At 71.0% G+C, this 56,167-nt stretch carries 56 protein-coding genes (2 of these 56 only partly in view); 19 read left to right on the forward strand and 37 right to left on the reverse strand.

Annotated features, from left to right (window positions below; translation table 11 throughout):
- The 3 genes in view from ACFFIA_RS27835 to ACFFIA_RS27845 are tightly spaced (at most 29 nt apart) and all read right to left on the reverse strand, a layout consistent with a single transcriptional unit that may run on beyond the window.
- On the reverse strand, positions 1-699 hold the 5' portion of the coding sequence (locus tag ACFFIA_RS27835) for a branched-chain amino acid ABC transporter permease (protein WP_377255921.1). It extends 192 nt beyond the left edge of the window; only the first 699 of its 891 coding nucleotides appear in the window; its start codon is at positions 697-699; its stop codon lies beyond the left edge, outside the window.
- 6 nt (positions 700-705) lie between these two features.
- Positions 706-1,917 (reverse strand): ABC transporter substrate-binding protein, encoded by a 1,212-nt coding sequence (locus ACFFIA_RS27840; RefSeq protein WP_377255924.1) that lies wholly within the window; start codon positions 1,915-1,917, stop codon positions 706-708.
- A 29-nt stretch (positions 1,918-1,946) separates the two neighbouring features.
- Positions 1,947-2,900 (reverse strand): cyclase family protein, encoded by a 954-nt coding sequence (locus ACFFIA_RS27845; RefSeq protein WP_377255927.1) that lies wholly within the window; start codon positions 2,898-2,900, stop codon positions 1,947-1,949.
- A gap of 214 nt (positions 2,901-3,114) precedes the next feature.
- On the opposite strand from ACFFIA_RS27845, the gene ACFFIA_RS27850 reads away from it, so the two are divergent.
- The 6 genes from ACFFIA_RS27850 to ACFFIA_RS27875 all read left to right on the forward strand — a co-directional run bounded on the left by ACFFIA_RS27850 (position 3,115) and on the right by ACFFIA_RS27875 (position 7,629).
- Positions 3,115-4,086: an NAD(P)H-dependent flavin oxidoreductase gene (locus ACFFIA_RS27850; RefSeq protein WP_377255930.1), complete on the forward strand. Its 972-nt coding sequence runs from the start codon at positions 3,115-3,117 to the stop codon at positions 4,084-4,086.
- Positions 4,083-4,580, forward strand: coding sequence for a thioesterase family protein (locus tag ACFFIA_RS27855; protein WP_377255933.1), 498 nt, complete (start codon positions 4,083-4,085; stop codon positions 4,578-4,580). The genes ACFFIA_RS27850 and ACFFIA_RS27855 overlap by 4 nt, the downstream gene beginning before the upstream one ends.
- Positions 4,581-4,582: 2 nt before the next feature.
- Positions 4,583-5,362, forward strand: a complete 780-nt coding sequence (locus tag ACFFIA_RS27860; protein WP_377255936.1) for an electron transfer flavoprotein subunit beta/FixA family protein — start codon at positions 4,583-4,585, stop codon at positions 5,360-5,362.
- A gap of 17 nt (positions 5,363-5,379) precedes the next feature.
- The gene (locus ACFFIA_RS27865) at positions 5,380-6,342 is read left to right on the forward strand and encodes an electron transfer flavoprotein subunit alpha/FixB family protein (protein ID WP_377255939.1); all 963 of its coding nucleotides are present in this window, start codon (positions 5,380-5,382) and stop codon (positions 6,340-6,342) included.
- A 6-nt stretch (positions 6,343-6,348) separates the two neighbouring features.
- Positions 6,349-6,801: a MaoC family dehydratase gene (locus ACFFIA_RS27870; RefSeq protein WP_377255942.1), complete on the forward strand. Its 453-nt coding sequence runs from the start codon at positions 6,349-6,351 to the stop codon at positions 6,799-6,801.
- Between the two features lie 171 nt (positions 6,802-6,972).
- On the forward strand, positions 6,973-7,629 hold the full coding sequence (locus ACFFIA_RS27875; RefSeq protein ID WP_377255944.1) for a hypothetical protein: 657 nt from the start codon (positions 6,973-6,975) through the stop codon (positions 7,627-7,629).
- Here the strand turns inward: ACFFIA_RS27875 and ACFFIA_RS27880 are convergent.
- The 13 genes from ACFFIA_RS27880 to ACFFIA_RS27940 all read right to left on the reverse strand — a co-directional run bounded on the left by ACFFIA_RS27880 (position 7,590) and on the right by ACFFIA_RS27940 (position 18,939).
- The gene (locus ACFFIA_RS27880; protein ID WP_377255946.1) at positions 7,590-9,461 is read right to left on the reverse strand and encodes a tripartite tricarboxylate transporter substrate-binding protein; all 1,872 of its coding nucleotides are present in this window, start codon (positions 9,459-9,461) and stop codon (positions 7,590-7,592) included. The two genes, ACFFIA_RS27875 and ACFFIA_RS27880, sit on opposite strands and share 40 nt — an antisense overlap.
- A 50-nt stretch (positions 9,462-9,511) precedes the next feature.
- Positions 9,512-10,168, reverse strand: a complete 657-nt coding sequence (locus ACFFIA_RS27885) for a DAK2 domain-containing protein (protein WP_377255949.1) — start codon at positions 10,166-10,168, stop codon at positions 9,512-9,514.
- Positions 10,165-11,175, reverse strand: a complete 1,011-nt coding sequence (locus tag ACFFIA_RS27890; protein WP_377255951.1) for a dihydroxyacetone kinase subunit DhaK — start codon at positions 11,173-11,175, stop codon at positions 10,165-10,167. Before ACFFIA_RS27890 ends, ACFFIA_RS27885 begins: the two co-directional genes overlap by 4 nt.
- A gap of 12 nt (positions 11,176-11,187) precedes the next feature.
- Positions 11,188-12,414, reverse strand: coding sequence for a CaiB/BaiF CoA transferase family protein (locus ACFFIA_RS27895; RefSeq protein ID WP_377255954.1), 1,227 nt, complete (start codon positions 12,412-12,414; stop codon positions 11,188-11,190).
- Positions 12,411-13,208 carry an enoyl-CoA hydratase/isomerase family protein gene (locus ACFFIA_RS27900; RefSeq protein ID WP_377255956.1) on the reverse strand — a complete coding sequence of 266 codons (798 nt, stop codon included), beginning with the start codon at positions 13,206-13,208 and terminating at the stop codon, positions 12,411-12,413. Before ACFFIA_RS27900 ends, ACFFIA_RS27895 begins: the two co-directional genes overlap by 4 nt.
- A 34-nt stretch (positions 13,209-13,242) precedes the next feature.
- Positions 13,243-14,154, reverse strand: a complete 912-nt coding sequence (locus tag ACFFIA_RS27905; RefSeq protein ID WP_377255959.1) for a MaoC family dehydratase — start codon at positions 14,152-14,154, stop codon at positions 13,243-13,245.
- Positions 14,155-14,254: 100 nt separating this feature from the next.
- Positions 14,255-15,241, reverse strand: a complete 987-nt coding sequence (locus ACFFIA_RS27910; RefSeq protein ID WP_377255962.1) for a tripartite tricarboxylate transporter substrate binding protein — start codon at positions 15,239-15,241, stop codon at positions 14,255-14,257.
- Positions 15,238-16,818: a tripartite tricarboxylate transporter permease gene (locus ACFFIA_RS27915; RefSeq protein ID WP_377255965.1), complete on the reverse strand. Its 1,581-nt coding sequence runs from the start codon at positions 16,816-16,818 to the stop codon at positions 15,238-15,240. The genes ACFFIA_RS27910 and ACFFIA_RS27915 overlap by 4 nt, the downstream gene beginning before the upstream one ends.
- A gap of 36 nt (positions 16,819-16,854) precedes the next feature.
- Positions 16,855-17,340 carry a tripartite tricarboxylate transporter TctB family protein gene (locus tag ACFFIA_RS27920; RefSeq protein ID WP_377255968.1) on the reverse strand — a complete coding sequence of 162 codons (486 nt, stop codon included), beginning with the start codon at positions 17,338-17,340 and terminating at the stop codon, positions 16,855-16,857.
- Between the two features lie 154 nt (positions 17,341-17,494).
- Positions 17,495-17,617, reverse strand: coding sequence for an FAD-binding protein (locus ACFFIA_RS27925; RefSeq protein WP_377255971.1), 123 nt, complete (start codon positions 17,615-17,617; stop codon positions 17,495-17,497).
- A complete protein-coding gene (locus tag ACFFIA_RS27930) occupies positions 17,614-18,186 on the reverse strand; it encodes a phosphotransferase (protein ID WP_377256512.1) in 573 nt (190 codons plus the stop codon). Before ACFFIA_RS27930 ends, ACFFIA_RS27925 begins: the two co-directional genes overlap by 4 nt.
- Complete coding sequence (locus ACFFIA_RS27935) at positions 18,179-18,316, reverse strand: hypothetical protein (protein ID WP_377255974.1); 138 nt, start codon at positions 18,314-18,316, stop codon at positions 18,179-18,181. The genes ACFFIA_RS27930 and ACFFIA_RS27935 overlap by 8 nt, the downstream gene beginning before the upstream one ends.
- A 290-nt stretch (positions 18,317-18,606) precedes the next feature.
- Positions 18,607-18,939: a YciI family protein gene (locus ACFFIA_RS27940; RefSeq protein WP_377255977.1), complete on the reverse strand. Its 333-nt coding sequence runs from the start codon at positions 18,937-18,939 to the stop codon at positions 18,607-18,609.
- 714 nt (positions 18,940-19,653) lie between these two features.
- Between ACFFIA_RS27940 and ACFFIA_RS27945 the strand changes: the two genes are divergently transcribed.
- On the forward strand, positions 19,654-20,286 hold the full coding sequence (locus tag ACFFIA_RS27945; RefSeq protein ID WP_377255979.1) for a Dps family protein: 633 nt from the start codon (positions 19,654-19,656) through the stop codon (positions 20,284-20,286).
- Positions 20,287-20,418: 132 nt separating this feature from the next.
- On the opposite strand, the gene ACFFIA_RS27950 is transcribed toward ACFFIA_RS27945, so the two are convergent.
- Both ACFFIA_RS27950 and ACFFIA_RS27955 read right to left on the reverse strand, forming a co-directional pair.
- A complete protein-coding gene (locus ACFFIA_RS27950) occupies positions 20,419-21,426 on the reverse strand; it encodes an MsnO8 family LLM class oxidoreductase (RefSeq protein ID WP_377255981.1) in 1,008 nt (335 codons plus the stop codon).
- Positions 21,423-22,754, reverse strand: coding sequence for an enoyl-CoA hydratase/isomerase family protein (locus ACFFIA_RS27955; RefSeq protein ID WP_377255984.1), 1,332 nt, complete (start codon positions 22,752-22,754; stop codon positions 21,423-21,425). Before ACFFIA_RS27955 ends, ACFFIA_RS27950 begins: the two co-directional genes overlap by 4 nt.
- A gap of 51 nt (positions 22,755-22,805) precedes the next feature.
- On the opposite strand from ACFFIA_RS27955, the gene ACFFIA_RS27960 reads away from it, so the two are divergent.
- Entirely contained in the window at positions 22,806-23,177 is a 372-nt protein-coding gene (locus ACFFIA_RS27960) for an ArsR/SmtB family transcription factor (protein WP_377255987.1), read from the forward strand.
- Between the two features lie 192 nt (positions 23,178-23,369).
- On the opposite strand, the gene ACFFIA_RS27965 is transcribed toward ACFFIA_RS27960, so the two are convergent.
- Both ACFFIA_RS27965 and ACFFIA_RS27970 read right to left on the reverse strand, forming a co-directional pair.
- Positions 23,370-23,765 carry a DUF6841 family protein gene (locus ACFFIA_RS27965; RefSeq protein ID WP_377255990.1) on the reverse strand — a complete coding sequence of 132 codons (396 nt, stop codon included), beginning with the start codon at positions 23,763-23,765 and terminating at the stop codon, positions 23,370-23,372.
- Positions 23,762-24,958 carry a serine hydrolase domain-containing protein gene (locus tag ACFFIA_RS27970; protein ID WP_377255993.1) on the reverse strand — a complete coding sequence of 399 codons (1,197 nt, stop codon included), beginning with the start codon at positions 24,956-24,958 and terminating at the stop codon, positions 23,762-23,764. Before ACFFIA_RS27970 ends, ACFFIA_RS27965 begins: the two co-directional genes overlap by 4 nt.
- Positions 24,959-25,018: 60 nt before the next feature.
- On the opposite strand from ACFFIA_RS27970, the gene ACFFIA_RS27975 reads away from it, so the two are divergent.
- On the forward strand, positions 25,019-25,666 hold the full coding sequence (locus ACFFIA_RS27975; RefSeq protein ID WP_377255995.1) for a nitroreductase family protein: 648 nt from the start codon (positions 25,019-25,021) through the stop codon (positions 25,664-25,666).
- On the opposite strand, the gene ACFFIA_RS27980 is transcribed toward ACFFIA_RS27975, so the two are convergent.
- The 8 genes from ACFFIA_RS27980 to ACFFIA_RS28015 form a co-directional block, all read right to left on the reverse strand.
- Positions 25,657-26,619, reverse strand: coding sequence for an LLM class F420-dependent oxidoreductase (locus tag ACFFIA_RS27980; RefSeq protein ID WP_377255997.1), 963 nt, complete (start codon positions 26,617-26,619; stop codon positions 25,657-25,659). The two genes, ACFFIA_RS27975 and ACFFIA_RS27980, sit on opposite strands and share 10 nt — an antisense overlap.
- A 22-nt stretch (positions 26,620-26,641) precedes the next feature.
- On the reverse strand, positions 26,642-26,959 hold the full coding sequence (locus ACFFIA_RS27985; protein ID WP_377256000.1) for an ArsR/SmtB family transcription factor: 318 nt from the start codon (positions 26,957-26,959) through the stop codon (positions 26,642-26,644).
- A gap of 84 nt (positions 26,960-27,043) precedes the next feature.
- On the reverse strand, positions 27,044-28,855 hold the full coding sequence (asnB, locus tag ACFFIA_RS27990) for an asparagine synthase (glutamine-hydrolyzing) (RefSeq protein ID WP_377256003.1): 1,812 nt from the start codon (positions 28,853-28,855) through the stop codon (positions 27,044-27,046).
- Between the two features lie 12 nt (positions 28,856-28,867).
- A complete protein-coding gene (locus tag ACFFIA_RS27995) occupies positions 28,868-30,298 on the reverse strand; it encodes a phenylacetate--CoA ligase family protein (RefSeq protein ID WP_377256006.1) in 1,431 nt (476 codons plus the stop codon).
- Positions 30,299-30,300: 2 nt separating this feature from the next.
- Complete coding sequence (locus ACFFIA_RS28000) at positions 30,301-31,968, reverse strand: HAL/PAL/TAL family ammonia-lyase (protein ID WP_377256009.1); 1,668 nt, start codon at positions 31,966-31,968, stop codon at positions 30,301-30,303.
- Between the two features lie 7 nt (positions 31,969-31,975).
- Positions 31,976-33,028, reverse strand: a complete 1,053-nt coding sequence (gene aroF / locus ACFFIA_RS28005) for a 3-deoxy-7-phosphoheptulonate synthase (protein ID WP_377256012.1) — start codon at positions 33,026-33,028, stop codon at positions 31,976-31,978.
- 55 nt (positions 33,029-33,083) lie between these two features.
- The gene (locus ACFFIA_RS28010) at positions 33,084-34,298 is read right to left on the reverse strand and encodes a cytochrome P450 (RefSeq protein WP_377256015.1); all 1,215 of its coding nucleotides are present in this window, start codon (positions 34,296-34,298) and stop codon (positions 33,084-33,086) included.
- Between the two features lie 276 nt (positions 34,299-34,574).
- Positions 34,575-35,045 (reverse strand): MarR family winged helix-turn-helix transcriptional regulator, encoded by a 471-nt coding sequence (locus tag ACFFIA_RS28015; RefSeq protein WP_377256017.1) that lies wholly within the window; start codon positions 35,043-35,045, stop codon positions 34,575-34,577.
- A gap of 259 nt (positions 35,046-35,304) precedes the next feature.
- On the opposite strand from ACFFIA_RS28015, the gene ACFFIA_RS28020 reads away from it, so the two are divergent.
- The 3 genes from ACFFIA_RS28020 (at position 35,305) to ACFFIA_RS28030 (ending at position 37,878) form a co-directional block, all read left to right on the forward strand.
- Positions 35,305-36,057, forward strand: a complete 753-nt coding sequence (locus ACFFIA_RS28020; protein ID WP_377256020.1) for a cyclase family protein — start codon at positions 35,305-35,307, stop codon at positions 36,055-36,057.
- Positions 36,058-36,177: 120 nt separating this feature from the next.
- The gene (locus tag ACFFIA_RS28025) at positions 36,178-36,984 is read left to right on the forward strand and encodes a methyltransferase domain-containing protein (RefSeq protein WP_377256023.1); all 807 of its coding nucleotides are present in this window, start codon (positions 36,178-36,180) and stop codon (positions 36,982-36,984) included.
- Positions 36,985-37,086: 102 nt separating this feature from the next.
- Entirely contained in the window at positions 37,087-37,878 is a 792-nt protein-coding gene (locus ACFFIA_RS28030) for an IclR family transcriptional regulator (protein ID WP_377256026.1), read from the forward strand.
- Between the two features lie 94 nt (positions 37,879-37,972).
- On the opposite strand, the gene ACFFIA_RS28035 is transcribed toward ACFFIA_RS28030, so the two are convergent.
- The 6 genes from ACFFIA_RS28035 to ACFFIA_RS28060 form a co-directional block, all read right to left on the reverse strand.
- Entirely contained in the window at positions 37,973-38,785 is an 813-nt protein-coding gene (locus tag ACFFIA_RS28035) for an ABC transporter permease (protein WP_377256029.1), read from the reverse strand.
- Positions 38,782-39,708, reverse strand: a complete 927-nt coding sequence (locus ACFFIA_RS28040; RefSeq protein WP_377256032.1) for an ABC transporter permease — start codon at positions 39,706-39,708, stop codon at positions 38,782-38,784. The genes ACFFIA_RS28035 and ACFFIA_RS28040 overlap by 4 nt, the downstream gene beginning before the upstream one ends.
- Positions 39,705-41,348, reverse strand: coding sequence for an ABC transporter substrate-binding protein (locus ACFFIA_RS28045; RefSeq protein ID WP_377256035.1), 1,644 nt, complete (start codon positions 41,346-41,348; stop codon positions 39,705-39,707). Before ACFFIA_RS28045 ends, ACFFIA_RS28040 begins: the two co-directional genes overlap by 4 nt.
- A gap of 65 nt (positions 41,349-41,413) precedes the next feature.
- Entirely contained in the window at positions 41,414-43,039 is a 1,626-nt protein-coding gene (locus ACFFIA_RS28050; RefSeq protein ID WP_377256038.1) for a dipeptide ABC transporter ATP-binding protein, read from the reverse strand.
- A complete protein-coding gene (locus ACFFIA_RS28055) occupies positions 43,036-44,085 on the reverse strand; it encodes a GDSL-type esterase/lipase family protein (RefSeq protein ID WP_377256041.1) in 1,050 nt (349 codons plus the stop codon). The genes ACFFIA_RS28050 and ACFFIA_RS28055 overlap by 4 nt, the downstream gene beginning before the upstream one ends.
- Positions 44,086-44,088: 3 nt before the next feature.
- Positions 44,089-45,522: an MFS transporter gene (locus ACFFIA_RS28060; RefSeq protein ID WP_377256044.1), complete on the reverse strand. Its 1,434-nt coding sequence runs from the start codon at positions 45,520-45,522 to the stop codon at positions 44,089-44,091.
- A gap of 166 nt (positions 45,523-45,688) precedes the next feature.
- On the opposite strand from ACFFIA_RS28060, the gene ACFFIA_RS28065 reads away from it, so the two are divergent.
- Positions 45,689-46,858 (forward strand): acyltransferase family protein, encoded by a 1,170-nt coding sequence (locus ACFFIA_RS28065; RefSeq protein ID WP_377256046.1) that lies wholly within the window; start codon positions 45,689-45,691, stop codon positions 46,856-46,858.
- Between the two features lie 65 nt (positions 46,859-46,923).
- Entirely contained in the window at positions 46,924-47,661 is a 738-nt protein-coding gene (locus ACFFIA_RS28070) for an alpha/beta fold hydrolase (RefSeq protein WP_377256048.1), read from the forward strand.
- Positions 47,662-47,960: 299 nt separating this feature from the next.
- On the opposite strand, the gene ACFFIA_RS28075 is transcribed toward ACFFIA_RS28070, so the two are convergent.
- Together ACFFIA_RS28075 and ACFFIA_RS28080 are read right to left on the reverse strand one after the other, a co-directional pair.
- Positions 47,961-49,202 carry an NAD(P)-binding domain-containing protein gene (locus ACFFIA_RS28075; RefSeq protein WP_377256514.1) on the reverse strand — a complete coding sequence of 414 codons (1,242 nt, stop codon included), beginning with the start codon at positions 49,200-49,202 and terminating at the stop codon, positions 47,961-47,963.
- 15 nt (positions 49,203-49,217) lie between these two features.
- A complete protein-coding gene (locus ACFFIA_RS28080) occupies positions 49,218-49,766 on the reverse strand; it encodes an OsmC family protein (RefSeq protein WP_377256050.1) in 549 nt (182 codons plus the stop codon).
- A 95-nt stretch (positions 49,767-49,861) separates the two neighbouring features.
- Between ACFFIA_RS28080 and metX the strand changes: the two genes are divergently transcribed.
- From metX to ACFFIA_RS28095, 3 genes are read left to right on the forward strand one after another with little or no spacing between them, the layout of a single operon-like run.
- Positions 49,862-51,067 carry a homoserine O-acetyltransferase MetX gene (gene metX, locus ACFFIA_RS28085; RefSeq protein WP_377256052.1) on the forward strand — a complete coding sequence of 402 codons (1,206 nt, stop codon included), beginning with the start codon at positions 49,862-49,864 and terminating at the stop codon, positions 51,065-51,067.
- Positions 51,064-52,401, forward strand: coding sequence for an O-acetylhomoserine aminocarboxypropyltransferase/cysteine synthase family protein (locus ACFFIA_RS28090; protein WP_377256055.1), 1,338 nt, complete (start codon positions 51,064-51,066; stop codon positions 52,399-52,401). Before metX ends, ACFFIA_RS28090 begins: the two co-directional genes overlap by 4 nt.
- Positions 52,401-52,880 carry a CoA-binding protein gene (locus ACFFIA_RS28095; protein ID WP_377256517.1) on the forward strand — a complete coding sequence of 160 codons (480 nt, stop codon included), beginning with the start codon at positions 52,401-52,403 and terminating at the stop codon, positions 52,878-52,880. The genes ACFFIA_RS28090 and ACFFIA_RS28095 overlap by 1 nt, the downstream gene beginning before the upstream one ends.
- A 329-nt stretch (positions 52,881-53,209) precedes the next feature.
- Here the strand turns inward: ACFFIA_RS28095 and ACFFIA_RS28100 are convergent, their stop codons facing one another.
- A complete protein-coding gene (locus ACFFIA_RS28100; protein ID WP_377256058.1) occupies positions 53,210-53,722 on the reverse strand; it encodes a flavin reductase family protein in 513 nt (170 codons plus the stop codon).
- A 315-nt stretch (positions 53,723-54,037) separates the two neighbouring features.
- On the opposite strand from ACFFIA_RS28100, the gene ACFFIA_RS28105 reads away from it, so the two are divergent.
- Together ACFFIA_RS28105 and ACFFIA_RS28110 are read left to right on the forward strand one after the other, a co-directional pair.
- Positions 54,038-55,417, forward strand: a complete 1,380-nt coding sequence (locus ACFFIA_RS28105; protein ID WP_377256061.1) for an NtaA/DmoA family FMN-dependent monooxygenase — start codon at positions 54,038-54,040, stop codon at positions 55,415-55,417.
- 19 nt (positions 55,418-55,436) lie between these two features.
- Positions 55,437-56,167, forward strand: partial view of an ABC transporter substrate-binding protein gene (locus tag ACFFIA_RS28110; protein ID WP_377256064.1) — the start only. 865 nt of this gene lie beyond the right edge of the window; 731 of the gene's 1,596 nt are visible here — the first part of the coding sequence; the start codon lies at positions 55,437-55,439; the stop codon falls past the right edge of the window.

A 56,167-nucleotide genomic window follows, 5' to 3' on the forward strand; every position in this document is an offset into this window, starting at 1 on the left:
CACCACGGCGAAGCACTGCAGGATGAACGCGTTGCCGAGGCTCGGTGAGATGGCGACGTTGGGCGCCATCAACGCGCCCGCGATGCCGGCGAGCATGCTGCCGAACCCGAAGACGAGCAGCAGCACGGTCTTCGCGTTGATGCCGATGGCCTGGGCCATGGTGGCGTCCTGGGCGATCGCCCGGACCGCCCGGCCGGGCCGGGTCCGGTTGATGAGCAGCCATAGGCCGACCGCGACCACGATCCCGACCGCGACGAGCACCAGGTCGTACACGGTGATCGCCGCGCCGGCGACGCGCACGTCGCCGGCGAGCAGTTCCGGTTGGCGCTGGGACCGGCTGTCCGTGCCCCACACCACCTCGCTCGCGCCCTCCAGGGCCAGCAGGACCGCGTAGGTGCCGAGCAGCATCGTCATGTGCTCGGCCCGGTACAGGCGACGCACGACGCTCATCTCGGTGACCAGCCCGACCGCGCCGGCGAGCGCCCCGCCCAGCAGCACGGCAAGCACGAACGCCGGGAGCGAGGGGGCCGTCCCGCCCAGCAGGCCGGCGGTCAGGAGCGCGCCGAGCACGAAGAAGGCTCCGTGCGCGAAGTTGAGCACCCGGATCACGCCATAGATCAACGTGAGGCCGCTGGCGACCAGGAACAGCGGGACGCCGTACGCGACGCCGCTGAGCAGGACGGAGAGGAGCTGGCTCATCGTCGGTCAGGCTCCCGGCTTGACGAGCTGCGTCTCAAGGATCTTCACGGTCTCGCTGGCGCTGGGGTCGCCGACGCTGAAGGTCACGACGACCGGGGTGTCGGCCTGGTGTGTCTTCGCGTCGATGGTGAGCTTGCCGGCGGGCGAGTCGAACTCGATGCCCGGCAGCGCCTTGAGGACCTTGTCGTACTCCGCCGAGCCGGCCTTCTCGATCGCCGCCTTGTACGCGTACACGGCGAGGTAGGCGTCGTAGCTCCAGGAGACCGGCTTCTTCCCGGTCTTCGCCTCGAAGTCCTTGACGAACGCGTCGTTCATCTCGCTGTCGAACGCGGCGTAGCTGTAGTCGTAGGCGTTCCAGACCTGGGGGGCGCGGCCGCCGAGGGTTCGCGCGACCGGGTAGTAGCCGCCGGGCTGGACGATGACCGCGTACTTCGAGGCGAGGTTGAGGTCCTGGGCCTGCTGTAGGAAGCTCGCCGTGCCCGCGCCGTACGTGCCGAGGTACAGGCCGCGGGTCTTCGGGTCGCCGGGGGCGCTGGCCAACGCCTGGACGTACGGCTTGAAGTTCTGCTCGCCGAGGGCGACGAAGGTCTCCTTCCGGGGCCGCAGCGCGACCCCGTTCTGCTTCACGGTCTCCTGGAAGATCTTCCACTGGGAGGTGCCGGTGACGTAGTTGTAGCCGAAGGCGTCGTAGTCGGTGACGCCCGGGAACTTCTGGGCGATCACCTTCGCGAGGCTGGTCACCATGGGGCTGTCGGCGTTGCCGACGCGGAAGAAGTTCGGGTGCGGCGCGTCCTTGCCGTCGCTGCCGGTCAGACCGTCGTTCGTGCAGCCGGCGCCGACCATCACGACCTTGAGCTTCGGCAGCGTCGGCGCGGTGGCCAGGCAGTTGGCGCTTGAGAGCATGCCGAGTTGCAGCGGGACGCCGTCGTTGGCGACCTTGCGGATCGCCGCCGCGGCGGTCTCGGGCGAGGCGCCCTCGTCCTGGGTGACGAGCTTGACCTTGCGGCCGTTGATTCCGCCCTGGGCGTTGATCTGGGCGACGGCGACCTCGGCGCCGGCGACCTGGTTCTGGCCGATCTGGGCCTGGGCGCCCGAGATCGGGCCGAGGACGCCGAGGGTGATCTCACCGGAGTCGGAACCGCCGGCGTCGGAGCCGCCACAAGCCGCGGCGGTGGCCGCCAGCAGCCCGACCGAAACCGTCGCGACGACCGTTCTCATTAACCGTTCCATGAGGGTGGTGGTCCTCTCTAGAAGATGGCGAGCGCGTTTGCGGGCGAGCCGCACCCGCCGGGGAGGTTGATCGGGGCGGAGGTGAACAGGAAGGTGTAGCTGCCGAACTCCCGGCAGCGACCGGAGAGCGCTTCGAGATCGAACAGCTCGCCGAGGGGGATGCCCAGCAGCGGAAGCAGCCGGCGGTGCAGCGATCCGACCGCGGGGTCGCCGGGTGCGGGCTCGACTGCGGGGAGGTCGGTGATGAGCGCGGAGACGTGCCAGTTCCACAGCAGGCGGGCGGTCTGTTCGCCGGCGTGCAGGCCGGGAAAGGCCGGTGCCGCCGCGAGTTCGGCCCGGCGCTGCGGGGTGAGCTGTGCGTACTTGCGGGGCCACCCGGTGCGCACGAGTAGCAGGTCGCCGTGGCGCACCTCGACGCCCTGCGCGGCGGCGACCTGGCGCAGCAGTTCCGGCGTGATGGCCCGCTCCACGTCGCAGGGCAGGTCGTCGCCGGAGCCGAGCAGGTGCGCGGCGACATCGAGCAGGACCCCGCGCCCGACGATGCCGCGGCGGGCCCAGACGTCGATGCCGAGCCAGGACCTGTCCCGCGAGGGGGCGGCGGTGACCCCGCCGAAGAACCCGAACTCGCGGGCGCGGACGTGGCGGAAGCCGTCCCACTGGCTCGACCCTTGCGGGAAGAAGGCGTCCAGCCGGTCGTCCCAGGTGTTCCGGTCGTGCGTGAAGAACTCGTGCCGGGTCGGCTCTCGCCCGAACAGCGGCGGCGCCGGCTGGTCGATCGGCAGGTTCAGCCCCACCGGCACCCCGCGGGTGGCCTCCGCCAGCGCGGCGGCCACCACGGCGGGCGTGAGGTAGTTCAGCGTGCCGAGGTCGTCGCCGGCGCCGAACACCTCCCATGCGTGGGGCAGCCCGAGGCGCTCGATGACCGGCAGGTGGTCGTAGGCGGGGATGTCGTCGGCTGTGAGTGGAGGCACAGCCAGAGTCTTGACTTACGAGCGTTCGTAAGTCAAGACTCTGTTACCAGATGGTTTCCAGATGCGGACGGACGCCCGGGACCCCGCGGGGCGGCCCCGAGGCGCCGCCCGCGAGCGGCGGATCGGAGCCGGACGCCGGCCGCTCCGCTCCGGGCCGAGCACGACACCCTGCCCTCACGCGGTCTTGCAGCACCAGGAGAGGAAACGCCCCGTGGTGAAGACGAGAATCACCGAACTGCTGCGGATCGAAAAGCCGATCATGCAGGGCGGGATGCAGTGGATCGGCTACGCCGAACTCGCCGCGGCGGTGTCGAACGCCGGAGGACTCGGCCTCATCACCGCGCTGACCCAACCGACGCCGCAGGCGCTCTACGACGAGATCCGCCGGTGCCACGACCTGACCGACAAACCGTTCGGCATCAACCTGACGACGTTGCCGAGCATCAATCCCCCGCCGTACGACGAATACCGCGACGCGGCGATTCAGGCCGGAATCTCCGTCGTGGAGACCTCGGGCTCCAACCCGGGGGTGTTCACGTCGTACTACCAGAGGGCGGGCGTCAAGGTAATCCACAAGGCGACGAGCGTCCGGCACGCGCTCAAGGCCGCGTCCGCCGGCGTCGACGCGATCATCGTCGACGGCTTCGAATGCGCCGGGCACCCGGGCGAGGAGGACATCCCGGGCCTGGTCCTCATCCCCGCCGTCGCCGACCGGGTCGGCGTGCCGCTGCTCGCCGCCGGCGGGATCGGCGACGGCCGAGGACTCGCCGCCGCCCTCGCGCTCGGCGCCGACGGCATCGTGATGGGAACCCGCTTCATGGCCACCCGGGAGGCCCCGATCCATCCCGACGTGAAGCGGCGCATCGTCGCCAACGACGAGCGCGAGACGAACCTGATCTTCCGGGAGCTGCGGAACACCGCCCGGGTAGCCCGCAACTCCGTCTCCGAAAAGGTCGTCGAGATCCTCCGGAACGGCGGCGCCTTCGAGGACGTCCGCCACCTGGTGGCGGGCGCTCGCGGCAAGCGCGTGTACGAGACCGGCGACCTCGAGGCCGGCATCTGGTGGGCGGGGCTGTCCCAGGTGTTCGTGCGCGACGTGCCCACCTGCCGGGAGCTGCTCGACCGCATCGTCGCCGAGGCCGAGGAGATCATCGCCGGGCGGCTCTCCGGGATGATCCAGAAATGACGCCTCCGCCGCGAGACGGACGCCGCGACCTTCCGGCGTTCACCACCGCCAGCCAACTTCCGGCCCCGCTCCGCCTGGTCATCCCGCCCGAGTTCGAAGACGCGAACGAGCACATGAACGTCAGCCACTACTTCAGCCTGCAGACCAAGGCGGTCCGGTGGCTGATGGAGCGGCTCGGCTTCGGGGCGGACTACCGGGAGCGGCACGGCCACACCCTGTTCACGGTGGAACACCGGCTGCGATACCTGGCCGAGGTGAAGGTCGGCGACGAGGTGAGCGTCCACCCCGCCCTGCGCGTCAGGACGGACAAACTGCTGCGCGGGACCTCGTTGCTGCTCAACCGCTCCCGGAACCAGATCTCGAACACGCTCGACTTCGACATCCTTCACATCAATCTCGAGACGCGCCGCCCCTCCCCCCTGAGCCCAGAACTCGCCCGCGTGGCCGACGAGCACATCGCCCGCGCGGGAACCCACGGAATCGAGAAGCCTTGACCATGAAGATCGTCGTACTCGTCAAGCAGGTGCCCGACTCCGGTGCGGAACGCACCCTGCGCGGTGACGACAACACCGTCGACCGCGGGTCGGCCGACAACGTGATCAACGAGATGGACGAATACGCCATCGAGGAGGCGCTGCGGATCCGGGAGCGCGCTGGTGGCGAGGTCGTCGTCCTGACGGTGGGCCCGGAGCGGGCGGGCGAGTCGATCCGCAAGGCCCTGTCGATGGGCCCCGACTCCGCCGTCCACGTGACCGACGAGGCGGTGCGCGGCTCCTGCGCGGTCGGCACGTCGAAGGTCCTGGCGGCGGCGATCTCCCAGATCAACCCGGATCTGATCGTCTGCGGCGCCGAGTCCACCGACGCGCGGGGGCAGCTCATCCCGCACATGATCGCCGAGCGGCTCGGCATCGCCGCGCTCACCGGCGCGCGGAAGCTGACCGTTGACGGGCCAGCGCTGACGATCGAACGGCAGACCGAGGACGGCTACGAGGTGGTCTCCGCCGCCATGCCCGCCGTCGTGAGCGTGTGGGACACGATCAACGAGCCGCGGTACCCGTCGTTCAAGGGCATCATGGCCGCCAAGAAGAAGCCCGTGGCCACCCGGTCGCTGGCCGACCTCGGCGTACCGGCCGCCGAGGTGGGCTTCGACGGCGCCACCAGCGTGGTCGTGGAGCACGGCAAGCGACCACCGCGGCAGGCCGGCAACAAGATCACTGACTCGGGTGACGGCGGCGTGAAGCTCGTCGAGTTCCTGGCGTCCGAGAAGCTCGTCTGACAGAGAGGCACCCCAAGATGGCAGAGGTACTCGTCGTCGTCGAGGCCGCACCGGCGACCGGCGTCAAGAAGGTCACCCTCGAACTGCTGACGATCGCCCGGGCCCTGGGCGAGCCGTCCGCCGTCGTGCTCGGCGCGCCCGGTGCGGCCACCGCCGTCCAGGACAAGCTCGCCGAGTTCGGCGCGCGGACGATCTACGCCGTGCAGAGCGAGGATCTCGACGCCTACCTGGTCGCGCCGAAGGCGACGGCGCTGGCCGACCTGATCACGGCGGTATCGCCGGCCGCGGTCCTGCTCGCCGCCTCCCAGGAGGGCAAGGAGATCGCCGGCCGGCTAGCGATCAAGCTCGGCAACGGCATCCTCACCGACGTGGTCGGCCTCGACGCCTCCGGCGTGGCCACGCAGCTCGCGTTCGCCGGCTCCACGGTCGTCAAGTCCAGGGTGACCAAGGGGATCCCGCTGGTGACCCTGCGGCCCAACTCCGTCACGCCGGTCCCGGCGCCGGCGTCACCCGTCTTGGAGAACGTGGCCGTCGAGGTGGCCGAAAACGACAAGCTCGCCCGGGTGCTCAACCGGGTGGCCGAGCGGAAGGGCTCCCGCCCGGAGCTCACCGAGGCATCCATCGTGGTCTCCGGCGGACGCGGCGTGGGCAGCGCCGACAACTTCAAGCTCGTCGAGGAGCTGGCCGACCTGGTCGGCGGCGCCGTCGGCGCGTCCCGCGCCGCCGTCGACTCCGGCTTCTACCCGCACCAGTTCCAGGTCGGCCAGACCGGCAAGACGGTCTCGCCGCAGCTGTACCTGGCCCTGGGCATCTCCGGCGCCATCCAGCACCGCGCCGGCATGCAGACGTCGAAGACCATCGTCGCGGTCAACAAGGACGACGAGGCGCCCATCTTCGAGCTGGCGGACTTCGGCGTCGTGGGCGACCTGTTCAAGGTCGTACCGCGGGCGACCGAAGCGATCCGCGAGCGCAGGGGCTGATCGCCGATGAGGGTCTTTCATCGAATCGACGAACTCGAACGCGCGATCGGGACGCACCTCGGCTACTCGGACTGGCAGACGATCAGCCAGGAGCGGATCGACGCGTTCGCCGACGCCACCGGCGACCACCAGTGGATCCACGTCGACCCCGCGCGGGCGGCACAGAGCCGCTTCGGCTCGACGATCGCGCACGGGTACCTGACGCTCTCCCTCGTGCCGCTGTTCCTCAACCAGATCTACCGCGTCGAGGGCACCACGATGGCCGTGAACTACGGCGCCAACCGGGTGCGGTACCCCTCCCCGGTCCCGGTGGGTTCCCGGCTGCGAGGCGGTGTGGAACTACTCGGACTCGAGCCGACCGCGAGCGGACAGCGGCTCACGTCCCGCGTCACGATCGACCGGGAGGGCGGCGACAAGCCGGCCTGCGTGGCGGAGGTGCTCAGCCTGCTGGTGCTGTAACGCGCGGCCTGCGGGTGAGCACGAGCGCCGCCCGGCGGGCGGCGCTCACACAGCCAGGGCCGGCGATCCGACCGCGGGTGATCGCCACGTCCTGGACCCGCGCACCGTCCGGCCCGACGACGAGCCCGTTCCTGACGATCGTGTCGGATGCCTCGCTCACCACCCTCGTGCGTGCGGCCGCGCCCGGCCGTCATCGCGTCGAGGATCCGCTCGAAGACGTCGAAGCGCGTGTCGAACAGGACCGTCGCCGCGCTGCGGAGGATCGGGTTGCCGCTCATCTCGGTGAGCGCCTTGTGGAAGTCCACGGTGATGAGGCGCCGGCGCTCGGTGTCGATCGACTCGCCGTACACCGCTATCGACTCGCGCGGCCGGGCGACGGCGGCCTTCGTCGCGGTCAGCGCGACCGCCAGGTGTGCCGGCGGCTGCCCGGCCGAAGAGCTGGTCATGGGCGCGGCGTCCTGCACCGCATACCTCGCCAGCCTCGACGAGAGCGACGCCGCGCGGGCGGTCGCCCTCGCCGAGAACCTGTTCGATCGGGTCAGACCCCACGCGGCCGTGGTCACCCTCGGAGCTCCGGCTCGCCTACATCCACGCCGGTTGGCGGCGACGAACGCATCCTGCTTTCTCATGTTCGCGGCAGGTGCAGCCCACGCGGGTCCGTGGCCCGATCGACCGTTCGGTGTCGGCGCCGTCACAAGCCCTCGGCAGACAGCGCCGCTCCGAGCGCAACCGCATCGAGGGCAGGGGCAGCCGGTGCTGGAGGCCTACTGCCGCGCGACGGCCTGGGACTACCCGGCGGGGGCGAAGGTGGACAGCAACCCGGCGTAACGGCTGCTCTGACGCTCGACGTAGGCGGCGTACTCGTCGTGGGTCATCCGGCGGACGCCGAGCCCGGCGGCGTGCATCTGGCGCAGGTGCGCCGGGTTGTCCATGGCCGCCTGGAACGCCGCCCGCAGTGTACGCAGCCGCCCCGCCGGTACGCCGTCGGGCGCCCAGACCCCCCGGATGGACGCCAGTACCAACCCGTCGAAACCACCCTCCGCTGCGGTGACAACCTCGGGAAGCAGCGGAAAGCGCTCCTCGGTGAACATGGCCAGCGCACGCAGCTCGTCGGCACGCAGTGCCGGCACGGTGATGCCGGAGCCGAAGAATGCCACGTCGGTCTGACCGGCCAGGAACCGGGCGATGTGTTCCATGCTGCCGCAGTAGTGGATGAAACGAAAAGAGATCCCGGTGGTCTGCTCGAGCAGCAACGCGCCGAGGTGTGCGGGCGTGTACGGGCCCGAGGTACCGACTGTCACCTGCCCCGGTCGGCGGGCGGCGTCCCGGACCAGGTCGCGGAGGTTGCCGTATCGGCTGTCGGCCCGGACGAACACGCCGATCGGGTCAAACGCCTGGTTGGCGACCAGCACGAACCGGGATCGGCCCTGCGGCAGCGTAATGTCCAGCGCCGGCTGGTTGAGGAACGCCAGGTGGTAGCCGTCGGCGGGTTGCCGGGCCAACCGTTTCAGGGCATGCCGGGACTGGGCGTCGTCGTCGTTGACCACCACCACGGCCTGGTCCAGCTCCTGGGCGACGAGCGGGGCGAGGATCCGCGCACCGACGTCGGTGACGCCCCCGGCGGCCCACGGTACGGTCAGGGTGATCGGGCGGTTCGGGAAGGCTTCCCTACGTGTGGTCGGGCTGTCGCGGTGGCCGGCATCGACGATTCCGGGTGCCGCCGCCCGGGGTGGGGTGGGCGGCGGCGATGTCCAGCCGGGCCGGGTGTGGCGGGTACCCAGACGGGCGAAGCACTGCCGGGTGGTGTCGTCGGCGGGCACCAGGTGGACGACGCCGAAGCGCTCGTCTGCGGCCAGCGTGCTCTGCCACACCTGCACGGTGTACTGGCCGGCGCTCGGATGGTCCATGCGGAGGGTCTGGTGGTCGAGGTAGTCCGGTTCGTCGCCCTGGGGCAGGTGGGCGCTGAGCGCCAGCCACGCCGCGCAGAGCCGCCGGTCGGCGAGCACCGCGTCCAGGACGCTGCTGAGCTCGGCCGAGGCCGGTCGTTGCAGGATGTCCCGGCGTAGCAGCATGAGCTGCTGCCGGACGAACGCCGGATAGGAGTGCAGGGTCCGGCGGAGGAATTCTCCCCCTTGGTGCCCTTCGCCGAGAAGTTCCACGATTCGTCGGCCGCGTACCTCGGCAAGGCAGGCGTCACGGTCGGGGTAGCTGAGGAAGGCGCACGCGAAGAGGTGGTTGACGTCCCAGATCCGGTTCTCCTGATCGATCAACAGGGCCGGGTGCGGGGTGTCGTGGACGACCCGGCCGACCCGGCGGGCCATCTCCGCGATCTCACCGCTGCCCGGGGCAGGCGGGGTGAGCAGGTAGCCGGCGAGGCGCAGCAGCCGGCTGCGATCTGCCCAGGCCAGATCGAGCGCCTCGCTGATCCGGTTGAGTGTGTCCAGCGCGGGCCGCTGCCGCCCGCACTCGATCCGGTTGATGTGCGCCTTGTCGCTGCCGATCGCCACCGCCAGGTCCTCCTGCGTCCACGGGCGGTCGACGTGCAACTGGCGCTGCCGGCTGCGGTAGACACGGATGCGTTGGCCGAGGGCCTGCAACGCGACCCCGCCCTCGTCTGGAGGGCTGGCGCGGCGAGCACCAGCCAGCTCTCCGTGCACCATCGTCCTCACCCCCGCAGCATCGGCGATACGACTGCGGGTCGGTGTTCCGGTCATCGGCCCGCAACCGACTTGACCAGGAGATAGACCAGGATAGCCCCGGGATCCCGGTGACCGGCGGCCCGCTCGGGCAGCCAGCGCGCCCGGCCGAACCTGGGGGTCATGCCGGCGGTGGCGGTTGCGCCCCGCAGCGCGGCGTCGGCGGCCCGGGCGGCGGCCTCGACACCGGTGAGTCCGTCCAGCACTGCGGCGTCGAGCGCCTCCCGGGCGGGTACCAGGGCGTCCAGCAGTGTCTTGTCCCCGACATCTGCTTTGCCCTTTTCCCGGATGCCGTCCTCAGCGGCCCGCATCATCGCCGCGATTTCGGCCAGGCCAACCACCGTCTGCCCGTTCGCCACCCTGGCGGCCCTGAGCAGCCCGATGCTGAGCAGCGCGCCGATCGTCGCGCCAGCGGCGTCGGAGACCGCCGCGGCGGCCCGGGAGAGGATCCGCCCGATGTCGTCCGGGTGCTCGCGCAGGCTCTCCCGCACCGCCCGGGCCGCGGTGGCCACGCTGGCCCCCAGGTCGCCGTCGCCGACAGCCGCATCCAACTCGGTCAGGTGGTCCCGCTCGGCCTCCAGCGCGTGGGTCACCGCGGTGAGAACCGCGACCAGCCGGGCCGCGTCGACCCCCGGAACCACCGGTTCGGGCTGCTCGCCGGTGCCGCTCACCACCCGCCGCCCTGGCGGAACAGGGGCGAGTACGCCGGCGCATCCAGCAGCCGGGTGCGCTCGTCGTCCAGGCGGAGCAGCGACACCGAGCAGCCGGCCATCTCCAACGAGGTGGCGTACTCGCCGACGTAGCCGCGGTGGACGGTGATGTCGTACCCGTCCAGGCGGCGCCGCACCGCCCGGTACACCACGTAGAGCTCCTCAAGCGGGGTCGCGCCCAGCCCGTTGACGAGCACGGCGACCCGGTCACCAGCGACGAACGGCAGGTCGGCCACGATCGTGTCGACCAGGTCGGCGGTGATCTCGTCGGCCCGCGCCAGCGGGCCCCGCCGGACACCCGGCTCGCCGTGGATGCCCATGCCGAGCTCCATCTCGCCGGCGTCGAGGGTGAAGGTGGGCCGGCCGGCCGTCGGGACCGTACTCGGAGCCAGGGCCACGCCCAGGCTCCGGGTGTTGGCCACCGCGTCGGCCGCGGTGGCGGTGACCGCGTCCAGATCGGCACCCTCGGCGGCACGCGCGCCGGCGAGCTTGTACGCGAACACGATCCCCGCGACCCCGCGCCGGTCGCTGCGGTTGGCGGCGGGTGCGGAGGCCACGTCGTCACAGACGCGTACGCTCCGCACCGCGATCCCTTCCGCCTCGGCCTGCTCGGCGGCGGTCTCGAAATGCAGCGTGTCGCCCTGGTAGTTGCCGTAGAGGTGGAGAACTCCGGCACCGGCGTCGACGGCCCGGGTCACCGCGAGCATTTGTCGCGCCGACGGCGAGGCGAAGACGTTCCCCACCGCGACGCCGTCGGCGAGGCCCTCACCGACGTACCCCAGGAAGACCGGCAGGTGTCCGGAGCCGCCGCCGGTGGCGATGCCGACCTTGCCGGGGATCGCGCCGGCGGCCCGCACCAGAGCGCGCGGCTCTTCCTCGACGGCGCGAAGCCAGCCGGGATGGGCGAGCAGGATGCCGTCGAGGACCTCGTCGACGAAGTCCTCGGGGTCGTTGATGATTTTCTGCACCTGGTGCCTCCGTCAGACCACGTTCCGGGCGCGCAGCCCGATCAGGCGCGCGCCGTCCAGATCGAGCAACTTGGCGAGTACCTCGTCGGTGTCCTCGCCCAGCTCGGGGGCGGGCGCCGGCTCCTCCTCCGGCACCCGGGACAGCTTGATCGGGTTCCCGGTGAAGGCGAGCCGCCCGCGCCGCGGGTCGTCCACCTCGTAGACCATGCGCCGGGCCCGCAGCTGGGGACAGTGCAGCAGGTCGTGGACGTTTTGCACCGGCGCGGCCGGCAGGTCGGCCGCCCGGAACAACTCCACCACCTCGGCACGGGTCCGCTCCCGTGCCCACTCCTCAAGGATCGGCCGGAGCACCTGGTCGTAGCGGCGGCCACGGGCGGTGTCCGGGTTGAGGTCTGGGTCGTCGCGCAGGTCGGTACGGTCGATCAGCGTGCAGAGCCGGTCCCACATGGCGTCGCCCATCGTGGTCATCACCACGTACCCATCGGCGACCCGGAACGCGCCGAGCGGGTTTTCCCGGGCGTCGTTGCCCCGGGTGGGCAGTTCGTCAGTGAGGTGGTAGCGGAGCAGGGCACGCTGGGAAAAGCTGGCGAGGCTGTCGTACATCGCCACGTCGACGTGCTGGCCACGGCCCGTCAGATCGCGGTGACGCAGCGCCATCAGCGTGCCGGACACAGCGAATATCCCGGCGACCAGGTCGCCGATGGCGACGCCGGTGGGCACCGGCGGGCCGTCGCGCTCGCCCGTGATGTCCATGATCCCGCTCATCGCCTGGGCGATCAGGTTGAACGCCGGCCGTTCGGTGTACGGGCCGGGGTAGATGTCGTCGTGCCCGAAGCCACTGACCGAGGTGTAGACGATGCGCGGGTTGATCTCGGCGAGGGTGGCGTAGTCAAGCCCGAGGCGGCGCATGGTGGTGGCGGTGAAGTTCTCCATCACCACGTCGCTGATCTTCACCAGCTCGATGAAGATCTCGCGGCCCTCCTCGCTGCGCAGGTCGAGGGTCACTCCCTTCTTGCCGCGGTTGAGGTAGGCCATGGTGTGGTCGACCGTCCGACCGTCAGCGGCCCGTACCAGGTGCCGGCGGGCCAGTTCCCCGGTGCCCGGCCTCTCGATCTTGATAACTTCGGCGCCGGCCTGGGCCAGGAACAGGGTGGCGTACGGGCCGGCCAGCACGTGGGTCAGGTCCAGCACGCGGATGCCGTCCAGCGGTTTCACCGTGTCGCCCATCGCGCCGCTCACCGCCCCGTCCATTGTGGTTCGCGCTTCTCCCGGAAGGCTCGCGGCCCCTCCTGCCCGTCCTCGGTGAGCCGCTGCTGGGCGGTGTAGTACTCGTCCAGCGCGACCGTGCCGGCCGGCAGGGCCCGCAGGGTCTGCATGATTTCCTTGCTCCGCCGCACGGCGAGCGGGGACATGCGGCAGACCTGCCGGGCCAGCCGCATCGCCTCGGGCAGCACCTGGTCGGCCGGGACGACCTGGTTGACCAGGCCCACCTCGTAGGCCCGCCGGGCGCTGAGCCGGTCGCCGGCGAGGATCAACTCGGCCGCAACCGCGTCCGGCAGCGCGGCGGCCAGCCGCGCCGCCCCGCCCACCTGGCCGATGTTGACGTGCAGGTCGCCCAGCCACGCCGCCTCACTCATCACCCGCAGGTCGCAGCTCAGCACGAGGCCCAGCCCGCCGCCGATGGCGTATCCGTTGATCGCCCCGATGACCGGCTGTGGCAGCTGGTACTTGTGCAGGTGCGCGCCGAAGTCCCCGTACGACGGATGCCGGGGGTCGTAGCGCGGCACCAACTCTCCGCGCCGTTGGTACTCGGCGAGTTCCTTGACGTCCCGCCCGGCGCAGAACGCCTCGGTGCCGGTACCGGTCAGCACCACCACCCACACGTCGGGATCGCCCCGCACCGCCCGCCACACGTCGGCCAGTTCGCCCTGCATCCGGTCGTCGTAGGCGTTCCGGGCGCGCGGCCGGTTCAGGGTGACCACCGCTATGTGGTCCTCCCGCTGATAGGTCACGGTTTCCAGTCGCTCGTCCAACTCGCTGCTCCGTTCTTCACCCTGGCTGCCGGCCTCAGGCCGACAGCCAGCCCTCCGCCGTGCCGGCCAGCACCCGCACGCCGGCGCCGGTCTCGCACCACACATCGGCCACCAGCCGCTGCCGGCCGTCCCGCTCGTCGATCCGGCTCACCTCGCCACTGGCGTACACCACCTCGTTGACGAAGACCGGGGCGATGAAGGCGACCGCCAGCCGGCCGCCGGCGGACCATCCGTCGCCGCAGTAGCCGGTCATCAACTGCGAGACGTAGGCCATGGTCTGCAGCCCGGAGGCGACGGTGCCGCGCAGGCCGGCAGCGGCGGCCACCGCCGGGTCGTTGTGGATGTTGGGCCACTCGGTGCCGGCAAACACGGTCAACTGCTCCTGGGTGATCCGCTTGGTCAACGGCCGGAGCTGGTCGCCCGGGCGCAGCCGCGTCGCGTCCTCGGCGACCGGCGTGCCGAGCGGGGTCGGCCCGGTCGGTCCGTTGACTGCCCGCGGGGTCTCCCTGGCCACACCGGGACGCAGTGCCCGGATGTGTGTGGAGAGTTGGCGCAGCAGCGGGTGACCGGCCTCGTCATGTATCCACGACTCCAGCACGATGTACTGCTTTTCTCGCTTGACGAACTTCGCCACGTGCCGCCCGGTGATCCGGACGACCTGCCCGATTGTCGGACTGGCGAAGATCTCGCACTCGTGCTTGGTGTGCATCCCGGCACCGCCGCTGGTGATGTCGTAGCCGGTGCGGATCACGTCCCGCGCCTCCCGGCAGAGCAGGGTGGGCGGGGCGATCCGGGACGTATCCGGGCGGTCGCACAGGTAGCGGAAGTCATCGTCCACCGCGTACACAAAACTCTTCACCAGGTGGTCGGTCACCTCCAGATCCAGCGGGCCGAACTCCTCGCCGACCTCCATCAGCTCCCAGCGCCGTTCTTTGAGCCGTGCCACGCCGCCTCCCTCCTGATCCATCCCCCACCCGCACAGTCCAGCCGGTCTCCGGTCGCGGGCACCTCTAGCCGCGCTGCCGGCCGATCTCACCGAGCCACTTCTAGCCGCGCTTTCGGGCCAGTTCGACCAGGGCGGCCGCCTCCTCGTGCCCCCGCCGCACGTGGTCGGCGTACTCGGCGCCGGCGATCACCTCGACGGTGAGCTTGGCCTCGGCCGCCTTCCGCTGGTGTTCGGGGCTGGCGGCGACCCGCTGGAACGTCTCGCGCAATTTGGTCAGGACCGGCTCCGGAACCCCCTTCGGCACCGCGAATCCCCGGCTGGAAACCATCACCAGGTCGGCGTAGCCCTGCTCGACCGCGGTCGGCACATCCGGCAGGTTCTGGACCCGCTCTGCCGTCAGCACCGCGAGCGCCCGGAGATCCTCGACGAACGACGGAGTGGTGAAGGCGACGTCGGTACGCCCGCCGCGGAATTGCGCCATGCTGCCGGCCGCACCGTCGAAGTGGGCGATCCGCAACCGGCCCGACGCGGCCCGTTCGAGCTGGAGTTGGGCCAGGTGCTCCGGGGTGAGCGCGCCCGAGGTGCCGGTCCGGATCTGGTCCGGCCGAGCCCGTACCGCCGCCACCAGGTCCGCCAGTGACCGGTAGGGGCTGTCGGGCTTGACCGCGATGATGATCGGCTCGGAGACGTGGTTGATCAGGTAGTCGAACGAGTCGATCGTGAACGACGCCTTGCGGTCCGGCGACAGAATGATCGTGTCCAGCGCGGGAAGGTTGACGGCCCCGATCGTGTAGCCGTCGGGTCTGGCCTTGGCCACCTCGGTCAGGCCGGTCTGCGACCCGGCGCCATCCTTGTTGACCACCACGATCGAGCCGCCGAGTTCCTTCTCCAGATCTGCTGCGAGCAGTCGGGCACCGAGGTCGGTGCCGCCACCGGCGGAGAACGGGACGATCAGGGTGATAGGCCGCCGAGGGTAGCCGTCCGCCGTAGATGTCTCGTCCTGGCGTCCGGTGCCGCACCCCGCGGCGGCCACCGCCATGCCGAACCCGGCGGCCAGTACGACCCGACGGGATATCGCTGTTGTCATCTTTCCTCCATGTTCTCGCCAGGGCGACTGGCCGGTTCCGGAGCCGCGCCGCCAGCCTTGGTCGCCTGTTCCTCGGCCGGGGCGAGCCCGGCTGTCGCGGCCCGGATCCGGCCGGCACCCCGCAGTGACAGCACCACCACCGCGGTGGCGACTGCGAGCAGGACCGCCGAGATCGGGGCGGTGAGGAAGACGGTGGCGTCGCCGCCGGACAGTTCCAGGGCGGCGCGCAGGTTCTTTTCCAGCATCGGCCCGAGGATGAGTGCGATGACCAGCGGCACGGTCGGCCACTCCAGCTTGTCGAAGAGGTAACCGAGCACGCCGAAGACGAGCATCACACCGATGTCGAAGGTGCTCTGCCGCAGGGTGTACGCCCCGATCACGCAGAACAGCAGGATCATGGCCCGCAGGTAGGCATGCGGGATCCGCAGGATCTTCGCCCAGACCCCGACCAGCGGGAAGTTCAACACGAACAGGATTACGTTGCCGACGAGGAAGCTCGCGATCAGCGCCCACACCACGTCCGGGTGGTCGCGGAACAGGAACGGGCCGGGAGTGATGCCGTTGATGAGGAACGCACCCATGAGCACCGCGACCGTGGCCGTCCCCGGGATGCCGAGGGTGAGCAGCGGCACCATGGAGGCCTGGGCGTACGAGTTGTTGGCTGACTCGGCGGTCGCGACACCCTCCACCGCACCCCGGCCGAACCGCTCCGGGTGCCGGGACAGCCGCTTTTCCAGGGCGTACGACACGAACGTGGGCACCACGCCCGGCACTCCGGGAATCAGTCCCAGCCCGAAGCCGACACCGGTTCCCCGAGCGATCGCGACGGCCGAGCGCCGCGCCTCCGGGCGGGTAGGTAGTAGCGACCGGATCCGGGTCCTCGGCACCTGCCCGGGGGGACGCTCGAAGCCGCGCAGCAGCTCGGCGATCCCGAACAGGCCCATGATCACGGGTACGAGCTGCACCCCGTCGAAGAGGTTGGTGTTGTCGAAGGTGAGCCGGGGCGCGCCCTGCACCGGATCGATGCCGACCGTCGCCAGCATCAGCCCTAGCAGGGTCACCGCGAGGGCGGCCAGAAACGACCGGCCCCGGAAGCTCATCACCAGGGTCAGCCCCAGCAGGAGCAGGGCGAACATCTCGACCGGCCCGAACTTCAGCGCCAGGTTGGCCAGGGGCAGGGCGAGTACGACCAGCGCCAGTGTGCCGACGATCCCGGCGACCAGCGAGCCGATCGCGGCGACGCCGAGCGCGGTGCCGGCCCGGCCCTGACGGGCGAGTGGATGCCCGTCCAGGCAGGTCACCACAGACGTGGATTCGCCGGGCACGTTTACCAGGACCGAGGTGATCGTCCCGCCGTACTGGGTGCCGTAGTAGATGGCGGCCAGCATGATGATCGCCGGCACCGGTCCGAGGTCGTACGTGACCGGGATGAGAATCGCCATCGCGGACGCCGGTCCCAGACCGGGCAGGACACCGATCAGCGTGCCGAGCACGCACCCGACCAGGGCGAAGAGCAGGTTGGTCGGTGACAGGGCCTGCGTGAGGCCATCCAGCAGCAGACCGAACGTCTGTCCCACGGTCCCTCCCCTCTACCTCGGTGACGGCTCGCCTAGTCAGATCCCGAACGGACCGAGCGGCAGTGGTACCTGGAGCAGATCGTGGAAGGTGAAGAAGACGAGGAGACTCGCTGCGGCCGCGAACGCGACCAGCCACCACCACGACCGCGCCCCGTAGAGCCGGAGCAGGACGACCAGCATCAGGAACGCGCTGATCCGGAACCCCAGCCACTCCCAGAGGATCGCCGCGCTCGCGAGCGCGGCGACCGTCGCCAGGATCCGCAGCACCGGGCCACGGGCGGTCCGCGACCAGCCCATGCTCCGGTCCAGGCCCCGCCACGTCGTACCCACGAAAAGGGCGACGCCGGTCAGGACGCTGAACAACCCGATCCAGAACGGGAAGAAGCCGCCACCCGGACCGACACCGTCCAGGTAGTCGTGGCTCCGGGAGTTGACCAGGACGTAGACACCCACCCCGGCCAGGCCGGCCGCCGCGAGCTGCCACGCTCGAACCATCCGGCCGTGGTCAGAATGATCATCCACGGGTAAGAGGGTAATGTCGCAGAGATGACGAACGTGTTGCCTAGGTAGGCAACTCATCGCGGTTCACCAGGGGGTTTGCCACCCGAACCGACAGAGTTGTGGTGGCGATTCGACGTACCGCTCGACGTCTGTTTCTACTCGACCACGTTCCGTATCATGCTGGGCCCTCCAGGACGAGAGTCCCCCGCCCCTGACGCTGGGCCTCGACTCCGGCGCCGAGCCCGGCCATGCCGGCGCCGAGGACGAGCACCTCGACCTCGTCCAGCTGGCCGCTCACTGCCGGCTCTCCAGCAAGCGCAGGGAACCCGTGGCCAGCGCCACCATCATGTCGACCATCGTGGAGTCGGTCTCCGGCCCGACGGTGCAGGCGACGCGGAGCAGGAACCCGGCGTGCAGCGCGAGCGTCACGTCGATCTGGAGCGGGTCGAGGTCTCGCGTGAGCGGGTGCCGCTCGACCAGCAGCTGCGGGTCGAATCCGCTGAGGCCGGTGCTGGAGAGCAGGGTGACGAGGTCGATGTGGGAAGCACCGACCCAGGCGTGCGGCCAGTCTACGAAGTAGACCCGGTCCGCGGTCAGCATCATGTTGAACGGGTACAGGTCACCGTGCAGCAGCGTGCTCCCCGGCGTGACCAGTAACGCCTGCGCCTCGAGCGCGAGCAGCCGATCGATGTTTTCGGCTGCCCACGGCGCCACCGACCGCAGCCGGTCGGCGGCCGCGCCACCGGCGAGGCCCGACCAGCCGCCGAGCCGTGGGGGCGCCAGCGCCGGAAGGTCGGCCGGGGTCGGGGTCAGCGTGGCGACGAGGTCGGTGACGGCCGACAGGACACGCTCCAGCTCGTCAGCCAGGTCGCCAAGGCTGGGCGGGCAGCGAGCCGGCGATCTCCTCGAAGACGAGAGCGACCCAGGTGCCGTCGTCGTAGCCCTCCAGCAGTCTGGGAACCATCGCGGTGGCGGCCAGGTGCGGCGTGACCACCATCTCCCGACGGTGAAAGCTGGCGGCGGCCGGCGCGGTGAGCGCGGAGGCTGCCTTGACGAAGGCCGAGTGGCGCCCTAGCCCGACGACATCGACGAATGGACCCGCACCACCGACGAACCCCGCACCACCGACCCCGGAGAACCGTCCTTTTAACTAAGCCTCGCAAGGCCAACAGCTACACCCGGCCCAACAGCTTGCCAGTGCCCCGCCCTGCTCACGAACGGTGTCGAGCCGCGAGAAGTACGGCACGCGCATGTCTGCAGCATCAGCGGGGCCAGTTCGGTGATCCTCTACCCCGGAATCGGAGGGCACTCCAGCACTTCGATCCAATTGCCCTTGAACAGTCGCAAGTGGGGGTGATCGGAGAAGATCTGGACGGCTTCATCATGCGAGTCCGCCTCGACGATGGCGTAACCCGTCTTACTGTCCGTAAAGTCGTCGCTCCCCTCGGCAGTAACCCGCTTCTTCCTGAACAGCGGCGAGCCGTTGTCAACGAGCGCGCCCTCATGGTCTTGCGCCCACTTCGCCCAAGCGTTCATGAACCCAGTTCGCTGCTCATCGCTCACCTCGGACTTGTCCGCATCATCGGCGGCACCGTGGTAGATGGCAAGGAATCTGCTCATGTCCGTAGGTTAGTAGATCCGGACAGCCGCCTTCGGCCTGTCCGGTCCGGCAGCACCAGTTCCGGTTCTTCGGCCCGAGGTGTACATCGTGGCGCTGCCGTTCTTCGACCTCATCAGCGAGGTCAGCCAGGTCTACTCCCACAGAGGCCGATCCGCGATAGCAGCGGCGGCCATGTGCGGTTGGCCGCGTTCTCCCGGTTCACCGTGTTGGTTGCCGAAATCGGGCAGCTGACGACGGTCAGCTGGTTGTTCCGGTCAGCAGCGCCAGCCCGGCCGCCAGGCTCGTCGCGGTTGGCCAGGATGTGCGTCGACCTCAAAGACCATGACATCCAGGGGCGGCCACACCTCGCCATGGTGCGGCTGAGGACCGCGACCGGGCTGCTGCTGGCGCCTATCCAGCTGGCCACTGGTCTGGCTCGGTGGCTTGGCGCTGACTCCTACCAGGAACAGATGCGCACACTGGCCGATGGCCTGCGCCGGCGGGACACGCCGATCGCGGCGCCGAGGCCGTGGTCACACCGAACGGCGCGGGCTGGACGGTTTTGCCGAACCTGAGGACCGGAGCCATCCAGAGTGGCACTGTGGTTTGGGGAGAGGTAATTGGCCGGGCGGGAAGTACGTGACCGTGGGGTTCCTCAGCGGCCGGACCACCAGGGTTTGACTCGGCCGGTGGAACGAGACGCGGCACGCATTCGCAGACAAGGAAGGCGAACCATGGCGGACAACGCACGGCAACCGAGGGGGGCGTCCGCTGCGGCGGTGAAGGTGCGGGAGCGCTACCAGCATCTGTTCGACGGCAACGGCAGGCGCAGTCAGCCGATGCTGCATGAACTGGGCGTCGAGATCCAGGACTTCGGCACGATGCGGCTGCTACCGATCGCCTTGGGCAACGACGTGCGCGCCCAATCCTGTCAAGCGCTCAACCGGATCCTCGCCGACACTCAGATCCTGTACGCCCTCTACAAGAAGCACCACTGGCTGATGCGCGGCCTGACCTTCTATCAGCTCCACCTTCTGCTGGACAAACACGCCGAAGAACAGCTTGAGATCATCGACTTGATCGCCGAGCGCGTCCAAACCCTGGGTGGCGTGGCCGTCGGCGACCCGCGCCACGTCGCCGAAATCACCACCATCCCGCGGCCACCTGACGGGGCAGAGGAGGTCGCAGCCATGCTGTCCCGGCTGCTCGAAGCGCACGAGATCGTCATCGGCGCGGTCCGCGACGCGATCGATAGCACCGGACAAAGCGGCGACGCCGGCACCAACGACCTACTCATCAGCGACGTGCTACGCCCAAACGAGCTGCAGGTCTGGTTCGTGGCCGAGCATCTTGTCGACCAGCCCTAAACCGGTGGTGAGGAACACCACCATCCCTGGCCACCGTCCAGGTGGCCGGGCTTTGACCAGGTGCTCACCCTCGGTGCGGCGGCCGCCCGCCATACCGGTATTGCTGTCGACGGTGGTGTGGCGCCGGCCGGTTCAGGTTGTGATGGCGTGGAGGGCCTGCGCGATGATCTGGCGTGACCGGGTTCGCGCCGCGGAATCGGTCAACATGTCCTGGACCATGACCTCGGTCGCGCCCGATTCTCGGATCACCGGTTCGAGCTGAGGCCGCAGGGTCGCCGGAGTCCCGGAAATCTGTGGCGGGATGACGCCGTCGACAATCGTGCTCGGCTGCGCTTTCGCCGATGTGCTCAGCTCCGCCCGGGCCTGTTCCAGGGTGGGGATGGGCCGGTCCCGTCCACCAGCCCGCAGGGCTCGCGCGGGCCAGGTGAGCTGGTGTGCCTGCTCCTCATCGTCGGCCGCGACTATGTTGAGCGCGAGCATCGCCTGTGGAGTGCCGGTTCCGAAGGGTGTTTTCGTGAAGCCATCCCGGTAATAGCGGAGCGCACGAGAAGTCAGGTCTGGGTTGATGTGGCCGCCGAAGGTGTAGCCGATGCCGAGCCGGGCGGCAAGGCCGGCGCTTGCGCCGGAGGAGCCGAGCACCCAGACCTCGGGAATGCTGTCGATTCCGGCCGTGAGGTCGATCGCTGCGAAGGGGTGGGCGCGGTCGAATGCCTTGTGGAGGTAACCGATGATCTCCTGCACCTGGTCGAGGTAATCGTCGGCCTGTTGGCTGTTTCGGTCGCGGCGCAGCGCATGGTCGATCAGCGGTGTGGCCGTCGATCGGCCGAGTCCCAGGTCGATACGGCCGGGCGCGAGCGACTCAAGCATCAGGAAGCGTTCGGCGACGCTGAAGGCGCTGTAGTGGTTGAGCAGGACGGCACCGGAGCCGAGGCGGATCCGGGAGGTTCGCTGGGCGGCCGCCGCGATCAGCGGGGCTGGGTCCTGGGCGGCGTATCCGGTCACGTGGTGGTGCTCGGCGAACCAGAAGCGGTAAAAGCCGAGGTGTTCGGCCTCTTCGGCGGCGGCGAGGGCCCGGTCGAGGGCCTCGTGCTTGTTGCCGCCTGGCGTGACTGGGGCCAGTTCGACGAGCGAGTACTTCACCGGGCGTCTCCTGCGTGCAGGACGCCGCCGGTCCAGGAGGGGAAGCCGGCCGCGAGAACCGAGGCGACGTCGGCGCCGGCTGGGTCGATCTGCAGGCCCTTGTCGAGGGCGCGGCGCGCGGCGGCGGCCATGGCGGCGGGGTCGGGGCCAGCGTCCAGGAGGGTCTGCACGAAGGAGACGTGTCCGCCGTGGAGCAGCACGGGGATGCCGCCCTTCGCGCGGACCTCGGGGATGAGCTCAGCGTCGGTGATCTCGACGATCGGGGCCTCGGGGGCGAAGAACAACGCTGCCAGGGGGTTGGCGACGATCTGTGGGAACTCACGCGTTCCTGCCTGCGCTTGTGCCGAAAGGAACTCGCGCGCGTCGGCCTGCGAGCCTGCAGCGGTTAGCTCGGCCTGCATCCGTGTTGGAGCAAGTTCGGCGGGCGTCGTGGCGACCGCACGCATCGCGTAGAAGAGATGCGCCAGATCCGGGAACTCGGGCGCGCTCAACAACGCCCGGCATGCCGCCGTCTCGATCTCGAAAGCCTCATCCAGCGGCGCCGCCGCGCTACGTGCCGCCACGTCCAGAACGGCGGCGAGCGCACGCACCGGCGACCCTTGCGAGCGGCGCCTCACTTCCTCGGCCAGGCCCGTCGGCTGCGCGGTCCCCCCGGGAATCTCATAGCCGGGCCGCTCCCACCGCTGCACGAAATGCCCGGCCGGCTGCGCCAGCACCCAGGATCGCGCCGCGGCGATGACGTCGTCGGCCAACTCGTCCACCAAGCCGGCGGCCAGCGCCTGCGCCGGGTGATAGGCGGTGCCCGGCCCGACGATCTGCAGTACTGTCGCGGCGATCCCGAACATCCGCGTCGCCCGGACCGTCCCGCCACTTCCGGGAATGATGCCCATCCCGGTCTCGGCCAGCGCCCACACGACCGACGGGTCGTGTGGGCCGACCCGGTAATGGCAGGCCAGCGCCAGCTCAAATCCGCCGCCGAGCGCGGAGCCGTTGAGCGCAGCGGCGACCGGCCGGCCCAAAGTCTCCAGCCGGCGTGCCTGGTCGCGCAGCGGCGTCAGCAGCTGGTAGGTGCCGGCCGCCTCGTCCGGGGGGATCTCGCTCGGCACGAAGTCGGGGCCGGCGATGAAGGAGCGTTTGGCCGAGGTGAGCACCACGCCGCGTAGCCGGCCGCGCTGCCGGGTGAGGTCGTCGAGGCAGGCGCCGAGCCCGTCGTAGTGGCGCTGGTTGAGCATGTTCGCGGTGCGGCCGGGGTCGTCGAGGGTCACGGTGACGATCCCGTCGGTGTCCCAGGACCAGCGCACCGAACCAGATTGTTGGACATCCGTCATACCGTCAACGTAGGCGATCGTATGACGGATGTCCAACTGTAAGGTGGGGGCATGGCCCGGGACGACGAGGCGATGCCCGACATCGCCGACGTGACGATGGTCGACGTGCTACGGGCGGTCGCCGACCCAATCCGCCTGCGCATCGTGCAGACACTTGCCGACGGCCTGCCACACGGCAAATGCGGCACACACTGGGACTTCGGCGTACACAAATCAACCATGACGCACCACTTCCGCACACTGCGGCAGGCGGGCCTGACCCGCACCGTCGTGGCCGGCCGCACACACACTGTCGAACTGCGCCGCGACGAGCTCGACGCCCGCTTCCCTGGCCTGATCGACGCCCTGACCACCACCAACGGTGTTCCGTCACCCGGGACGGCACGAGGCTCGGCGGATCGGTCAGGCCGGCGAGGAGAGTGAAGGCCAGGGCGGTGGCAGGGTTCCCGAAGACGTAGCGCCGGGACCTCCTTTGCTGTCGTCGGCGCCGACGGAGGTGTCCGAACGGATACCGGTGGGCTCCCAGGTGGCGCGTGCCCCGGGCGAGCAAGTCAAGGAAACCCGAACACGAGACTCAGGGATTCCATTTCACGATCGGTTCTCACTGCGGCGCGGTCATCTCGCCGCCGGAACCTCGAAGCCGATCCGCGCCAGCGTTCCCCAGCGGCCCTCCTGCCGGGTCAGTACATAGATGGACTCGAAGGTGGCCAGCCGGGCGCCCTGGGCGTCCAGGCGGGCGAACCGGGTCCGGACGTGCACCTGGTCGGCGACCTCCTGCACCACCTCGACCGAGTCCCAGATGCTGCGCCGCCAGCCGGTGGCGAGCAGCAGCGCCAGCTCGCCCTCCGAGCGCTTGACGTAGTCGTCGCGGTCGGGCCAGACCGTGACGGTGCCATCGTGGACGCGTACGTGCGGGTAGTGCAGGGTGTCCGCCCACGCGGCAACGTCATGGCTGTTGAGGGCGTGGAGGAAGTCGTCGAGCGCCGCCAGCGCCGCGTGACCGCCGGTCATCCGACGATCGCCTGATGCACGAACTGCCGCAGCCGCGAATGCAGCGGCAGCGCGCTGGAGGGCATGAGCTGGGTGAGGAAGACGGCGGTCAGCTCCTCGGCCGGGTCGACCCAGAAGATGGTGCTCGCCGCGCTGTGCCAGCCGTACTCGCCGTCGCTGGAGGGGACCTTGGTCGCCGCGCTGTCGAGCACGACCGCGAAGCCGAGCCCGAAGCCGACGCCGGCCCACGGCATCTCGGCGAAGACCGGCCGCCCCACCGCGGCGAGGTCGGCGCCGCCGGGCAGGTGGTTGCGGGTCATGTACGCGACGGTGCGCGGGCCGAGGACCCGCGTGCCGTCGACTTCGCCGCCGCCCAGCAGCAGCCGGCCGAAGCGCAGGTAGTCGCCGAGTGTGGAGACCAGGCCGGCGCTGCCGGAGAGGCAGGCCGGCTCGACCGTGCCGAGGGTGCCGAGCGCGTCGTTGCGGGCGATCCCGCCATCGGGCCCCACTGTGTAGAAGGCGGCGAGCCGGTCGCGCTGGCCGGGGTCGACGACGAAGCCGGTGTCGCGCATGCCCAGCGGCCCGAAGACCCGGTCGGCGAAGAACTTGTCCAGCGGCTGCCCCGAGGCGACCTCGACGACCCGCCCGAGCACATCGCTGGAGACGCCGTAGTTCCAGGCCGTACCGGGCTGGAAGAGCAGTGGGAAGCCGGCCCACGCCGCGCAGCACTCGGCGAGGCTCAGCCCCGGCGGGGTGCTCCACTCGTACCCGGCGGCGGTGTAGATCTCGTCGACCGGGTGCGCGCGGTGGAAGCCGTACGTGAGCCCGGAGGTGTGCGAAAGCAGGTGCCACAGCCGGATCGGCTCGGTGAGCGGGTCGGTGACCGGCCGGGACGGGGGGCCCTGGCGGTACACGCGGGCGTCGGCGAACTCGGGGATGTACCGTGCCACCGGGTCCTGGAGCGACAGCACGCCCTCCTCCACGAGCACGAGCGCGGCGACCGAGGTGACCGGCTTGGTCATCGACCACAGCCGGTAGATCGTGTCCGGCTCGACCGGCAGCCCGGCCTCCCGGTCGCGGTGGCCGCCGAAGGACTCGTACGCCAGCTCGCCGCGGTGGCTGACCGCGAACGACCAGCCGGGCAGGCGGCCGGCGTCCACAAGGGAGGCAAGGTACCGGTCGAGGCGGGCGAGCCGCTCACCGTCAACTGTCATCGCGACATCCTTCCGGGAAATCTTGTTCGAAGATTGGCGAATCACCTAACATTTGGGCCCATGCCCGCTTCGTTGTCGCTGTCCGCCGAGGACCTGCTCTCCACCACCCGCGCGGTACGGCTGCGCCTCGACCTGACCCGCCCGGTCGAGCCGGAGGTGGTCGAGCGCTGCGTCCAGCTCGCCTGCCAGGCGCCCACCGGCCGCAACCGCCAGCGCTGGGACTTCGTGGTCGTCACCGACCCCGGCCGGCGCCGCGCCCTCGCCGACCTCTACCGCCTCGGCCTGACCGCGCCGACCCAGCCGGTGCCGTACGACGGGGTGGACCGCTCGACTGCCGAGCAGTGGTCCCGGGTCTCCCGCAGCGCCCAGCACCTCTTCGAGCACCTGCACGAGGTGCCCGCGCTGGTGGTGCCGACCGTCCGCGTGGTGCGCGTGCGCGAGCCCTCCATCGTCCACCAGGCCAACACGTGGGGCTCGATCCTGCCGGCGGTGTGGAGCTTCATGCTGGCCGCCCGCGCGCACGGGCTCGGCACCGCGTGGACCACGCCGCACCTGCACTACGAGCGGGAGGCGGCCGAGGTGCTCGGCATCCCGTACGAGTCGGTGATGCAGGTGGCGCTCAGCCCGCTGGCGTACACGATCGGCACCGACTTCCGGCCCGGGCCGCGCGTGGCCGTGCGCGAGGTGCTCCACTGGGATCATTGGTAGGCCACCACGGCGGGTGAGAGCGCGCGCACCATCTCCCGCACCGCCTCGGGGCCGGCGCCGAAGTCGGGCGCCGGCACCAGCGCGAGCGCGGGCACGTCGACGCCGGCCGCGACGTAGCGGGCCACGTGCTCCGCGCACCGCTCGGGCGAGCCGTGCACGAGCAGCGCGTCCACGACGTCGTCCGGGATCGCTGCCCCCGCGCCGGCCCAGTCGCCGGCCGCCCACGCCGCTCGTACGCCAGCGAGCCGGTCGCCTCGGCCGAGCCAGTCGTGGAACGCGCTGTACGTGCGAGCGGTCAGGATCGGCGCGAGCAGCCGGCGGCCGGTCGCGCGGGCGTACGCCACGTCGCGGGTCGGGCAGACGAAGAGCCGGGCCATCAGCTCTCCCCCGCCCAGCGCGGCCACCACGGCGGGCACGTCCTCGACCGCGAGGAAGTTGGTCGCCGCGCCGTCCGCCTCCCGGCCGGCCAGCCCCAGCATCCCGGGGCGCAGCGCGCCGACGATCAGCCGGGGCGGCGGATGGGGTACGGCGAGCTGAAACCCCTCGATCTGGAAGCTGCCGAAGTCGCCGGTCAGGTACTTGCCTGCGAACGCGGCGCGCAGGAACCGGAGCGCGTCGCGGACCCGCTGGTACGGCCGGTCGAACGGGATCCCGTTGGTGGCGGTCACGAAGCGCGGCCCGGACGAGCCGATGCCGAGCGTGAACCCGGCCCGCGTCGCGCCGGCGAGCGTCGCCGCGGTCATCGCCAGCAGCGCCGGACCCCGGGTCTGCACCGGCACCACGGCGGTGCCCAGGTGGAGCGAGGGCGCCCAGGCGGCGGCGAGCGCGAGCGGGACGAACCCGTCGGCGCCGGCCGCCTCGCCGGTCCAGGCGTCGGTGTAGCCGAGGTCGGGCAGCTCCTCGACGATGCGGCGGTGCGCGTACGGCGGGACGCCGGGCAGTGGGAGGGTCACGCCGTATCGCACGGCGCCCCCGTCAGGCCGGGACCGGCACCTCGATCAGCGGGAGCACCGTGTCGAGCAGTCCGGGGAAGCGTCGGTCGACATCGTCGCGGCGCAGCGTCAGGTAGTGCCGCGTGCCGGCGATGCGCGTGCGGGTCAGCCCCGCCTCGCGCAGGACCCGGAAGTGGTGCGACATGCTCGACTTGCTCACCGGCATCTCGAGCTCGTTGCAGCACAGCTCGCCGTCGTCGGAGAGGCGCCGCACCACGCTGAGGCGGATCGGGTCGCTGAGAGCGTTGAAGACCGCGCTGAGGCAGACATCGTCGAGCGGGGGGTGCTGAAGCTCGCGCATCGCGACCTCGCCGGGTAGGTGACCGGTGTGCCGCGTCGAGGTTATAACATTCGACGACCTTCAAACAATCGAGCCGCACGCCGCTCACCGGACCCGTACCTTGTAGCGCCGGAGCCAGGCATCCAGCAGCAGCGCCCGGGGCAGCCACGGGGGCGGGCTGTACGTGCCGGTCGACCACTGGTCGCCGTCGAGCAACGGGCGCAGCGCCTCGGCGTCGAGCAGCGGCCGCGCCGGCGACGACGGGTCGGCGAGCAGATCGCCCACCGCCTCCCGGATCGCCTTCAGGTACGCCGGGCTCTGCCCGAACGGGAAGCCGCTCTTGGGTCGCCGCACCACCTTCTCCGGCAGCAGGTCGGCGGTCGCCTCGCGGAGCACGCCCTTCTCCTGGTCGCCGAGGCGCTTGAGCGACCAGGGGACGTTCCACAGGTACTCGACCAGCCGGTGGTCGCAGAACGGCACCCGCACCTCCAGCCCCAGGCGCATGCTCATCCGGTCCTTGCGGTCCAGCAGGAACGGCAGGAAGCGGGTGATCTGGAGGTGGAAGACCTCCCGCATCCGCCGGTCGACGCCCTCCTCGCCGGGCAGGCGGGGCACCTCGGCCACCGCCTCGGCGTACCGGTCGGCGATCGCCGCGTCCAGGTCGAGGCGGGCGCGCAGGTCGGCGGAGAGCATCGCGCCGCGGTTGGTGATCCCGGCCGACCAGGGGAAGTTGCCGCTGTCCCGGGCCGCCTCCGCCGCGAACCACGGGTAGCCGCCGAAGATGTCGTCCGCGCCCTCGCCGGACAGGGCCACGGTGGTGTGCCGCCGGACCTCGCGGAAGAGCAGGTACAGCGAGACGTCGAGGTCGCCGACGCCGGGAATGTCCCGGGCGGCGAGCGTGGTCTCCAGCTCGCCGAGCAGGCTGGGCGCGTCGAGGATCACCTCGGTGTGGTCGGTGGCGAGGTGCTCCACGACCGCGGCCACGTACGGCGCGTCCCGGCTCACGTGCAGCGCGTCCGCCTTGAAGTCGGTCTCCGCGCCGGCGAAGTCCACCGAGTACGTGCTCAGCTTGCCGTCCAGCTGCCCGGCCGCCAGGGCGCAGAGCACGCTGGAGTCCAGGCCCCCGGAGAGGAGGGCGCCGAGGGGCACGTCCGAGACGAGCTGGCCGGCGACCGTCTCCTCCAGCAGGCCGCGGATCGTCTCGATCGTCTGCTGTGGACTGTCGGGGTGCGGCCGGCTCTCCAGCCGCCAGTACCGCCGGTGGTGCGTGCCGGACCGGTCGACCCGCACCGTCCATCCTGGACGGACCTCGCGGAGCCCGCGGAAGACGGCGTCGCCCGGGCGCTTGGCCGCCACGCTGAAGACGTCCACGAGCCCGTCCGGATCGACCTCCGGCACGAAGATGTCGTTGGCCAGCAGCGCCTTGGGCTCGGAGCCGAAGAGCAGCCCGCCGTCGTACTCGTGGTAGTAGAGCGGCTTGATGCCGAGCCGGTCCCGGGCCAGCAGCAGCGTCTCCGTGCGCCGGTCCCAGACGGCGAAGGCGAACATGCCGGTGAGCCGGGACACGGCCTCCTCGCCCCACTGGAGGTACGCGCGCAGCAGCACCTCGGTGTCGGAGCGGGTACGGAACGCGTGCCCGTACCCGGTCAGCTCGGTGCGCAGCTCCCGGAAGTTGTAGATCTCGCCGCTGAAGCTGAGCACCGCCGCCGCCCCGTCGTGCTCGGCGGCCATCGGCTGCGCCCCGCCCTCGATGTCGATGACCGCCAGGCGCCGGTGCCCCATGGCGAGCCGCGGCGAGAGCCACACCCCGTCGCCGTCCGGCCCCCGGCAGGCCATGGTCTCCGTCATGGCCCGCACGGTGGCGGCCGCGGCGGCCACGTCGCGGTGCCAGTCCAGCCATCCCGTGATGCCGCACATGCTCCGCTCCCCTCAGTTGTCGAGCGCCCGCAGCGTGTCGCGCACGATCGCGCCGATCGGCTCAGGCAGCCGGTCCCAGTTCTGCGCGTCGTTGAGGTCGAGCACGCGGGACAGCTTCCAGCCCAGGTACTGGCCGAGCGAGGCGAGCGGCGGCAGGACCGGCACCGGGCGCACCGCCACGGCGTACCCCCCGAAGAGCTGGCCGAGCCGGGCGCTCAGCTCCGCCGTCCAGGCCGGGGACGGTTCTGCGTCAGTCGTGACCAGGCACACGACGGCGCGCTCGCGGACGACGAGCATGTAGTTGAAGACCACCGGCGCGGGCAGGTCGGCCGCCCAGAGGACGGTCTCCAGGTCGTCCTGCCGCACGCCGCTGCCGGAAAACGTGATGACGTCCTGGGCCCGGCCGAGCGTACGCAGCACGGGGGTGGCCAGGCCGCACTCGCAGCCGGCGTAGTCGACCTCGACCAGGTCGCCGATGCGGTAGCGCAGCAGCGGGCGGGAGGGCACGTCGAGCGTGGTGACGATCAGCTCGCCCCGGTCGCTCTGTCCGGACAGGCGCCGCACGCCGGTGCCGTCGGCCAGTTCCAGCACGTAGCTCTGCACCTGGATGTGCAGGTGGCGCCGCTCGCAGGTGACCGCGATCGTGCCGGTCTCCGACGAGCCGTACGCGGCGACGTACGGCGTGGCGCCGGTGAGCCGGCTCAGGTGCCGCTGGAACGCCTCGCCGGTCTGCTCGGCCATCAGCAGCAGCCGGTCGAAGCGCGGCGGGGCGATCCCCTTGCGGTGCGCGAACTGCACCATCTCCAGCAGGCGGGAGGGCGGGCCGACGAAGACGTTCGCGCCGAGCTCGTCGATGAGCCGCAGCACGCGCGTGTAGTCGCCGGTGATGTTGTCGACCCACGGCCGCAGCGACATGATCTCCAGGTACTCCAGGACCTTCTCGAACTGGTACGCGGCCGGCGCGAACGGCGCGTTGATGAGGATGAGTGCCACGTCGGATGGCTGGAGGAAGCGTCGCCACATCTCGCCGATGTTGATTGTGTTGGTGACGAGGTCGTCGATCGCCTTCGGCGCGGGCGCGGGGTTGCCGGTCGTACCGGAGGACTCGTAGTAGTGCAGGAAGCTGGAGAGCGGCCGGGTGAAGGCGGCCGGGCCGGAGTCGCTGAGGTTTCGCTTGGACAGGAAGGGCAGCTCCGCCAGCTCCTCGTCCAGTGCCCGGTCGGGGGTCAGGTCGCCGGCGGCCACGCGCTGGCGCAGGTCGGCACCGAGCCGCCCCGCGTACATCGGCGAGCGGGCCGCGGCGGCCAGTGTCCGGACCAGCTTGCGGCCGTGCTCGTGGCGCAGGTCGGCCTTGCCGGTGAGCACGTCGCGGGTGAGCGCGGTGTGCTCGCGGACCTGGCTCAGCGAGGCGGCGAGCGTCTCCTCGTCGCGCAACAGCAACATGGTCACTCCTCGCGGTTCTCGGGGTGCGGCGCCGAAACGCCGATCTCGGGGGGTCCGGTGTGGCCGGTGGTGGCGGCGCGCAGCTCGCCGTCGCGGATCAGGTCGACCACGGCGTGGATGTCGTGGTCCATGCGGCGGTCCCGGTCCAGGAACGGCACGCGTTCGCGGATCAGCGCGTGCGCGCGGCGCACCGCCGGGGCGGCGTGGCGTGCGCCCCGCAGGTCGAGCGCCTGGGCCAGCGCGAGCAGGTGGATGGCGGCCACCTGGCGGGTCAGCTCCACCACGGTCCGAGCGTCCCGGGCGGCGGTGGTGGCCATGCTGACCTTGTCCTGGTTGTGCGCCTCGGTGGAGCGGGAGAAGACGGTCGCCGGAACGGCCAGTTTGAGCGCCTCGGCGGTCACCGAGGAGCAGGCGATCTGCATGCCCTTGAAGCCGTGGTGCAGGTTGGCCTCGCCACGCTGGGCCAGCCCGGGGTCGACCAGGTTGGCCGGCAGCCCGGCGTTGAACTTCTCGTCCACCACCAGCGCGAGCTGCCGGTCGAGCAGGTCGGCCAGATTGGCCACGGCCACCTTCAGCGCGTCGGCGGCCTGGCCCACGTGGCCGGCGTAGAAGTTGCCGCCGTGGTGCAGCTCCCCGGTCGCCGGGTCGAAGAGCGGGTTGTCGTTGGACGAGTTGATCTCGCGCTCCAGCCACGGGCCGACCCAGTGCAGCGTGTCTCGCAGGACGCCGTTGACGTGCGGGGCGCAGCGCACCGAGTACTTGTCCTGGATCCGCTGCTCCAGGATGAGGTGGTCGCGGCCGTCCAGCCGGTCGCGCTGGTCCAGGATCTCCGCGTACGTGGTGGTCAGCGCCGACCCGGAAAGCAGCCCCCGGATCGTCGCGGCGCTGCGGCGCTGCCCGGGGTGGCCCTTGCTGGCATGGATGAAGTCGGCGAAGTGCGAGGTGTTGCCGCGCAGCGCCTCGCACGTCAGCGCGGTGGCGAGGTCGGCGACCCAGGCGAGCTCGGCGGCATCCCAGGCGGCGACCGCGGCGAAGGCGGCGCCGAAGGAGGTGCCGTTGATGAGCGCCAGCCCTTCCTTGGCGGCCAGGTCGACCGGGGCGAGTCCTTCCAGCGCCAGCGCCTCCCCGGCCAGACGGCGCACGCCTCGGTGCTCGACCTCGCCCTCCCCGGTGAGGGCGGCGGCCACATAGGAGAGTGGGACGAGGTCGCCGCTGGCGCCGAGCGAGCCGCGTTCCGGGATGACCGGCGTGATGTGGCGCTCCAGCAACCGCAGCAGCGCCCGGACCAGCTCCGGCCGCACGGCGGAGGCGCCGCGGGACAGGCAGTTGGCGCGGATGAGCACCGCGGCCCGCGCCACGTCCGCCGGCGTCTGGGGTCCCAGACCGTTGAGGTGGTACCGGATGAGGTTGTGCTGCAACTGGACGGTGCGCGCGGCGCCGACCTGGCGCGTGCAGCTGTCGCCGAAGCCGGTGGTGAGACCGTAGACGGGCAGGTCCTGGGCAACCAGCGCGTCCTTGTGCCGCACGGTGGCTTCCATGGCCACGACAGCGGCCGGGTCCAGCTCCACACCACCGTGGTCCACTGTGGAGCGTGCCACCGTCACGACGTCGGTGATTCGCAGCGAGCGCCCGTCGAGGCGCAGGCGCGTGCCGTTGAGCGTCCGGGTCATCGCGCACCTAGACCGGCTGGAGGTCCGAGTACGCGTGCAGCGGCCGGCCGACCGCCTGGGCCACCGGCTCCAACTCGGTGACGAGCTGCTTGAAGCCGGGCAGGTCGAGCGACTGGAAGCCGTCCGAGAGCGCCTGCGCCGGGCGCGGATGCACCTCCACGATCACGCCGTCGGCGCCCGCCGCGATCGCCGCGCGGGACATCGGATGGATCAGGTCCGCCCGCCCGGTGCCGTGGCTGGGGTCGACGATGACCGGCAGGTGCGTACGCCCCTTGAGCACCGGCACCACGCCGAGGTCGAGCGTGAACCGGGTACTGCGCTCGTACGTGCGGATGCCCCGCTCGCAGAGCACCACCTGCTCGTTGCCGCCGGCCAGCAGGTACTCGGCCGCACTGAGCCATTCGTCCACAGTGGCGGCGAGGCCGCGCTTGAGCAGCACCGGCCGGTCGCACGTGCCGAGCGCGCTCAGCAGCGGGTAGTTCTGCATGTTGCGGGCGCCCACCTGGAGCATGTCGACGGTCGACAGTAGAGCGTCCAACTGGGACACCGAGGTGATCTCGGAGACGATCGGCAGCCCGTACCGGCTGCGCGCCTCGATCAGCGCCTCGAAGGCGGCCGCGCCCAGCCCCTGGAACGTGTAGGGGGAGGTACGCGGCTTGAAGACGCCCACGCGGAGCATCGACGCGCCCGACTCGCGTACCTTGGCTGCGGTCTCCAGCAGCACCTCCGGTGTCTCCGCCGAGCAGGGGCCGGCGATGATCACGCTCTGGCCGCCGCCGAAGCGGATGCCGCCGACCTGGACGGTGCTGCCGTGCGGGTACCGGGTGCGGTCGCCGAGCGGATGCGCACTATTACCCGATATCACATCGGAGATGTAGGCTTTGGATCGAAAAAAATCGCTGCCCGGCGGGGCGGCGTACCCGGGCCGGGCGAAGACCAGGAACCGGCGTCCGGCGCGGTGCAGCGCGACGGTGTAACCGGCCGCCGCCGCCTCGTCCACCAGCGCGTTCATCTCGCCCTGGGGGACGTCGGGATGCGAGATCGCTACGAGCTCTGTCACGGTTCTCCATTCGGTCGCCCGGCGGTCCGCGCGGTGCGGGCCGCGGGGGTGATGCCTATTTCCAGCTCGCGAGCAGCCGCTCGGGGCGGAGGGTGAGCAGCCCACCGAGCCACTTCGTGTCGTCCGGCGGCTCGGCCAGCCGCAGGCCGGGCAGGCGGCGGGCGAGCGTGCCGAACGCCACCTGCAACTCCATCCGGGCCACGCCCGCGCCCGGACAGTAGTGCGGCCCGTGACCAAACGCGAGGTGCTTGACGTCGGTGCGGGTCAGGTCGAGCTTCTCCGGGTCGCGTACGTGCCGGGCGTCCCGCCCCACCGCGTGCATCACCGGGATGATCCCCTCGCCCTCGGCGATCTCCACGCCGCCAAGCGTGACCGGCCGCGTGGCGACCCGCATGAACCCGATCTCGGAGGGCGGCGCGTACCGCAGCAACTCCTCCACCGCGTGGTCGAGGATCGCCGGGTCGTCGGCGAGCAGCCGCCACTGGTCGGGGTGGCGCAGCAGCATGTACAGCCCACGGACGAGGGCGCCGACGGTCGTGTCGTGCCCGGCGACGAGCAGGTTGATGCCGAGCCAGACCAGCTCCCGCTCGGTGAGCCGGTCGTTGTCGTCGCGGGCCGCCACCAGCGCGCTGAGCAGGTCGTCGCCGGGCTCCTCGCGGCGCCGCGCGATCAGGCCGGCCACGTACGCGGCGGACTCGTCCCGGGCCCGCAGCCGCTCCTCCGACGAGTACGCGGTGATGCTGACCAACCGGTCGGTCCACTCCTGCAACCTCGGCCGGTCCTCGACCGGCGCGCCGACCATCTCACAGATGACCCAGATGGGCAGCAGCGAGGCGAAGTCGCGGTGCAGGTCGGCCGGATGCTCGCCGGCCTCGAGGCGGTCGACCACCTCGTGCGCGATCTGCTCGACCCGGGGCCGCCACACGCGCGCCTTGCGGTGGTTGAACGCGGGCGCGATCAGCCGCCGCAGCCGGGCGTGGTCCGCCCCCTCCTGGTTGAGCAGGTTGAAGGGGTTGTCGGAGAAGTCGGGCCCGGAGATCACCCGGGGCGCGCCCGGCTCCCGCAGCGCGGCCCGGGAGAGCGCCGGGTTGGCCATCGCGGAGGCCACCTCGTCGTAGCCGGTGACCATCCAGGCGGTGTCGCCGCTTGGCAGCTTGACCCGCACGACGGGGCATTTGTCGCGCAGCTCGCCGAAGCGGTCGGGCGGCTCGGCCAGCGGGCCGAGCGGCAGCGGATACTCGTCGAGGCGCGCCGGTGTGGCATCGCTCATCGTCTTGCTCCTCAGTCGTTTCCGGGCATGCCGCGACGCACGCCGTACGGGGGAATGGGCTGCCGCGCACCCGGCAACGAGACGAGAAAGATCGAGCTGCCTGCCCAGGATCTTTGTTCGTAGGTCAACCAACCTTGAAACGCACACTACGCGACGACTCAGTTACCGACAATGCGCGACATTGGAAGTTAACGATTCCGCTATCCCGTCGCGGACCGGTGGACCGGCGCGTTCGCACGGCCGGTGCGGCCCGCCGGCCGCCGGCGCGCAGGGACGTCAGCCCAGCTCGAGGACCTTGCGGAGCAGGCGGACGAGCTGCCGCCGCTCGGCCGGGCTGAGCGCCCCGAAGGCACCGTCGAGCAGGTCGGGCAGGGCACCGTCGGCCTCGGCCAGGGCGCGCCGGCCGGCCGCCGTGATGGTCACGTCGTACGCGCGGCGGTCGGTCGCGTTGCGCTCGCGGCTGACCAGCCCGGCCCGCTCCAGCCCGTCGACACAGCCGACCATCACGCTGCGGTCGATCCGCAGCCCCTCGCTCAGCTCCTGCTGCGAGCAGGGGCCCACCGCCGCCAGCATCGTGAGCACCAGGTGGCCGCCGACGTTGACCGGCCGGTCGGTGTAGTGCCGCTCGGAGCCCTTGGTCACCTTGGTCGTCGTGCGGCACAGCGCGATGTCCGGCCGGGTCTCGACGAGCTGGGCGAAGAAGGCGACCGGCGAGGTGCGCGCCGGGCCCGGTGCCGTCTGGGTCACGGTGCGGCTCCTCTGCTGCGCGGGCGACGGACGTCTTCTCAGGCCGTCGATCGCATGCTAGCGTACCGACCCAGATTGTCTTTGCAGAAATGTTCTTGGTAGAGACGATCTCCAGCCAGACGGAAATCGAGGCTGCCTGCCCGCTCACCGTCGTACGCCGCCGCGCTGGCGCCCGCACCGCGCCGCCGGCTCCTCTCCCCTTCGCGCGCCCGCACGCCCGGCATCCCGGCGCGACGCGGGCAGCTCCGAAAGGATCCCCATGAGCAACCCCATCGACGTGGCGGAGCGGGCCCGCCCGATCTCGCTCCCGTCCGGCATCACCCGCGTGCAGGACCTGACCCACGTACTCGACCAGGACTGGCCGGTCTTCGAGCTCTACGTCAAGCCGCCCCGGATCATCCAGCTCGCCTGCCTCGCCGACAACGACTACAACGCCAACGAGCTGGTCTTCAACGAGCACGTCGGCACGCACATCGACGCGCCGCTGCACTTCGACGACGACGGGCTGGCGGTGCACGAGATCGCGGTGGAGGACCTCATCGCCCCGCTCTGCGTGATCCGGATCGGCGACCGGGCCGCCGCCGACAACACCACCGAACTGACCATCGACGACATCGAGGCATGGGAGCGGCGCAACGGCGCGCTGCCGGAGCGGACGTTCGTGGCCGTGGACGCCGGCTGGGCCGGCCGCGTACGGATCCCGGGCGCCTTCTTCAACATCGACGAGGAGGCACAGATCTTCCGCTTCCCCGGCGTGAGCGTCGAGGCCGCCCGCTTCCTGGTCGAGCGGCGCTCCGTCGTGGGCGTCGGCGTCGACGGGCCCAGCCTCGACACCGGTGTACGGCCAGCCGACCCGTACACGCACCACGTGCTGATGCGCGCCGGCAAGTACGGCGTCGAATGCCTCGCCAACCTGGACACCCTCCCCGACCGCGGCGCCACGCTGCTGGTCGGCGCCCCCAAGCACCGCGGCGGCACCGGTGGCCCCGCGCGCGTACTGGCCCTGCTCTAGGGACTGGCCCTGCTCAAAGGACTGGCCCCGCTCTAAGGACTGGCCCCGCTCAAAGGACTGGCCCCGCTCAAAGGACTGGCCCCGCTCTAAAGACTGGCCCCGCTCAAAGGAGACGCTTTCGTGACCGCACAGACCGAGACCGACTGGCGCCAGGAGCGCTACCGCGACGGCGTGTTCAGCCACGCCGTGGACACCGAGCGGCACCGCCTGCGGCTGCTGGAGTCCGTACTGGACCGGCACACGCAGGCCCGGCTGGAGACCTTCGGCGTGGGGCCGGGCCGGCGGTGCCTGGAGATCGGCGGCGGCGCCGGCTCGGTGGCCCGCTGGCTGGCCGAGCGGGGCGCCGAGGTCACCGTGACCGACCTCGACGTCAGCTTCCTCGGCGAGCTGGCCGACCTGGGCGTGCGCGTGCTGCGCCACGACATGTACACAGAGGACTTCCCGCCCGGCTCGTTCGACCTCATCCACCTGCGGTACGTGCTGGTGCACCTGCCCGACCAGGACCGGGCCATCTCGCGCCTGGTCTCCTGGCTGGCGCCGGGCGGGGTACTCGTGGTGGAGGAGCCCGCCTTCTTCCCGATCGCCGGTTCGCCGCATCCGGCGTACCGGGAGGTCATGCTCGCCTTCCGGGCCTACATCGAGGACGCGGTCGGTACCCGCACCGAGTGGGCCCGCTCGCTGCCGCTGCCGCTGGCCGGCACCGGGCTCGTCGACGTGGAGGTCGACACGCGGATACAGCCGGTGCAGGGCGGCGACGACGAGTCCGAGTGGTGGCGGCTCACGCTGGAGCAGTCGCGCCAGCAGATCGTCGCGCGCGGACTGGTCACCGACGAGGTGTTCGAGCGGGCCTACACCGAGCTCGCCGACCCCGCGTTCTTCGACCTCTCCCTGGCCGTCTTCACCGCCTGGGGCCGCCGCCCCGGCTGAACCCGGCCCCCCTCCCCCGCTCGTTCGATTCCACCAGCCCACCACACGTGTAATCCTATAGATCCGATGGGTTAAGTGGGTATCTATGGACGGGGTGGCTCTTTGGCCGGCAACAACTCCCTGCACGGCAGCAGCGTGGCCAGCAAGCTGTTCGCGGTACTGGACGCCTTCGCGGGCGGCGCCCAGTCGCTGCGGCTGACCGACATCGTCGACCGCAGCGGCCTGGCCATGCCGACCGCGCTGCGCATGGTTCGCGAGCTGGTGAGCTGGGGCGGCCTGGAGCGGGCCCGCGACGGATCCTACCGAGTCGGCGCCCGCATGTGGCTGCTCGGCAACGCCTCGCCCTGCCTGCGCAAGCTCCGCGAACTCGGCGAGCCACACCTGCAGGACCTGCTCGCCCGCGGCCGCACCGGCGTGCACCTGGCCGCGCTGGACGGCGTGCACGCGCTGGTCCTGTCCCGCCTCGGCACCGGCCACGCCCTCCCCTCGGTCGGCGCGCGGCTGCCGCTGCACGCCACCGGCACCGGCCGCGCGCTGCTGGCCTTCGGCGACCCGGCCCTGGTCGACGAGGTGGTCCACACCGGACTGCCCGCGCTGACCCGGCACACGGTGACCGCGGCGGCCGGGCTGCGGCGCGGGCTGGCGCGGGTACGCGACGCCGGCGTGGCGGTCGTTCGCGAGGAGTACCGGCCGGGCCTGACCCAGGTCGCCGCGCCGGTCTTCCACCCCACCGACGGTGTGGTGGCAGCGATCGGCGCCGACCTCGGCCCGGGCGCCCCGGTCCCCCGCATGCTCCACGCGGTGCGCATGGCCGCGGCCCGCATGGGCGAGTCGGTCGCCGCCGAGGCCGCCCGCCAGGCCGACGCCCCGCTCCCCGCCCGCCGCGCCGGCTGAGCGGACCGTTTCCCAGCGACGGCCGCGCGTCCGTGGCGGCGACGCCCCGGGGAGGAGGGCCTATCGGTCGCGGGCGCGCGACCCCGCGCGCCGCTCAGCCCGCCGGGGCGCCGAAGGTGCGTTCGAGGTCGCGGCCGAGCACCGTCACCAGGATGACTGTCAGCGAGATCGCCAGGCCCGGGAAGACCGCGACCCACCACGCCTGGTCGAGCAGGTGGCGGCCGTCGGAGACCATCGTGCCCCACTCCGGCGCCGGCGCCTGCGGGCCGAGCCCGAGGAAGCTCAGCGCCGCACCCGCCACCACGCACGTACCAACGCCCGTGGTGCCCAGCACCAGCAGCGGGGCGAGCGTGTTGGGCACGACGTGGCGCCACAGGATCGCGCCCCGGCGCACACCCAGGCAGCGGGCCGCCTCGACGTACTCGGATCGGCGCACCACCAGCGCCTGGGCGCGGATCACCCGGGCGAAGCCGGGCAGGCTGCCGAGCGCCACCGCGAGCAGCACGTTGACCGTGCCTGCGCCGGTGACGGTGATGACCAGCAGGGAGAGCAGCAGCCCCGGCAGCGCGAGGAGCAGGTCGAGGCCGCCCACGACCGCCCGGTCCACCGGACCGCCGCCGAACGCGGCGAGCAGACCGATCACCGTGGCTCCGGCGATCGCGAGCAGGACCGCGCCGCCGCCGACCAGCAGCGAGTACCCCGCGCCGTGCACGACCCGGCTGTAGACGTCGCGCCCCAGCTCGTCGGTGCCGAACCAGTGGGCAGCATCCGGCGGGCGCAGCGCGGACGACAGGTCCGGCTCGGTGGCCGGCAGGTCGGTGAAGAGCCCGGGCGCCACCGCCGCCAGCAGCAGGACGGCGAGCAGCAGCCAGCCGAACCCGCGTCCGAGACGCGCCGCCGCGCTCATGCCGTCCGCAGCCGGGGGTCGATGATCCGGTACAGCAGGTCGGAGAGCGCGCTGATCACGACGAACGCGACAGCGGAGAGCAGCACCACGCCGGTGACCACCGGGATGTCCTTGCCGTTGATGGCGTCCAGCGTGACCCGGCCGAGGCCGGGCCGGGCGAAGACGCTCTCCACCATGACGGCGCCGCCGAAGAGGTTGCCGACGAACCAGCCGGAGAGCGTGATCGCGGGCAGCAGGGCGTGCCGCAGCGCGTGCCTCGCGCGTACGGCCAGCTCGCCCAACCCTCGCGCGCGGGCGGTGACCGCGAACGGCTGGGCCAGCGCCGCGTCCATGCCGTCCCGCATCGTCTGCGCCAGGATGCCGGCGATCGGCAGCGCCAGCGTGAGCGTGGGCAGCACGAGCGCGCTCACGCCGATGTCGCCGGCCACGGGGAAGAGCCCCAGCCGGAACGAGAAGACCGCGAGCAGCAGCGTGCCGAGCCAGAACGCGGGCAGTGAGAGGGCGAAGAGCTCCAGCCCGGAGGTGAGCCCGCGTACGCCGGGCCGCCGCCGCCCGGCCGTGAGCGTGGCCGTGAGCGTGGCCACGAGCACCGCCACCACCGTGGCCGAGGCGGTCAGCTCCAGCGTGGGGCCGAGCTGCTCGCCGATGACCGTGGCGACCGGCAACTGCTGCTGGTACGACTCGCCCAGGTCGCCGGTGAGCAGCCGGCCGAGGTAGCGCAGGTACTGCACGAGCACCGGGTCGTCGAAGCCGTACTCCGCGATCACCTGCTCGCGCAGCCCGGTCGAGGTGGCCGCCGCCCCGCCGAGCAGCACGTTGGCGGGGTCGCCGGGCACCAGGTGCAGGGTCAGGAAGGAGACGGTCGCGGCGCCCCACAGCACCGCGACCGCCGAGGCGAGCTTCCCCAGGATCCGGCGGATCATCGCGCCAGCCACACGCCGGTCAGCACCGGCCGCCCGTCCGCGTCGAAGACCAGCCCGCGTACCGAGCGGCTGGCGCCGACGGTGGTCGCGGTCACCGCCAGCGGGAGCACCACCGACTTCTCCACCGCCCACCGCTGCACTTGCTGGTACGCCTTGACCCGCGCGGCCTCGTCGGTGCTGGCCGCGCCCTCCCGCAGCCACGCGTCGACCTGCTGGTCGCTGACGCGCGCCGCGTTCTGCCCGCCCGCCTTGGGCAGGCTGGTGGAGAGGAAGAAGCCGCTGAGCACGTCCGGCTCGGCCCGCACGTACCCGATCTGCCAGATGTCGTACCTGCCGTTGTGCAGCAGGTCCCAGTACGTACCGGTGTCGATCGAGCGGCGGACGAGTTCGATGCCGACCTTCTTCACGTCCGCCTGGATGGCCTCGCCGACGCTGTTGGCCTGGGCGCTCTGGTCCAGGTACGGCCACTCGACGGTGAGCCGCCGGCCGTCCTTGGTGCGGTAGCCGGCCGCGTCCCGCCCGGTCCAGCCGGCCGCGTCGAGCAGCCGGTCGGACTCGGCCGGGTCGTGCTTCCAGCTCCCCTCCAGTGTCGGGTCGTAGCCGAGCGTGGCGGGGCTGAGCGGACTCCACGCGCGCTCGTACACGCCGAAGTAGACGCCCTTGATGATCGGGTCGAGGTCGACCGCGCGGATGAACGCCGTACGCACGCCCTCGTCGTCGAAGGGCGCCCGGCTGGTGTTGAGGAAGAGGCTGTCCGACTCCCCCGGCTGGCGCCGCTGGTGGTACTCGTAATCCGGGTTGCCGCTGACTCGCCCCACCGAGGTCACCGGCAGCACGGCGACCTGCGCCTGTCCGCTGGTGAGCGCGCCCACGCGCACGGTCTCCTCGGGGAGGAAGCGGAAGGTGAGGCGGTCCACATGGGCCGGTCCGCGCCGCCCCTCCAGGTCCGGTCCCCACGCGTAGTCGGGGTTGCGGACCAGGTCGACGCTCTGGTTCTTGATGTGCCGCTCGGCGCGGAACGGGCCGGTGCCGACCGTGTACTCGCCACCGGCGCAGAGCTTGTCGCCGAACTCGGCGAGCGCCTTGGGCGACTGGATGCCGAGGTTGGCCGTGCTCGCCGCCTGCAGGAACGGGGCGAACGGGCGGGAGAACGTCACCTTGGCCGTGTGCTGGTCGACGACCTCGGTGCCGGTGTACGCGCCGCCGAAGAGGCTTGCCGCGTACTGCGACTTGGTCTCCGGCCGGACGATGTGGTCGAAGTTGGCCTTCACCGCGGCGGCGTCGAAGGGCGTGCCGTCGTGGAACTTCACGTCGTCGCGGAGGCTGAAGAGGTAGCCGCGGCCGCCGTCCACCACCTCCCACTTCCGGGCCAGCCACGGGTGCAGCTTGCCGTCCGCGTCCTGCGCGACAAGCGAGTCCACAATGGCCCGTCCGATGGTGGCGGTGGTCGTGCTGTTGGGGCTCGCCTGCGGGTTGAGGCAGGACGTGCCGGAGGTGATGGCGAAGACGAGCGAGCCGCCGTTCCTCGGCGGGCCGTCGCCGGAGCCGCTGGGCGCGGCGGCCCCGCCGGCGCAGGCGGAAAGGGTCAGTAGCGCCGCGGCGGCGAGCACCGCCGGGCGGGTCGGAGAGGTCAAGGTCACCGCCTCAGACTCTCCCGCCCGCCCAGCCCGGTCCACCAAACGGTTTCAACCAGTGAAAGTGACGCTCACCAGCGCGGGATGGCCGCCAGCAGCGCCTTCGTGTACGGCTGCGCGGGCGCCTCGAAGACGGTGCCGACCGGCCCGGACTCGACCACGCGTCCGTCCTTCATGACCAGTACGCGGTCACAGACCTGGCGTACCACGGCGAGGTCGTGGGTGATGAAGAGCATCGCCAGGCCAAGCCGGTCACGCAGTTCGGTGAGCAGGTCGAGCACGCGGGCCTGCACGGAGACGTCGAGCGCGGAGACCGGCTCGTCGCAAAGCAGCACGCGCGGGCGGGTGGCGAGGGCGCGGGCGATGGCGACCCGCTGCCGCTGGCCGCCGGAGAGGCGCAGCGGCCGGCAGCCCAGGTGCTCGGCGCCGAGCCCCACCTGCTCCAGAAGATCCACAGTGGCCGGTCGACGGCGCCGGGCCGGTGTGCCGATCGCGCCCAGCGCCTCGCCGATCACCCGCTCGACCGTGAAACGCGGGTCGAACGAGCTGAGCGGGTCCTGGTGGATGACACCGAGGTCGCGCCGGCGGGGGCGGCGGGCCGGCTCGGGCAGTCCGCTCCACGGCCGGCCGGCGAAGCGCACCTCGCCCGCGTCCGGCTCGGCCAGCCCGAGGATGAGCCGGGCGAGCGTGCTCTTGCCGGCGCCGGACTCGCCGACCACGCCGAGCGTCTCGCCCGGCCGCAGCGCCAGCCCGACGTCCTGGACCGCGTCGATCCGCTCGCCGCCCGGAGCCGCGTACCCCTTGACGAGCGCGGCGCAGGTGAGGATCGGCGTCCCGGTCGCCGGTGGCCGGGGCGGCGGCGGGGTACGGGCCGGGACGGCGGCGATGAGCGACCTGGTGTACGCGTGCCGCGCCGCGCCGAGCACCTCGGCGGTGGGCCCGGACTCGACGATCTCGCCGTCGCGCATGACCGCGATCCGGTCGGCGAGGCGGGCGACCACCGCGAGGTCGTGGCTGATCAGCAGCAGCGCCATACCCCGGTGCCGCATGGCGTGCAGCAGGTCGAGCACCTGCGCCTGGATCGTCACGTCGAGCGCGGTGGTCGGCTCGTCCGCGATCAGCAGGTCGGGGTCGGCGGCCATCGCGGAGGCGATCAGCGCCCGCTGGCGCAGGCCGCCGGAGAGCTGGTGCGGATGCTGGCGGGCGCGGAGGTCGGGGTCGGGCACCCCGACCTCCGCCAGCAGCTCGCGCACGCGCCCGGGTGCGGCGCGCGGCGTCACCCGCCGGTGTACCAGCAACGGCTCGGCGACCTCGTCGCCGACGCGGCGCAGCGGGTCCAGCGACACCAGCGCGTCCTGGAAGACGAACCCGATCCGGCGCCCGCGCGTACGCCGCCACTGCCGCTCGCCGAGCCGGCGCAGGTCCTGCCCATCGAGGTCGAGCCGGGCCGCGGTGACCCGCGCTCCGGGGCCGGCGAGCCCGACCAGCGCCCGGGCCGTGGCGGTCTTGCCCGACCCGGACTCGCCGACGATGGCCAGGCACTCGCCGCGGCGTACCCGCAGGGAGATCCCCCGGACCGCGTGCACCTCGCGGCGGCCTCGGCCGAACCGCACGTCGAGGCCGTCGACGTCGAGCAGCACGGGGTCGGCCGGAAGCGGCGGCCCGGCGAGGAGCTTGGAAGCTGGCCCGGAGGTCACGGTCGGATTGTCGAGGCGGCGGCGGGCGCCGGCAACGCCTCGCTTTCGGCCAGTGAAAGCGCGTCCCGCAGGTGCGGCGCGATCCGCTGGGCCAACACCGCGTCGCCTCGGCCGGACGGGTGCAGCCCGTCGCTGAGCAGGTCAGTCTCGCCCGGCGTGATCAGCTCCGGCCCGGAGACAAGACGCAGGTGGCGGTCACCGAGCCCGGCCAGCAGCTCCACCGTGGCCTGCACCTCCTCGCGGACACCGGCGAGAGTCGCGCCGTGCACGTTGCGCACGCCCTCCCGTGACGGCGAGGGCAGCGGCGTGACCACGACGATCGGCGTACGCGGATGGCCGTCGCGGATCGTCTCCACGAAGCCGACGACCGCCGCGCCGAACGTGCGGGGCGCGAACGTGCCCCGCAGGTACACGTTGATGCCCAGGCAGAGCGAGATGAGCCCGGCCGGGCGGTCGCGGATGTGGCGGGCGACGAGCGGGTCGAGGTGGGCCTCACCGCTGAGCCCGAGGTTGGCGGCCCGCCAGCCGTGCCGGTTGGCGACCCGCGCCGGCCAGGTCTCGCTCGGCCCGGCGGAGAAGAGCGAGTGGGTGATCGAGCTGCCGTACGCGATCCACTGTGGACCGGTGTCCGGCGCCGGGGCCACCGCACCGCCGCTGACCACGACCGGGCCGAGCCGGGTCACGCCCCAGTGCGGCAGCCACACGCGCACGTCGGCCGGACGGCCGGGCAGCTCCGCGCGAAGCGCCTGGGGGCCGCCGGTCACCGGCAGCCGGTGGAGCAGCCGGCCGTCCACGACCACGTCGACCGGCGCCGAGCCGCCCGGGTCGCCGAGGAGCCGCAGGGTCAGCGCGCGGGCGTCGGTGCGCAGCCCCAGCCGCACGCCGGCGGGCATCCGGGCCTGGCGGACGAGCCCTGGCGCGGTGGACCGGGCCAGCCGCTCGGCGGGCAGCCGCAGCGCCCACCACCAGTCGCCGTCGCGGACGAGGTCGGCGTGGCCGTCGAGGCCGAGGCGCGGATCGTCCGGCGCCAGCTCCAGCTCCGCCACGGTTCAGCCCGCCGCCGGCTCGCGCCGCACCACCGGCTCGGCCGGCACCGGCGGCGCCGCGGGCCGCAGCCCGACCGCCGCGATCACCGCGCCCACCGCGGAGAAGACGCCCGCCACCAGGAACGCCCGGTGGAAGCCGACCAGCTCCCCCGCGCCCGCGCCGGCCAGGACGGCGGCCAGCACCGCGACTCCCAGACCACCGCCGAGCTGCACGGACGAGGTGATCAGCGCCGCCGCCAGGCCCTGCCGCACATCGGGTACGCCGCTGACGCCGGCGATGTTGAACGCGGGGAACGACAGCCCGTTGCCGATGCCGTGCACGACCAGCGCGGGAAGCAGCACGGTGAGGTAGCCGCTGTCGTCGCCGGCGCGCAGGAAGAGCAGGATCCCGGTGCCCTGTACGAGCATGCCGAGCACGGCCAGCCGGCGCAGGCCGATGCGGGCGATCAGGCGGGGCGCGAAGTTGACCACCACGAGGATCGACAGGCCCATCGGGAGGATGGCGAGGCCGGCCTCGAGCGCGCCGTACCCCAAGCGCTGCTGGAGGTAGAGCACGGCCACGAACTGCCAGCCGATGGTCGCGCAGGCCCACACCAGGCCGATCAGGTTGGCCGAGCTGAGCGTACGGCTCCGGAAGATGCCGAGCGGCACGAGCGGGCTCGCCTGGCGCCGCTCGATCACCACGAACGCGGCGAGCAGCGCGACAGCGGCGAACAGCGTCAGGAGCGTACCGGCGGAGAGCCAGCCGATCCGGGGCGCCTGGGTCAGCGCGTACACGAACAGCAGCAGCCCGCCGGTGACGGTGGCCGCGCCGGCGAGGTCGAAGCCGCGCCGCTGTCCGGTCGCCGGCCCGTCACCGCGTACCACTCGCGGGGTGACCAGCAGGACCAGCAGCGCGACCGGCACCGGTGCGAGGAACGTCAGCCGCCAGCTCGCCTCGGTGAGCACACCGGACAGCACCAGGCCGGCGCTGTAGCCGCTCGCGCCGGTGAGCGAGAAGACCGCCATGGCCCGGTGCCGCTGCGGCCCCTCGGGGAACGTCGTCGTGATGATCGAGAGCGCGGCCGGTGCGATGAACGCCGCCGCGATCCCCTTGATGACGCGGGTGAGCACGATCGCCGTGCCGTCGGAGAGGAAGCCCCCGGCCAGGCTGGCGACCGCGAAGACGGCGGTGCCGACCAGGAACACGCGCCGCCGCCCGAACAGGTCCGCCGCGCGCCCGCCGAGCAGCAGAAATCCGCCGTACGCCACCGCGTAGCCGGAGATCAGCCACTGGAGCGTGCTCTCCGGAAGGTCGAGCTGGCGCTGGATCTGCGGCAGCGCGACGCCCATCAGCGAGACGTCCATCGAGTCGAGGAAGAGCTGGGCGCAGAGCACGAGAAGTGCCAGCTTCTTCGCCCGGTCGAAGGTCTCCCGCGCCGCGTCTCCGGTCACCATGTCGCCTCCCCGCGATCCGTCCACACCACAGCAGATAGTTTGTGACCCAACCATCTTGGTGTCAACTATCTTGGAGAAGATCGACCGATCGACTCCTTGTCACCGGTTCCGCGCGAACCTATTGTCTGCATGTTCGTTGACCTTCGAACAATTTCGGAGATCGCCCATGACCACGCCCCGCCTTCCCACCCTCACCGGCATGCGGTTCGTCGCGGCGCTGCTGGTCTTCGCGTTCCACTCCTCGCTGGAGAACCTTTTCCGCGACCCTGGCGCCAACCGGCTGTACGTCCAGGTCTTCGACAAGGCGGGCTGGATGGGGGTGTCGTTCTTCTTCGTCCTCAGCGGCTTCGTGCTCACCTGGTCGGCCCGGCCGGACGACACGCCCCGCCGCTTCTGGCGCCGCCGCGCCGCCAAGATCTACCCCAACCACGCGGTGATGTGGGTCGTCGCGCTGGCCCTCGTGCTCGGCACCGGCGCCGCGGTCACCGCGCCGACCGCGGTCGGCAACCTGCTGCTCGTGCACGCCTGGGTACCGCGGATACAGACGTTCGCCAGCCTCAATGACGTGAGCTGGTCGCTGGCCGGCGAGGCGTTCTTCTACCTGTGCTTCCCGCTGCTGCTGGCCGGGCTGCTGCGGATCCGGCCGTCCCGGCTGTGGTACTGGGCCGGCGGCACCGTGGCGGCGATCGCGCTCACCCCGGTGGTGGCCGGCCTGCTGCTGCCGGACACGCCGCACCTGCCGTGGGAGAGCACGTCAGTGTGGCACTTCTGGTTCGTGTACGTGCTGCCGCCGGTACGGATGCTCGAATTCCTGCTCGGCATGCTGATGGCCCGGATCGTCCTCACCGGACAGTGGATCCGCCTCGGCCTCGCCCCCGCGGTCGGGGTGCTCGCGGTGGCCTACGCGGTCGCCCTCTACCTGCCGTTCTACCTGCACAGCCTGATCGCCGTTACGGTTGGCCCGCTTGCCCTGCTCGTGGCCGCCGCGGCCACCGCCGACGCACGTACCCTGGCCTCGCCGCTGCGGGGCCGGCTCTGGATCTGGCTGGGCGAGGTCTCGTTCGCCTTCTATCTCGTCCACCGGCTCCTGCTGCTCTACGGCCACCAGGCGATCGGCACGGGCAGCACCTGGAGCACCCCCGCCGCCATCGGCCTGATCCTGGCCGCGTTCGCCGTCTCGCTGGCGCTTGCCTGGCTGCTGCACGTCGCGGTGGAACAGCCCGTCATGCGCCACTGGAGCCGCCCGCGCCGACGGCCACCCACCGATGGGTCTACTGTGGACCTACCGCATCCGCGACCGGCCCCGGTCGCGACAGCCGAAGGGCAGCCGGCCTGAGCCATCCACGCCTCGCCTACACCGACCATCCGCCCGCGAACCCGTCCGGACGGTCCGAGCCGGCCGTGCTGCTGCACGGCTGGCTCGGCGACTCGGCCACCTGGGACCGGCAGGTGCCCGCGCTTCGTCGGCGGCGCCGTACGGTCGCCGTCGACCTGCGCGGGCATGGCCGGTCCCCCACGCCCGACACCGCGTACACACCCGACGAACTGGCCGGCGACGTCGAGCGGCTGCTGACCGGGCTGCGCCTGGCGCCTGCCGTCCTCTTCGGACACTCGTACGGCGGGTCGCTCGCCACCATCCTCGCCGTCCGCCGCCCGGACCTGGTACGCGCCCTCGTCCTCGTCGACCCCGACTACGCGGGCGACCCGCGAGCCCGACCGCCGGACGACTGGCTCGACGCGCTCGCCTCCCCCGCCGGCACCGCCCTGGCCCAGACGGCGCTGGCCACGCTGGAGGGACCGCACACGCCACCGGCCCTGCGCGACCGCCACCGGATGGAGGCGGCCCGCGTCCCCGCCTTCGTCCGGGCCCGGATGCTGCGCGCGCACATGGCGGCCGCCGGTGGCATCCGCTTCCGGCCCGGCAGCGACGCGTGGCTGGCCCGCCGCCGGCAGCCCGTACTCGCCTTCCACCGCGATCCGGAACGGGCGGCGGTGGAACAGCACCTACGGCAGCATCCGGCCACGCGGGTCATCCACGTCTCCGGGACCGGGCACTGGCTTCATCAGGAGCGTCCCGATCTGGTGAGCCGAGAACTGGAGCGCTGGTTCGCCCACCTCTCGCGGCCTCATCGGATCTGACGACCGCCGGGCACCGGCGGCTCACCGCGTGGAACGAAACTCTGGACGGCCGAACCATGCCGGACGGGCTGGTCCCGGCGCCACGACGGCTGTCGCGTCGATCGCGGTCTGTCCCTGCGGGCGGTCAGTGGGTTCGGGAACGTGACATCCGGCGCCGCCCGCTGGGAGGAGTGGCGCCTTCGACGTGGCGGGACGGGCGGCCGGAGCTGCGCAGATCGACCGCGACGCCCGCCCGTCGTGCTGCTGCCCTGGGTCATCCCGACCGTGGTGACCGCGGTGAGCGTCGGTGACCTACACGCTCAGCCGCCGCGGCCGGCCAGGTGCTTGGCCAGGTGGTCGACAATCTCACGCGCGTCCTGCTCGATCCCGTGGATGAAGGTGGACCTTCGTCGCCGCAACACCGGCAGCCCCAGCACGTACAGCCCAGGGCTGTCGACGAGACCACCATCGTGACGAAGACGGCCCTTCGGGTCCAGCACGGGCACGTCAAGCCATCCGTAGTCGGGCCTGAAGCCGGTCGCCCAGACTATCGTGCGAAACTCGCCACTTCGCAGGTCCAGCTGCCAGGGCGCCGCCTCGGGCACGCGGGTCGGCACGAAACGCTCGGGCGGGCCGACCTCGGCGTCGCGTCCGCTCGTACGCGCCCACTCGTCGAACGTATTCAGCAGCCGGCCCATCTTCAGGTCCGCCAGTGACAGCACATTGCGCAGGCCGCCGGAGAACAGCGCGCGGCCGTCGCGGACCGTCGAGAGGCGACCGACCAGGCCGACGCCCATCGCGGCGAGGGCGTTCAGGTCGAGTGTCGTCCGCTCGGGTGTCCCGACGAGCTGCGGCGACGGCAGGCGCCGGGCCCGGTCCAGGTCGTCGATCTGGTCGTGCCGCTCGTCCCATACACCTGACGCGTCCATCCACCACAGCACGTCGCGGTCGCGGTAGGTGCGCGGCAGCCGCAGGTGCTCGCCAACCGAGAGGGTCACCGGCCGACCGGATCGCTGTAACTCGGCGGCCAACTGCACGCCGGTCGCGGACGCGCCTACGACGAGCACCGCGCCGTCACGAATCTGGGCTGGGCCACGGTATACGAAGGGCGTCAGTTGCGTGACCGACGCCGGCAGCGCGTCACTGAACGCTGGCACTACCGGCTGGTTGCACGCACCGGTCGCGATGACCACCGCCCGGCAGCGGATCTCGCCGCCGCTCGTCGTCACCTGGTATCCATCGTCGGTCCAGCGTACCGACGTGACGGTCGTGCCGGTCCGTACGGGCGCACGCGACATGACGGCGAAGTGCTCGATGAACTCGATCACTTCGCCCATCGTCATGTAACCGTCCGGATCCGGGCCGTCGTAGTGGTGGCCTGGCAGGCGGCTCTGCCAGTTGGGCGTGAGCAGGCGCAAGGAGTCCCAGCGTTCACGCCGCCAGGAGTTGGCTACCTCGCCGCGCTCGAGCACGACGTGGTCGAGCGACCGGTGGCTGAGAAAGTGGCTCGCGGCGAGCCCCGCGTGCCCGGCGCCGATGACGACCGCGGTGACGCGCTCGATGGCTCAGCCCTCCGCTCAGGCGACCTCGACGGTGACGTCCGTCGGGTTCGTCAGGGCGTCGAACACGGCGGAACGCTTCTGGGACTGGGCCACCAGCGCTTCGATGTCCTCCTTCGAGGCGTCCGCGTCGATCGTGAATGTCACCTTGATGTCGTTGAAGCCGTTGCGGACGTCGCCGTCGACGCCGAGGATCCCGCGGATGTCGTGGCTGCCCTCGACCGTCGACTCGACCGATCGCAGCTGGATGCCGCGATTTTGCGCGACGGAGGCCACGCCCGCGGTCAGGCAGCTCGCCAGGCCGACGAGGAGGTACTCGATCGGGGTGATGCCGTTGTCCTCCGCCGCGAAGACCTCGGGGTGGTCGGCGTCGAACACGGCTTCGGTCTTGTGGCTCTGCTCCTGGCCGAGACCGAAGAAGTTCTGGATGGTCGTGGTGCTGTGAACGCCCTTGCGCCAGGTGGAGGTCGCCCGCCACGTGAACTGGGCAGCCTCGGGGGCGCCCTTGAGCGCCTGGCGTGCCTCGAGCAACGCCTGAACGTTGACTCCGTTGTCGACCGTCGTCATGTCGTTGATGTCTCCTCACACTCTTCCGATAATTCCCATCGGAAATCAAGACAATACACTGGTCGCAGGCAGTGGCACTAGCTATGATCACGCCCATGGCACCAGCCCCGACGCTCGCAAGAGGCTCGGTCGGCAGTGTCGAGACGCGGTACGTCGATCTTCCGCAGCCCGTGCGGCTCGACTGCGGACGGGAGCTGCATCCGGTTCGGGTGGCGTACGAGACGTACGGCGCACTCTCGCCCGGCAAGGACAACGCCATCCTGGTCTGCCACGCGCTCAGTGGCGACGCCCACGCGGCCGGCTTCTCCAAGTCGTCGTCGAGCAGCGCGCGCGACGGGTTCGGGGCGGAAGAACGCGACGGTTCGGCCGGCAAAGGGCTCGGCTGGTGGGACGGGATGATCGGCCCGGGCAAGGCGTTCGACACCGACCGCTTCTTCGTCGTCTGCACCAACCTGCTCGGCGGCTGCGGAGGGACGACCGGGCCCTCGTCCCTCGATCCGGTGACAGGCCAACCGTACGGGTCGAGTTTCCCGGTCATCACGGTCGCCGACATGGTGCGCACCGAGCGGGCCTTCCTGAATGTGCTCGGCATCGAGCGGCTCGCGGCGGTGGCCGGTGGCTCGCTCGGCGGAATGCAGGCGCTGGAGTGGGCGATCCTGTTTCCCGATCAGGTCGACGCGGTCGTATCCATCGCCAGCACCCACGCCCTCCATCCGCAGGGCGTCGCGTGGAACTCGATCGCCCGGGACGCCATCATGCGCGACCCGGCCTGGCAGGGCGGTCACTACTACGGCACCGGCCGCGCACCCGACGCCGGCATGGGCGTGGCGCGGATGGTAGGCCACATCACCTACCTGTCCGCGCCGGCGCTGCACGACCGGTTCGGCCGGCGCCTACAGTTCGCCGACGACATCCGTTACACCCTCACCGAGCCGGAGTTCGAGGTCGAGAGCTACCTGCGTCACCAGGCCGACTCCTTCGTCCGGCGATTCGACGCCAACACCTATCTCTACACGTCACGGGCGCTGACATACTTCGATCTCTCCCGGCAGCACGGCGGTGGATCGCTCACCCGGGCGCTGGAAGGCGTTTCGGCGCGCACGCTGCTGATCGCGTTCAGCTCCGACTGGCTGTACCCGCCATCCGCCTCACAAGAGATCGAAGAAGCGCTAAGCACCGTCGGCAAGCCTGTCGAGCTGCACGTGATCGAGGCACCCTACGGCCACGACTGCTTCCTCCTGGAGGAAGCACGACAGACGCCCATTATCCGCCAGTTCCTGGCCGAGGAGAGGCCCTCGTGACGGATCAACCCGCTCGCACCGAGCAAGCCCACGAGTTCGGGTTCGAGACCCGGCAACTGCACGCCGGGCAGCGCCCCGACCCGAACACCGGCGCGCGTGCGGTACCGATCTTCCAGACAACGAGCTACGTCTTCGAGGATCCGGAATCGGCGGCGGCGTACTTCAACCTCCAGGAGTACGGGAACACCTACTCGCGGATCATGAATCCGACGGTGGCGGTGTTCGAGGAACGCGTGGCCAACCTCGAGGGCGGCAGCGGAGCGGTGGCCTTCGCCAGTGGGATCGCCGCGCAAGCGGCCGCGCTATTCACGATCCTCCAGCCGGGCGACCACATCGTGTCGTCCTCGGCGCTCTACGGCGGAACGGTCAACCAACTCAAACACCTGCTGCGCAAGATGAGCGTCGAGCTGACCTGGGTCAATCCCGACGACCCGGACGCATGGCGTACGGCGGTCCGCGCCAACACGAAAGCGTTCTTCGGTGAGACGATCGGCAATCCGGCCGGAAACGTACTGGACATCGAGACGGTTGCGGCTATCGCACACGAGCACGACCTGCCGTTGATCGTAGACAACACGTTCGCCACCCCGTACCTGTGCCGCCCGATCGAGTGGGGCGCCGACATCGTGGTCCACTCGGCGACGAAGTTCATCGGCGGACACGGCACGAGCATCGGCGGCGTCGTCGTCGAGTCGGGCGCCTTCGACTGGTCCAACGGACGCTTTCCGGTGGTGGCCGATCCCTCGCCCGCCTACCACGGCTTGCAGTTCCACGAGACGTTCGGCACGTACGGCTACCTGATGAAGCTGCGGGCCGAGACTCTGCGGGACCTTGGCGCGGCGCTGTCCCCGTTCAACGCATTCCTGTTCCTGCAAGGGCTGGAGACGCTGTCGCTACGGATGGAGCGTCACGTCGAGAACGCGAGGGCGGTCGCCGAGTTCCTCGACTCGCACGAGTTGGCGGCGAACGTGACCTATCCGGGCCTGCCGGCGAGCAGGTACCAGCCACTCGTGGAGAAGTACCTGCCGCGCGGCGCGGGCGCGGTGTTCTCGTTCGACTGCGCCGGTGGACGGGCCGGCGGACAGGATCTCATCCGCGGCGTGACGCTCTGGTCCCACCTGGCCAACGTCGGCGACGCGAAGAGCCTCATCATCCACCCAGCCAGCACCACGCACCGCCAGCTGAGCGACGAGGAACTCCGTGCGGCGGGCGTCGCTCCGGGGACGGTACGGCTGTCGGTCGGCACCGAGTCCGTCGGCGACCTGATCTGGGACCTGGAACAGGCTTTCGCCTACGCCGCCACGGCCGTGAGGAAGGAGATGGCACGAGCGTGATGAATCTCGAGCACTACCAGGACACGCTGGCGATCCAGCGTGTGCTCCACACCGCGAAGACCATCGCCGTCGTCGGCCTGTCGAGCAACCCGCTACGCGCCAGCCACTTCGTCGGCTACTACCTCAAACGGCACGGCTACCAAGTGATCCCGGTAAATCCTCGCGAGACCGAGATCCTCGGTCAGACCTGCTACCCGAGCCTGCCGGACGTACCTGTGCCGGTCGACGTCGTCAACGTCTTCCGCGCGCCGGACGCGCTGCCGGGGATCGCGCGGGACGCGGTGTCGATCAACGCTGCTGCCCTGTGGTGTCAGTACGGCGTGATCAACGAGGAGGGCGCCCGGATCGCCGAGGACAACGGCCTGACCGTGATCCTGGATCGTTGTCTCAAGGTGGAACACGCGCGGTACGCGGGCCGGATGCACTGGCTCGGCTTCAACACCCTGCGCATCACATCCGTACGCGCCGGACTCCAGTAAACCGTTCGCGCCGCCCTCCACTCCCCGGCATACCGGAAAACGTCCCGCACGCGCTTCATACCGACTCTTGCACGATCGGGCGGAGGAGCATGCGACATCGCTGGTGCGGGAAGAGAACCTTGCACAGAATGCGTACGCGCGGTACGACGCTGACGGAAAGCCCTCCAAGCTCACGCTTACCTGATCATGCCGGGCCCGCAGGCGGTCTTTCCGATGCTCGGCGTGGCCGGGCTCGCGCCGGCCGCGGCTACCGACGCGAGTGAGGTGCTGAACTGACCGTCCGGGCGCCCGCGTCCGGGCCGACGTCTACGTCGAACGCCTGAGCGCCCCTATCCCCGCTCGGGCTCGGAGTGCAGGGCGGCGTATCCACCCATGTGGTAGAGCAGCGGTGCGCCGTCGCCGTGGCTGCCGGCGAGCGGCTCGGCGAGCACGATCGCGTGGTCGCCGGCCGGCACCCGCTGGGTCACCCGGCACAGCAACCAGGCGATCGGTTCATCGAGCAGGGGCACGTCATAGGGGCCGTACCGCCAACCGGTGTGCGCGGTGAACCGGTCGATACCACTGGTCGCGAATGTCTGCGCGATGTCGCGCTGGTCAGCGCCGAGCAGGTGCACCGCGACGTGCTCCGCGCCGGCGACCGTCGGCCAGCTCGACGATGACCGGTCAAGGCAGAAGGACACCAGCGGCGGGCGCAGCGATACCGACGTGAACGAGGTGGCGGTGAAGCCGACCGGTGGCTGGCCGGCGGCGGTGACGACCGTGACGGTGGTGGCTTGTCGGCGGAGTAGGGCACGGAAGGCGTCCGGGTCGACCGGCGCATGGGGTCCGGCGATGACGGTCATGGGCGTTCCTTAACGATGTCGCCGAGCGGGAACTCGTGGCGGATCTTGCCTCAGACTCTCTCCACATCTCCTATGTGTCAAGTAGGAGTACGGAACGCCAGGAAATCCATATCAGTGGATTTCATCTCAGACAAACCCACTGCGCGCGCAGGATAGTCGTCAACTACCGGTACTCGCGATGACCAAGGTCGTGTCCCAGGTCACAGATCAAAAAGCCTGCAAAGCCTATAGGCTCAGTAGGGATTTCGACGGCCGCGGACGGTCGTTCTCCGCCCGGCTGTGGGCGATTCCGGCATCTGACGAGGGGTACCAGAGGTGGCCAAGAAGCAACTCAAGATCGGCCTGGCGGCGTACGGGTCCGGCTGGGACAACGACGCGTGGCGCCTGCCCGAGTCCGCGAACATCGGTTTGAAGGATCCGAGCGTCATCCTCGACGTCGCCCGCATCGCCGAGCGCGGCAAGCTCGACTACGTCTTCGCCGGCAGCTCGCTGGCGACCGAGCCGGACCGGTGGGGTCGCATCTTCCGGTGGGACAACACCGCCTACGGCGCCTACGCCGCGGCGCAGACGAAGAACGTCGGCTTCCTGCTGACGTACAACACCTCGTTCGAGCATCCGTTCTTCGTCGCCCGGCAGCTGGCGACGCTGGACAACTTCAGCGGTGGCCGGGTCGCGTTCAACGCGGTCACCGGCATCGACCGGGAGGGCGGGCCCACCGACAACTTCGCCAACTGGCCGCTGCCCGACCAGGACACGAAGTACTCGCGGGTGGCCGAGTTCACCGAGGTGCTCAACCAGCTGCTCTACAGCTGGGACGAGGACTTCCTGCTCGACGACAAGGAGAAGGGCCAGCTCGTGCGCCCGGGCTCCTGGCATCCCCTCGACTACAGCGGCGAGCACTTCGTCGTGAAGGGACCGCTCAACGTCGCGCGCCCGATCCAGAATGCCATCCCGAACGTCCACGTCGGCGCGTCCCAGCGCTCCGTGGAGTACGGCGTGAAGTACGCCCACGCACGGTTCGCGCCCTATCTGGGCCACGAGGCCGGCAAGCAGGAGTACGCCCGCCAGAAGGCCCTCATCGCCGCCGATGGGCGCGACCCCGACAAGTTCAAGATCCTGCCGGGCGTGACGTTCTACATCGGAGCGACCGTCAACGAGGCGCGCGCGAAGTTCCGCCAGATCCAGGAGTTCACGCTGGGCAAGCAGATCCCCGAGGCCATCGGTCGCGCGGTCGGTGTGGAGCTCGTGGACGTCAAGCCGACCGAGCGGTTCTTCGACGTCGTGGACATCGAGAAGATCGGCCCGGACACCCTGAAGGCGCTCATCCCCGAAGCGGTGCAGCGGCGGCAGCCGGCCGGCAACGCCCGCGCCGGCACGGACGACCGCGAATGGCTGCAGCGGACGGTGGTCGACCAGCTCGGCGAAGACGTCACGCTGGCCGACGTCTACCAGTTCGTCGTCAAGCGCCGCTTCGGGCAGGGCATCCTCGTCGGCGACGCCAAGCGCTTCGCGGACTTCCTCGAAGACGGGCTCGAGGACGAGGTGTTCGACGGCGTGCAGCTGTTCCCGCCGTACCACCGCGGCCCCGCGGACCTCTTCGTCGACCTGGTCGTGCCCGAGCTCCAGCGGCGCGGCATCTTCCGGACCGAATACGAGGGCAAGACCCTCGAACAGAACCTCGGCACCGCCGAGTAGTGAGAGTGAAGGACCTATTGTGACTACCACGCGGATCCGACTCGCGGCGATCTCGGTTGCGGCGGTCGTCGCCGGCGGTGTCGCCGGCTGCGGCTCTGGCAACGACGAGCCCGCCGAGAAGAGCGGCAAAGAGGGCGGTACGGCGATCATCGCGCTGAGGTCGGACCAGCAGGGGGTCGACGCCGCCAGCCTCAACGACGTACGCGAGAACGTCACCCGGCAGCTGACCGACTCGCTGGTCTACCGCAACCCGGAAACCGAAAAGTACGAGCCGTGGCTCGCCACGAAGTGGACGATCTCCGACGACGCTACCGAATACACGTTCACGCTGCGGGACGACGTCACCTTCAACGACGGCACGAAGCTGACCGCCGAGGTCGTCAAGGCGAACATCGAGGCGTTACAGCAGAAGGGTGTGCACTCGACGCCCGCCGGCCTGGTCCACGGTGTGAAGGTGGAGGCCGTCGACGAGCACACGGCCAAGTTCGTCCTGCCGCGCGCCAACGCCGGCTTCCTGGCGAGCATCTCCCGGGCGGACGTCGGCATCGTCTCCGCGGCCACCGCCGCGAAGCCGCTGGCCGAGCGGCAGAAGAGCATCGACGGTACCGGCCCGTTCAAGCTCGTCTCGTGGGAGGCCAACCGAGCAGTCGTGCTCAAGCGGCGCGACGACTACAAGTGGGCCCCGGCGAGCATCGCGCACGACGGACCGGCCTACATCGAGGAGCTGCGCTACGAGGTCATCCCCGAGGA

Source organism: Phytohabitans kaempferiae, from assembly GCF_042433955.1.
GTDB classification, from domain to species: domain Bacteria; phylum Actinomycetota; class Actinomycetes; order Mycobacteriales; family Micromonosporaceae; genus Phytohabitans; species Phytohabitans kaempferiae.

Bases quoted from the DNA above. Each gene is read 5' to 3' on its own strand.
- ACFFIA_RS28060 (WP_377256044.1), bottom strand. From the start codon at position 45,522: ATGGTGACCGGAGACGCGGCGCGGGAGACCTTCGACCGGGCGAAGAAG.
- ACFFIA_RS27910 (WP_377255962.1), bottom strand. From the start codon at position 15,241: ATGACAACAGCGATATCCCGTCGGGTCGTACTGGCCGCCGGGTTCGGC.
- ACFFIA_RS27975 (WP_377255995.1), top strand. From the start codon at position 25,019: ATGCCCGCTTCGTTGTCGCTGTCCGCCGAGGACCTGCTCTCCACCACC.
- ACFFIA_RS27870 (WP_377255942.1), top strand. From the start codon at position 6,349: ATGAGGGTCTTTCATCGAATCGACGAACTCGAACGCGCGATCGGGACG.
- ACFFIA_RS28040 (WP_377256032.1), bottom strand. From the start codon at position 39,708: ATGATCCGCCGGATCCTGGGGAAGCTCGCCTCGGCGGTCGCGGTGCTG.
- ACFFIA_RS28100 (WP_377256058.1), bottom strand. From the start codon at position 53,722: ATGACCGTCATCGCCGGACCCCATGCGCCGGTCGACCCGGACGCCTTC.
- ACFFIA_RS28020 (WP_377256020.1), top strand. From the start codon at position 35,305: ATGAGCAACCCCATCGACGTGGCGGAGCGGGCCCGCCCGATCTCGCTC.
- ACFFIA_RS27995 (WP_377256006.1), bottom strand. From the start codon at position 30,298: ATGTTGCTGTTGCGCGACGAGGAGACGCTCGCCGCCTCGCTGAGCCAG.
- asnB (WP_377256003.1), bottom strand. From the start codon at position 28,855: ATGTGCGGCATCACGGGATGGCTGGACTGGCACCGCGACGTGGCCGCC.
- ACFFIA_RS27880 (WP_377255946.1), bottom strand. From the start codon at position 9,461: ATGGTGCACGGAGAGCTGGCTGGTGCTCGCCGCGCCAGCCCTCCAGAC.
- ACFFIA_RS27955 (WP_377255984.1), bottom strand. From the start codon at position 22,754: ATGACGGATGTCCAACAATCTGGTTCGGTGCGCTGGTCCTGGGACACC.
- ACFFIA_RS28065 (WP_377256046.1), top strand. From the start codon at position 45,689: ATGACCACGCCCCGCCTTCCCACCCTCACCGGCATGCGGTTCGTCGCG.
- ACFFIA_RS27860 (WP_377255936.1), top strand. From the start codon at position 4,583: ATGAAGATCGTCGTACTCGTCAAGCAGGTGCCCGACTCCGGTGCGGAA.
- ACFFIA_RS27940 (WP_377255977.1), bottom strand. From the start codon at position 18,939: ATGAGCAGATTCCTTGCCATCTACCACGGTGCCGCCGATGATGCGGAC.
- ACFFIA_RS27965 (WP_377255990.1), bottom strand. From the start codon at position 23,765: ATGACCGGCGGTCACGCGGCGCTGGCGGCGCTCGACGACTTCCTCCAC.
- ACFFIA_RS27855 (WP_377255933.1), top strand. From the start codon at position 4,083: ATGACGCCTCCGCCGCGAGACGGACGCCGCGACCTTCCGGCGTTCACC.
- ACFFIA_RS27935 (WP_377255974.1), bottom strand. From the start codon at position 18,316: ATGGTGGTCACGCCGCACCTGGCCGCCACCGCGATGGTTCCCAGACTG.
- ACFFIA_RS28080 (WP_377256050.1), bottom strand. From the start codon at position 49,766: ATGACGACGGTCGACAACGGAGTCAACGTTCAGGCGTTGCTCGAGGCA.
- metX (WP_377256052.1), top strand. From the start codon at position 49,862: ATGGCACCAGCCCCGACGCTCGCAAGAGGCTCGGTCGGCAGTGTCGAG.
- ACFFIA_RS28010 (WP_377256015.1), bottom strand. From the start codon at position 34,298: ATGAGCGATGCCACACCGGCGCGCCTCGACGAGTATCCGCTGCCGCTC.
- ACFFIA_RS27970 (WP_377255993.1), bottom strand. From the start codon at position 24,958: ATGACAGTTGACGGTGAGCGGCTCGCCCGCCTCGACCGGTACCTTGCC.
- ACFFIA_RS27960 (WP_377255987.1), top strand. From the start codon at position 22,806: ATGGCCCGGGACGACGAGGCGATGCCCGACATCGCCGACGTGACGATG.
- ACFFIA_RS27985 (WP_377256000.1), bottom strand. From the start codon at position 26,959: ATGCGCGAGCTTCAGCACCCCCCGCTCGACGATGTCTGCCTCAGCGCG.
- ACFFIA_RS28095 (WP_377256517.1), top strand. From the start codon at position 52,401: ATGAATCTCGAGCACTACCAGGACACGCTGGCGATCCAGCGTGTGCTC.
- ACFFIA_RS27840 (WP_377255924.1), bottom strand. From the start codon at position 1,917: ATGAGAACGGTCGTCGCGACGGTTTCGGTCGGGCTGCTGGCGGCCACC.
- ACFFIA_RS27945 (WP_377255979.1), top strand. From the start codon at position 19,654: ATGGCGGACAACGCACGGCAACCGAGGGGGGCGTCCGCTGCGGCGGTG.
- ACFFIA_RS27865 (WP_377255939.1), top strand. From the start codon at position 5,380: ATGGCAGAGGTACTCGTCGTCGTCGAGGCCGCACCGGCGACCGGCGTC.
- ACFFIA_RS28035 (WP_377256029.1), bottom strand. From the start codon at position 38,785: ATGAGCGCGGCGGCGCGTCTCGGACGCGGGTTCGGCTGGCTGCTGCTC.
- ACFFIA_RS28000 (WP_377256009.1), bottom strand. From the start codon at position 31,968: ATGACCCGGACGCTCAACGGCACGCGCCTGCGCCTCGACGGGCGCTCG.